General features: G+C 73.1%; 55 protein-coding genes (2 of these 55 only partly in view). 35 read left to right on the top strand and 20 right to left on the bottom strand.

The annotated features are described in order from the left end of the window. Together NI25_RS18810 and NI25_RS18815 are read left to right on the top strand one after the other, a co-directional pair. Positions 1-454 carry the 3' portion of a response regulator gene (locus tag NI25_RS18810; RefSeq protein WP_061443554.1) on the top strand. Its footprint begins 203 nt before the window's first position, so the window shows 454 of its 657 coding nt (coding positions 204-657); its start codon lies off the left edge, out of view; it ends in the stop codon at positions 452-454. A gap of 109 nt (positions 455-563) precedes the next feature. Then, complete coding sequence (locus tag NI25_RS18815; protein ID WP_061443555.1) at positions 564-971, top strand: hypothetical protein; 408 nt, start codon at positions 564-566, stop codon at positions 969-971. 66 nt (positions 972-1037) lie between these two features. Here the strand turns inward: NI25_RS18815 and NI25_RS18820 are convergent, their stop codons facing one another. Further along, positions 1038-2687 carry a protein kinase domain-containing protein gene (locus tag NI25_RS18820; protein ID WP_061443556.1) on the bottom strand — a complete coding sequence of 550 codons (1650 nt, stop codon included), beginning with the start codon at positions 2685-2687 and terminating at the stop codon, positions 1038-1040. 347 nt (positions 2688-3034) lie between these two features. Here NI25_RS18820 and NI25_RS18825 point away from each other — a divergent pair, with 347 nt between their 5' ends. Then, positions 3035-4696: a protein kinase domain-containing protein gene (locus tag NI25_RS18825; protein ID WP_061443557.1), complete on the top strand. Its 1662-nt coding sequence runs from the start codon at positions 3035-3037 to the stop codon at positions 4694-4696. 94 nt (positions 4697-4790) lie between these two features. Here the strand turns inward: NI25_RS18825 and NI25_RS18830 are convergent, their stop codons facing one another. Then, complete coding sequence (locus tag NI25_RS18830) at positions 4791-5330, bottom strand: bacterial proteasome activator family protein (protein WP_061443558.1); 540 nt, start codon at positions 5328-5330, stop codon at positions 4791-4793. Between the two features lie 180 nt (positions 5331-5510). Between NI25_RS18830 and NI25_RS39725 the strand changes: the two genes are divergently transcribed. Further along, complete coding sequence (locus tag NI25_RS39725; protein ID WP_199560964.1) at positions 5511-6335, top strand: hypothetical protein; 825 nt, start codon at positions 5511-5513, stop codon at positions 6333-6335. 64 nt (positions 6336-6399) lie between these two features. Here the strand turns inward: NI25_RS39725 and NI25_RS18840 are convergent, their stop codons facing one another. After that, positions 6400-7380 (bottom strand): NAD(P)H-quinone oxidoreductase, encoded by a 981-nt coding sequence (locus NI25_RS18840; RefSeq protein WP_061443559.1) that lies wholly within the window; start codon positions 7378-7380, stop codon positions 6400-6402. A 142-nt stretch (positions 7381-7522) separates the two neighbouring features. Here NI25_RS18840 and NI25_RS18845 point away from each other — a divergent pair, with 142 nt between their 5' ends. Both NI25_RS18845 and NI25_RS18850 read left to right on the top strand, forming a co-directional pair. Continuing rightward, positions 7523-8545, top strand: coding sequence for an ATP-binding cassette domain-containing protein (locus NI25_RS18845; protein WP_061443560.1), 1023 nt, complete (start codon positions 7523-7525; stop codon positions 8543-8545). Continuing rightward, positions 8542-9390, top strand: a complete 849-nt coding sequence (locus tag NI25_RS18850; protein WP_061443561.1) for an ABC transporter permease — start codon at positions 8542-8544, stop codon at positions 9388-9390. Before NI25_RS18845 ends, NI25_RS18850 begins: the two co-directional genes overlap by 4 nt. 101 nt (positions 9391-9491) lie before the next feature. On the opposite strand, the gene NI25_RS18855 is transcribed toward NI25_RS18850, so the two are convergent. The 6 genes from NI25_RS18855 to pdhA form a co-directional block, all read right to left on the bottom strand. After that, on the bottom strand, positions 9492-10589 hold the full coding sequence (locus tag NI25_RS18855) for a potassium channel family protein (RefSeq protein ID WP_061443562.1): 1098 nt from the start codon (positions 10587-10589) through the stop codon (positions 9492-9494). Beyond that, positions 10586-11947: a molybdopterin molybdotransferase MoeA gene (locus NI25_RS18860; protein WP_061443563.1), complete on the bottom strand. Its 1362-nt coding sequence runs from the start codon at positions 11945-11947 to the stop codon at positions 10586-10588. The genes NI25_RS18855 and NI25_RS18860 overlap by 4 nt, the downstream gene beginning before the upstream one ends. Next, complete coding sequence (locus NI25_RS18865; RefSeq protein WP_404052088.1) at positions 11947-12981, bottom strand: NTP transferase domain-containing protein; 1035 nt, start codon at positions 12979-12981, stop codon at positions 11947-11949. The genes NI25_RS18860 and NI25_RS18865 overlap by 1 nt, the downstream gene beginning before the upstream one ends. 125 nt (positions 12982-13106) lie before the next feature. Beyond that, positions 13107-14546, bottom strand: coding sequence for a dihydrolipoamide acetyltransferase family protein (locus NI25_RS18870; protein WP_061443564.1), 1440 nt, complete (start codon positions 14544-14546; stop codon positions 13107-13109). Further along, positions 14546-15550: an alpha-ketoacid dehydrogenase subunit beta gene (locus NI25_RS18875; protein ID WP_061443565.1), complete on the bottom strand. Its 1005-nt coding sequence runs from the start codon at positions 15548-15550 to the stop codon at positions 14546-14548. The genes NI25_RS18870 and NI25_RS18875 overlap by 1 nt, the downstream gene beginning before the upstream one ends. Beyond that, positions 15547-16710 carry a pyruvate dehydrogenase (acetyl-transferring) E1 component subunit alpha gene (pdhA, locus tag NI25_RS18880; RefSeq protein WP_061443566.1) on the bottom strand — a complete coding sequence of 388 codons (1164 nt, stop codon included), beginning with the start codon at positions 16708-16710 and terminating at the stop codon, positions 15547-15549. The genes NI25_RS18875 and pdhA overlap by 4 nt, the downstream gene beginning before the upstream one ends. Before the next feature lie 190 nt (positions 16711-16900). On the opposite strand from pdhA, the gene NI25_RS18885 reads away from it, so the two are divergent. Next, positions 16901-17404 (top strand): Lrp/AsnC family transcriptional regulator, encoded by a 504-nt coding sequence (locus NI25_RS18885; protein ID WP_061443567.1) that lies wholly within the window; start codon positions 16901-16903, stop codon positions 17402-17404. Positions 17405-17427: 23 nt separating this feature from the next. Here the strand turns inward: NI25_RS18885 and NI25_RS18890 are convergent, their stop codons facing one another. Both NI25_RS18890 and NI25_RS18895 read right to left on the bottom strand, forming a co-directional pair. After that, on the bottom strand, positions 17428-18039 hold the full coding sequence (locus NI25_RS18890; RefSeq protein WP_061443568.1) for a TetR/AcrR family transcriptional regulator: 612 nt from the start codon (positions 18037-18039) through the stop codon (positions 17428-17430). Next, complete coding sequence (locus NI25_RS18895; RefSeq protein ID WP_061443569.1) at positions 18036-19553, bottom strand: 3-hydroxyacyl-CoA dehydrogenase; 1518 nt, start codon at positions 19551-19553, stop codon at positions 18036-18038. The genes NI25_RS18890 and NI25_RS18895 overlap by 4 nt, the downstream gene beginning before the upstream one ends. A 244-nt stretch (positions 19554-19797) precedes the next feature. On the opposite strand from NI25_RS18895, the gene paaN reads away from it, so the two are divergent. Then, positions 19798-21489 carry a phenylacetic acid degradation protein PaaN gene (gene paaN, locus NI25_RS18900; protein WP_061443570.1) on the top strand — a complete coding sequence of 564 codons (1692 nt, stop codon included), beginning with the start codon at positions 19798-19800 and terminating at the stop codon, positions 21487-21489. 38 nt (positions 21490-21527) lie between these two features. Here paaN and NI25_RS18905 read toward each other — a convergent pair whose 3' ends face one another. From NI25_RS18905 to NI25_RS18930, 6 genes are all read right to left on the bottom strand, one after another. After that, positions 21528-22298 carry a TrmH family RNA methyltransferase gene (locus tag NI25_RS18905; protein WP_061443571.1) on the bottom strand — a complete coding sequence of 257 codons (771 nt, stop codon included), beginning with the start codon at positions 22296-22298 and terminating at the stop codon, positions 21528-21530. Then, positions 22295-23611: an HTTM domain-containing protein gene (locus NI25_RS18910; protein ID WP_061446986.1), complete on the bottom strand. Its 1317-nt coding sequence runs from the start codon at positions 23609-23611 to the stop codon at positions 22295-22297. Before NI25_RS18910 ends, NI25_RS18905 begins: the two co-directional genes overlap by 4 nt. Continuing rightward, complete coding sequence (locus tag NI25_RS18915; RefSeq protein WP_061443572.1) at positions 23608-24477, bottom strand: DUF5819 family protein; 870 nt, start codon at positions 24475-24477, stop codon at positions 23608-23610. Before NI25_RS18915 ends, NI25_RS18910 begins: the two co-directional genes overlap by 4 nt. A 217-nt stretch (positions 24478-24694) precedes the next feature. Continuing rightward, positions 24695-25024 (bottom strand): rhodanese-like domain-containing protein, encoded by a 330-nt coding sequence (locus NI25_RS18920; protein ID WP_031043538.1) that lies wholly within the window; start codon positions 25022-25024, stop codon positions 24695-24697. Positions 25025-25072: 48 nt separating this feature from the next. Beyond that, positions 25073-25888: a hypothetical protein gene (locus NI25_RS18925; RefSeq protein WP_061443573.1), complete on the bottom strand. Its 816-nt coding sequence runs from the start codon at positions 25886-25888 to the stop codon at positions 25073-25075. Between the two features lie 58 nt (positions 25889-25946). Next, a complete protein-coding gene (locus NI25_RS18930) occupies positions 25947-27434 on the bottom strand; it encodes a DUF2252 domain-containing protein (RefSeq protein ID WP_061443574.1) in 1488 nt (495 codons plus the stop codon). A 667-nt stretch (positions 27435-28101) separates the two neighbouring features. On the opposite strand from NI25_RS18930, the gene NI25_RS18935 reads away from it, so the two are divergent. Then, complete coding sequence (locus tag NI25_RS18935) at positions 28102-28986, top strand: carbohydrate-binding protein (RefSeq protein ID WP_061443575.1); 885 nt, start codon at positions 28102-28104, stop codon at positions 28984-28986. Between the two features lie 81 nt (positions 28987-29067). Here NI25_RS18935 and NI25_RS18940 read toward each other — a convergent pair whose 3' ends face one another. Next, the gene (locus NI25_RS18940) at positions 29068-30000 is read right to left on the bottom strand and encodes an NAD-dependent epimerase/dehydratase family protein (RefSeq protein WP_061443576.1); all 933 of its coding nucleotides are present in this window, start codon (positions 29998-30000) and stop codon (positions 29068-29070) included. 28 nt (positions 30001-30028) lie between these two features. Continuing rightward, complete coding sequence (locus tag NI25_RS18945) at positions 30029-30979, bottom strand: ScbA/BarX family gamma-butyrolactone biosynthesis protein (protein WP_061443577.1); 951 nt, start codon at positions 30977-30979, stop codon at positions 30029-30031. A gap of 477 nt (positions 30980-31456) precedes the next feature. On the opposite strand from NI25_RS18945, the gene NI25_RS18950 reads away from it, so the two are divergent. Both NI25_RS18950 and NI25_RS18955 read left to right on the top strand, forming a co-directional pair. Next, on the top strand, positions 31457-32206 hold the full coding sequence (locus NI25_RS18950) for a response regulator transcription factor (protein ID WP_061443578.1): 750 nt from the start codon (positions 31457-31459) through the stop codon (positions 32204-32206). A gap of 58 nt (positions 32207-32264) precedes the next feature. After that, positions 32265-32873, top strand: a complete 609-nt coding sequence (locus NI25_RS18955; protein WP_061443579.1) for a ScbR family autoregulator-binding transcription factor — start codon at positions 32265-32267, stop codon at positions 32871-32873. 29 nt (positions 32874-32902) lie between these two features. On the opposite strand, the gene NI25_RS18960 is transcribed toward NI25_RS18955, so the two are convergent. Beyond that, positions 32903-33490 (bottom strand): TetR/AcrR family transcriptional regulator, encoded by a 588-nt coding sequence (locus tag NI25_RS18960; RefSeq protein WP_061443580.1) that lies wholly within the window; start codon positions 33488-33490, stop codon positions 32903-32905. Between the two features lie 403 nt (positions 33491-33893). On the opposite strand from NI25_RS18960, the gene NI25_RS18965 reads away from it, so the two are divergent. From NI25_RS18965 to NI25_RS19080, 24 genes are all read left to right on the top strand, one after another. Beyond that, complete coding sequence (locus tag NI25_RS18965) at positions 33894-34529, top strand: OvmZ protein (RefSeq protein WP_233520750.1); 636 nt, start codon at positions 33894-33896, stop codon at positions 34527-34529. After that, on the top strand, positions 34526-34750 hold the full coding sequence (locus NI25_RS18970; protein ID WP_061443581.1) for a hypothetical protein: 225 nt from the start codon (positions 34526-34528) through the stop codon (positions 34748-34750). Before NI25_RS18965 ends, NI25_RS18970 begins: the two co-directional genes overlap by 4 nt. Before the next feature lie 333 nt (positions 34751-35083). Continuing rightward, positions 35084-35455, top strand: coding sequence for a hypothetical protein (locus NI25_RS18975; RefSeq protein ID WP_061443582.1), 372 nt, complete (start codon positions 35084-35086; stop codon positions 35453-35455). After that, the gene (locus NI25_RS18980; RefSeq protein WP_061443583.1) at positions 35452-35994 is read left to right on the top strand and encodes a nuclear transport factor 2 family protein; all 543 of its coding nucleotides are present in this window, start codon (positions 35452-35454) and stop codon (positions 35992-35994) included. Before NI25_RS18975 ends, NI25_RS18980 begins: the two co-directional genes overlap by 4 nt. Positions 35995-36021: 27 nt before the next feature. Continuing rightward, on the top strand, positions 36022-36489 hold the full coding sequence (locus tag NI25_RS18985) for an ester cyclase (RefSeq protein WP_061443584.1): 468 nt from the start codon (positions 36022-36024) through the stop codon (positions 36487-36489). A 130-nt stretch (positions 36490-36619) separates the two neighbouring features. After that, complete coding sequence (locus NI25_RS18990) at positions 36620-37021, top strand: nitroreductase family deazaflavin-dependent oxidoreductase (RefSeq protein WP_061443585.1); 402 nt, start codon at positions 36620-36622, stop codon at positions 37019-37021. Next, positions 37018-37593, top strand: coding sequence for an NADPH-dependent FMN reductase (locus NI25_RS18995; RefSeq protein WP_061443586.1), 576 nt, complete (start codon positions 37018-37020; stop codon positions 37591-37593). The genes NI25_RS18990 and NI25_RS18995 overlap by 4 nt, the downstream gene beginning before the upstream one ends. Positions 37594-37669: 76 nt before the next feature. Next, entirely contained in the window at positions 37670-38992 is a 1323-nt protein-coding gene (locus NI25_RS19000; protein WP_061443587.1) for a cation:proton antiporter, read from the top strand. A gap of 177 nt (positions 38993-39169) precedes the next feature. Continuing rightward, positions 39170-39802, top strand: a complete 633-nt coding sequence (locus NI25_RS19005; RefSeq protein WP_267484780.1) for a hemerythrin domain-containing protein — start codon at positions 39170-39172, stop codon at positions 39800-39802. Between the two features lie 84 nt (positions 39803-39886). Further along, positions 39887-41359 carry an MFS transporter gene (locus NI25_RS19010; protein WP_061443589.1) on the top strand — a complete coding sequence of 491 codons (1473 nt, stop codon included), beginning with the start codon at positions 39887-39889 and terminating at the stop codon, positions 41357-41359. A 138-nt stretch (positions 41360-41497) separates the two neighbouring features. Continuing rightward, the gene (locus NI25_RS19015; RefSeq protein ID WP_267484639.1) at positions 41498-42451 is read left to right on the top strand and encodes a MarR family winged helix-turn-helix transcriptional regulator; all 954 of its coding nucleotides are present in this window, start codon (positions 41498-41500) and stop codon (positions 42449-42451) included. A 182-nt stretch (positions 42452-42633) separates the two neighbouring features. Then, on the top strand, positions 42634-44346 hold the full coding sequence (locus NI25_RS19020; RefSeq protein ID WP_061443591.1) for an NAD(P)/FAD-dependent oxidoreductase: 1713 nt from the start codon (positions 42634-42636) through the stop codon (positions 44344-44346). A 61-nt stretch (positions 44347-44407) separates the two neighbouring features. Next, complete coding sequence (locus NI25_RS19025) at positions 44408-44992, top strand: flavin reductase family protein (RefSeq protein WP_061443592.1); 585 nt, start codon at positions 44408-44410, stop codon at positions 44990-44992. A 1-nt stretch (position 44993) separates the two neighbouring features. Beyond that, positions 44994-46766, top strand: coding sequence for an acetyl/propionyl/methylcrotonyl-CoA carboxylase subunit alpha (locus tag NI25_RS19030; protein ID WP_061443593.1), 1773 nt, complete (start codon positions 44994-44996; stop codon positions 46764-46766). A gap of 5 nt (positions 46767-46771) precedes the next feature. Then, complete coding sequence (locus NI25_RS19035) at positions 46772-47803, top strand: questin oxidase family protein (protein WP_061443594.1); 1032 nt, start codon at positions 46772-46774, stop codon at positions 47801-47803. Between the two features lie 58 nt (positions 47804-47861). Next, positions 47862-49328: an FAD-dependent monooxygenase gene (locus tag NI25_RS19040; protein ID WP_061443595.1), complete on the top strand. Its 1467-nt coding sequence runs from the start codon at positions 47862-47864 to the stop codon at positions 49326-49328. Between the two features lie 37 nt (positions 49329-49365). Continuing rightward, complete coding sequence (locus NI25_RS19045; protein WP_061443596.1) at positions 49366-49695, top strand: TcmI family type II polyketide cyclase; 330 nt, start codon at positions 49366-49368, stop codon at positions 49693-49695. Then, positions 49692-50963 (top strand): beta-ketoacyl-[acyl-carrier-protein] synthase family protein, encoded by a 1272-nt coding sequence (locus NI25_RS19050; protein WP_061443597.1) that lies wholly within the window; start codon positions 49692-49694, stop codon positions 50961-50963. The genes NI25_RS19045 and NI25_RS19050 overlap by 4 nt, the downstream gene beginning before the upstream one ends. After that, positions 50960-52177, top strand: coding sequence for a ketosynthase chain-length factor (locus NI25_RS19055; protein ID WP_061443598.1), 1218 nt, complete (start codon positions 50960-50962; stop codon positions 52175-52177). Before NI25_RS19050 ends, NI25_RS19055 begins: the two co-directional genes overlap by 4 nt. Positions 52178-52409: 232 nt before the next feature. Further along, on the top strand, positions 52410-52682 hold the full coding sequence (locus NI25_RS19060) for an acyl carrier protein (protein WP_061443599.1): 273 nt from the start codon (positions 52410-52412) through the stop codon (positions 52680-52682). A gap of 114 nt (positions 52683-52796) precedes the next feature. Then, on the top strand, positions 52797-53582 hold the full coding sequence (fabG, locus tag NI25_RS19065) for a 3-oxoacyl-ACP reductase FabG (RefSeq protein WP_061443600.1): 786 nt from the start codon (positions 52797-52799) through the stop codon (positions 53580-53582). 38 nt (positions 53583-53620) lie between these two features. After that, positions 53621-54565 (top strand): aromatase/cyclase, encoded by a 945-nt coding sequence (locus tag NI25_RS19070; RefSeq protein ID WP_061443601.1) that lies wholly within the window; start codon positions 53621-53623, stop codon positions 54563-54565. A 75-nt stretch (positions 54566-54640) separates the two neighbouring features. Continuing rightward, entirely contained in the window at positions 54641-56950 is a 2310-nt protein-coding gene (locus tag NI25_RS19075; protein WP_061446988.1) for an SDR family oxidoreductase, read from the top strand. 4 nt (positions 56951-56954) lie between these two features. Beyond that, positions 56955-56986, top strand: the 5' portion of a protein-coding gene (locus NI25_RS19080) for an MFS transporter (protein WP_061443602.1). 1429 nt of this gene lie beyond the right edge of the window; 32 of the gene's 1461 nt are visible here — the first part of the coding sequence; its start codon is at positions 56955-56957; the stop codon falls past the right edge of the window.

Below are 56986 nucleotides of genomic sequence, written 5' to 3' on the forward strand. Positions count from 1 at the left end.
GGAGGTCTGCCGCGACATCCGCTCCCGGGACGAGTCCGTCCGCTGCCTGATGCTGACCTCCTTCGCCGACGACGAGGCCCTCTTCGACGCGATCATGGCGGGCGCCTCCGGCTACGTCCTCAAGGACATCCGCGGCGCGGAGCTGCTCGGCGCCGTGCGGGACGTGGCGGCCGGGAAGTCCCTGCTCGACCCGGTGGCCACCGCGCGCGTGCTGGAACGGCTGCGCGACGGCGGGGCCAAGCCCGACGACCGGCTGGCCCACCTCACCGACCAGGAGCGCCGCATCCTGGAGCTGATCGGCGAGGGACTGACCAACCGCGCGATCGGCGAGCGGCTGCACCTGGCGGAGAAGACGATCAAGAACTACGTGTCGAGCCTGCTGGGCAAGCTCGGCATGCAGCGGCGCTCTCAGGCGGCCGCCTTCGTGGCCCGCCTGGAGGCCGAGAACCGCTGACGGGGCGGGGTCCGCCACCGTTCCTTGCGTGCTTACTCGGGACTTACGTCCCTTCCTGCCGGGGCGGGCGACTCTGTTCCCGCGCCCGCCGCTCCCGCACAGTGAGTCCATGCCCTCCGACGAACAGCTCGCCGTCGGCCTGCTCGGCCGTACCGCCTACGGCCGGGCGGCCACCACCATGCGCGCCCTGCCCTTCCTCGCCCTCGCGCGCCACATCGTGGCCGACGGCCGGGTCCTGCTGCGCATGCCCAGGAGCTGGGGGTACCACCAGGTGTGCGCCGGGAGCGTCGTCGCGTACGGGGCGGACAACCTGACCTCCGCGCGGCCCGGCGAGAGCCTGTGGACCGTGCAGGTCGTGGGGCACTGCGAGGCCCACGTGCCGAGCGCCGCCGAGCTGGAGCGGTTCGGCGCCGCGCCGAGCCGGGTGGACGGCGAGCCGTTCGAGCCCGCCTACCTGCGCGTCGACCCGCAGTTCGGCACGGTGCACTTCACGGACGGGGTCGCGGGGCCCGCGTAGGCGAACGCAACGCGCGCGTGCAGCCCGTCTCCGGGCCGCACGCGCGCGTGGAAGGTGTGAGACGGGTCAGCCCGTGCCGCCCTCGGAACCCCCGGGAGCGCCGGTCGCGCCGCCCGTCGGCTGATCGCCGCCGCCCGTCTGGTCACCGCCGCCCGGCGTCTCACCGCCACCGCCGCCGGGGGTCTCACCGTCACCGCCGCCGGGGGTCTCACCGCCGCCCGACGGCTCGCCGTCACCAGGCGTCTCACCGCCACCGGTCGGGTCGCCGGTCGGGTCTCCCGTCTCGGGCCGCGAAGGCTCGTACGACGGCGTGTACGGCCGGTCCCAGTCCCCGTCGCCGTTGCCGCCCCCGCCCGAGCCCTGCTCGGAGCCCGGGTCGGTGGTCTCCTGGGTCTGCTCGTCGCTGGGCGACGAACTGGGCGTCTCCTCGCTGCTGCTCTGCGACGTGCTCGCCGACGGGCTCTTGTCCGTCTCGGTGCCGCCCTTGCCGCCGTCGCCGTTGTTGAGGGCCAGCGCGACGCCGGCCGCGATGGCGATCACCGCGAGGACGGCCAGTATCCACAGCTTGCCGCGGCCGCTGCCCTTGTTGCCGTGGCCCTCGAAGCCGCCGTCGTCGCCCCCGCCGTAGCCGTTCGGCAGGATCGGCTGGGGGATCTGCTGGGTGCCCGACGCACCGTGGTGGTCGGGGTGCGGCATCACCGTCGTGCCCGCGAGGCTGGCCGCGGGGGTGTGCCGGCCGTCGTGCGCGGCGACCGGGCCGGTGTTCCAGGTGCCGGTGTGGCCGCCCTGCTCGTACAGCATCTGCAGGCCGTACTGGACCAGGCCGCGCATCTCCTCGGCGGTCTGGAAGCGGTCGTCGGGCTCCTTGGCCAGCGAGCGCATCACCAGGCCGTCCAGCTCCGGCGGGGTGGCGTCGGAGACCTCGGACGGTGGCGTCGGAATGTCCTGCACGTGCTGGTAGACCACCGACAGCGGCGTCTCGCCGGTGAACGGCGGGCGCAGCGCGAGGAGTTCGTAGAGGAGGCAGCCGGTCGCGTACAGGTCGGAGCGGTGGTCGACGGCCTTGCCGAGGGCCTGCTCGGGGGAGAGGTACTGGGGAGTGCCCATGACCATGCCGGTCTGGGTCATCGTCGACTGCGCGCCGTGCAGGGCGCGCGCGATGCCGAAGTCCATCACCTTCACCGCGCCCGCGTTGGTGATGATGACGTTGGCGGGCTTGATGTCGCGGTGCACGATGCCGTGCTGGTGGGAGTAGGCGAGCGCCTCGAGGACACCGGAGACGATGATCAGCGCCTGCTCGGGGCCGGGCGCCTCGGCGTTGAGGAGGAGGTCGCGGATGGTGCGGCCCTCGACGATCTCCATCACGATGTACGGCACGGACTGGCCGCCGACGACGTCCTCGCCCGAGTCGTACACGGCCACGATGGCATGGTGGTTGAGGCCTGCCACCGACTGTGCCTCGCGCGTGAAGCGCGCCTTGGAGACCGGGTCCTCGGCGAGGTCCGCGCGCAGCAGCTTGACCGCCACGGTGCGGCCCAGACGGACGTCCTCGGCTGCGAACACCTCGGCCATGCCGCCCCGCCCGAGCCTGCGGGTCAGCCGGTACCGGCCGTCGCCGACCAGGCCGCCGTTGCCCCAGTTCTCCGGCGCGTCAGACATACCGCCGCCAGATGCCTCGGGTTCGGACGGGCCCTGGGCGCGCTGCTGCTGTGCCATCAGTCCTCGCCGTCGTTTCTGCCCGCGGTACGCGCGGTGTTGTTACGGTCTCCGTCGGCCACGCTACAGCCTTCGCGGGGGCCTCCGGTCCGGGATGGGGCGCCGGGACCGGACATGAGACGGACCGGTCATGAAACCCTGGTTCCGTACTCTCGTGCAAATTCCGTGTACCGGCAGTACGCCGGCTGTAACGCTTCCGCGACGCTTCTTTCGCGTACGGTCACGGAACGGGCACCGCGCTTGACGTGTCGGTGCCCTGGGGCAGACTTGGCCGGGAATAGCACTTTCGATCACAAGCGCGCGTGCCGCTGCCACCGGCGCCCGCCGCCAATGGGGGACGCAGAGACATGAGCCAGGACGCCGGACAGGGACGGTACGCGGGGCGGGCACTCGCCGGCGGCCGTTACCAGCTGCGCGACTTGCTCGGCGAGGGCGGCATGGCCTCCGTGCACCTGGCGTACGACTCGGTGCTCGACCGTCAGGTCGCGATCAAGACGCTGCACACCGAGCTCGGCCGCGAACAGGCCTTCCGCGAACGCTTCCGCCGCGAGGCGCAGGCCGTGGCGAAGCTCACGCACACCAATATCGTCTCGGTCTTCGACACCGGCGAGGACGAGCTGAACGGCCTGACGACTCCCTACATCGTCATGGAGTACGTCGAGGGCCGGCCGCTGGGCTCCGTGCTCGACGAGGACGTGCGGCAGCAGGGCGCGATGCCCGCCGACAAGGCGCTGAAGATCACCGCGGACGTGCTGGCCGCGCTGGAGATCAGCCACGAGATGGGCCTGGTCCACCGGGACATCAAGCCGGGCAACGTGATGATGACCAAGCGCGGCGTGGTCAAGGTGATGGACTTCGGCATCGCCCGTGCCATGCAGTCCGGCGTGACCTCGATGACGCAGACCGGCATGGTCGTCGGCACCCCGCAATACCTGTCGCCGGAGCAGGCGCTCGGCCGAGGCGTCGACGCCCGCTCCGACCTGTACTCGGTCGGCATCATGCTGTTCCAACTCGTCACCGGGCGCCTGCCGTTCGACGCCGACTCGCCGCTCGCGATCGCGTACGCGCACGTGCAGGAGGAGCCGGTGGCCCCGTCCACCGTCAACCGCGCCCTGCCCCCGGCGGTGGACGCGCTGGTCGCCCGGGCGCTGAAGAAGAACCCCAACGAACGCTTCCCCAGCGCCGAGGCCATGCGCGACGAGTGCCTGCGGGTGGCGTCCTCCTTCCAGGCGGCCCCGCCGAGCATCGTGCCCGGCGCCCAGACGTCGAACGGCGCGGGTGTCGGCTCCGCGGTCTTCCCGCCGGTCGACCAGAGCACCCCGGCGCCCACGGGCCCCGTGCAGACGCCGTACCAGCCGACGCCGGCCCCCGGCCCCAACCCGTACGGCACCCCGGCCCCGGCGGCGCACTCGCCGGCGTACGGCTATCCGCAGCAGGGCGGCTACCAGACGCCCGCCCCCTCGCCGTACGGGCAGCAGCAGGGCGCGTCCACGCCGCCGCCGTACAACCTGACGCCGTCCACCGCGGGCTCCGGCTCCTCCGGCGGGGGCAAGGGCAACAAGCCGGTGATCATCGGCTCGGTCGTGGTCGCCCTGGTGGCCGTCGGCGGGCTGATCGCCGCGCTGCTGATGAACGGCGGCGGGGACGAGGACCCGGAGGCGGGCGGCGGCGGATCGGCGAGCGTGTCCGCGGCGCCGACGAAGGCGGCGGGCTACCGCGGGCCGGACAAGACGAAGACGATCGAAGCGGACGAGTGCACCGAGCCGGAGGAGTCGTACAACGACCCGGACAAGATCAAGGTGCCGGACTTCACGTTCAAGTACATCGGCTCGGTCAAGGAGTGCTTCAACGCCGCGGGCTGGCAGATGAAGGTCGTCGAGGTCGACGAGAACACGTACGGCGAGGGCTCGGTCCGGGACCAGTTCCCCGTCGCCGGCACGGACGTCGACCCGGAGAACATGCCGACGATCCAGCTCAAGGTGTCGACGGGCAACCCGGCCGGCGAGTGAGCCCCGAGCCCGTGACGGGCGGCTGACGAGACATGGGGAAGGGCCCGGCGGCGAGTGCCGCGGGGCCCTTCCCGATGTTCGTCGGACGCCGTTTCTACAGGTAGGGGCCGCCGGATCGGCCGCCCGGGTGCGGGGTCTCCTCGCCCTCGGGGGCGACGCCGGGCGGAAGCGCGCGGCGCATCTGCTCCAGCTGGGCCCGCGCGGCCATCTGCTGGGCGAACAGCGTGGTCTGGATGCCGTGGAAGAGACCCTCCAGCCAGCCGACCAACTGTGCCTGGGCGATCCGCAGTTCCGCGTCGGTGGGGGTGCCGTCGTCCGTGAAGGGCAGGGAGAGCCGCTCCAGCTCCTCCACCAGCTCGGGGGCCAGGCCGTCCTCCAGCTCCTTCACCGAGCTGGCGTGGATCTCCTTGAGCCGGACCCGGCTCGCCTCGTCCAGGGGCGCGACCCGCACCTCTTCGAGCAGCTGCTTGATCATGCTGCCGATCCGCATGACCTTGGCAGGCTGTTCCACCTGCTCGGTCACCGGGATCTCGCGGGATTCGTCGTCCCCGCCGCCGCTGAGCGCCATTCCGTCCTGGCCGACGACCAGGATCTGGGGGTTCTCCGGCGACCTGTCGTTCCTCGGCATTTCCATGCCGCCATTGTCTCTCACCCGTGCCCCGCGAACGGGTGCTGCCCCGGGGAAACCGGCCTCCACGCGTTCGGCGGCGCCCGGAATGCCGGTATCGCCGACCGGTGTGAGGCTAGTTCCGTCGTTTTCCACGACTTCCACGACGCTATCCACGACGGGTGACACCGGGAGGGGGTCACGGACGTGACTCCATGGCTGCGGACATTGCGGACGACGGGGCTGGTGGGCGCCGCCCTGGGGGTCGGCGCGGTGGTGTCCCCGTACGGCACGGCCCCGGCCCGCGCCACGGCCGAGACCCTCGCGACGGCGCCGGCCCGGCCGATCACCACGGTCGTGGCGAAACCGGCCGCCGCGTTGGCGGGGCCGCCGGCCCCGGCGGTGGCCCCGTCCCCCGGGTCCTCCTCGCCGGAGCGCGGTTCGGAGCCGGGTGTGGACGCCGGTCCGGACGGCTCCGCCACCCACGACGGGCGGGGCGGTCACGAACGTCCCCGGCGCCCCGCCGGCCCCGACCGCCCGGAGCAGCGCCCGGACCCGCCGTCCGCCTCCCGGCCCGCCCCGGACCCCGGCCCCTCGGACGGTGCGGGGCGCGGTTCCGCCAAGCCCTCCCCCTCTTCCCCCGCCTCGTCGGCGTCCCGCGCCACGGCGGACCCCGGGCCCTCCCGGGCCGGGGGCGTGCCGGGCGAGGGACGGCAGCGGCCCGGCCGCGCCGAGGAGCGCGAGCCGGAACACGACGGTACGGACGGAAGCACCGGCCGGCACCGGGACGGCGACCGCGGCGACGACGTCCCCGAGGAACCGGCCACCGCCGCCACCGCCGTCCCGCCCGGACAGACCGCGGCCGCCCCCGCCCCCTCGGTCTCCCCGTCCCGGTCCGGGGCGCGGACCGGTGTGGCAGCCCAGGGGGCCGCCGAGCCGGTCCTGCGAGTCCTCCCGCTGGGCACCGGGCTGGTCCTCATCGGCCTCGGCCTGGCCCTGGGCCTCGTGGGACTGCGCCTGCGCCGGGGGTAGGGACCCGCCGCGCACCGACCGTGCCGGCCGGGTCCGCCGCCTGCGAGCCCCGTCCCCGAGCCGTCTACGCGGTGACCAGCAGCACCTTGCCGATGTGCCCGCTCTCCTCCACCACCCGGTGACCCTCCGCGGCCTCGCTCATCGGCATCTCGCGGTCGACGACCGGACGGACGTGGCCCCCGGAGAACAGCGGCCAGACGTGCTCCCGTACGGCCGCCACGATGGCCGCCTTCTCCTCCAGGGGGCGGGCCCGCAGCGAGGTGGCGCTGACGGCGGCGCGCTTGGCGAGGAGCGTGCCGATGTCCAGCTCGCCCTTCCGTCCGCCCTGCATGCCGATGATCGCGAGCCGGCCGTTCACGGCCAGGGCCCGGACGTTGCGGTCGAGGTACTTCGCGCCCATGTTGTCGAGGATGACGTCGGCGCCCGCGCCGCCCGTCGCATCCTTGATCTCGGCGACGAAGTCCTGCTCCCGGTAGTTGATCAGGACGTCCGCGCCCAGCTCGGCACAGCGCTCCAGCTTCTCCTTGGTGCCCGCGGTCACCGCGACCTTCGCGCCGACGGCCTTGGCCAGCTGGATCGCCATCGTGCCGATGCCGCTGGAGCCGCCGTGCACGAGCAGCGTCTCGCCGGGCCGCAGGTGGGCGACCATGAAGACGTTCGACCAGACCGTGCAGACCACCTCGGGCAGCGCCGCCGCCCACTTCAGGTCGACGCCCTGCGGCACCGGCAGCAGCTGTCCGGCCGGGACGACGACCTTCTCCGCGTAGCCGCCGCCCGCGAGCAGCGCGCACACCTCGTCGCCGACGGCCCAGCCGGACACCCCCGGGCCGAGCGCGGCGACCCGGCCGGAGCACTCCAGGCCGGGGTGGGGGGAGGCGCCGGGCGGGGGGTCGTAGAAGCCCTGGCGCTGCATGATGTCGGCGCGGTTGACGGCGCTGGCCGTCACCTCGACCAGGACCTCGCCCTCGCCGGGCTGCGGATCGGGGACCTCGGCCCACACCAGCGCCTCGGGGCCTCCGGGTTCGGAAATCGTGATCGCATGCATGAGGGCGACGCTACTCCCCCGCGGCCCCGTCTCCCCCTGCCGGAAAATCCCCGTGCGTCGCCGATGAGTTTGCGCGACGGTAAAGGTCTCCCCATGCGTAGCCCAAGAACGCGTACGCCGAGAACGCGGAAGGACCCACAGCATGAGCACGCACACGTCCGGACTCGCCATCGAGACCGCGGGCCTGGTGAAGACGTTCGGTGAGACCCGGGCCGTGGACGGGGTGGACCTCGCGGTGCCCGCCGGCACGGTCTACGGCGTTCTCGGCCCGAACGGCGCGGGCAAGACCACCACGGTGAAGATGCTCGCCACCCTCCTGCGGCCGGACGAGGGCCACGCCCGCGTCTTCGGTCACGACGTCGTGCACGAGGCGGACGAGGTGCGCGGCCGGGTGAGCCTGACCGGGCAGTACGCCTCCGTGGACGAGGACCTCACCGGCACCGAGAACCTGGTGCTCCTGGGCCGGCTGCTCGGGCACGGCAAGGCGGCCGCGCGGGAGCGGGGCGACCAGCTGCTGGCGGCCTTCGGGCTGACGGAGGCCGCGGCGAAGCAGGTCAAGCACTACTCCGGCGGTATGCGGCGGCGCATCGACATCGCCGCCTCCATCCTCAACACCCCCGACCTGCTCTTCCTCGACGAGCCCACCACCGGGCTCGACCCACGCAGCCGCAACCAGGTGTGGGACATCGTGCGCGCGGTCGTCGCCCAGGGCACGACCGTGCTGCTGACCACGCAGTACCTGGACGAGGCCGACCAGCTGGCGTCCCGGATCGCCGTCATCGACAAGGGGCGGGTGATCGCCGAGGGCACCAAGGGCGAGCTGAAGGCGTCCGTCGGCGCCGGCTCCGTCCATCTGCGGCTGCGGGACGCGGAGGAACGGCCCGAGGCCGAGCGGGTGCTGCGGAACCTGCTGGTCGCCGAGGTGCAGCTGGAGCCCGACCCGGTGGCGCTGACCGCGCGGCTCGGCACGGCGGCCGGTGACACCGCCGCCGACCAGGCCGCCAAGGCACTCGGTGAGCTGGCCCGGGCCGGCATCACCGTCGACAGCTTCTCCCTCGGACAGCCCAGCCTCGACGAGGTGTTCCTGGCGCTGACCGGGCACGACACCGGCCAGAGCACCCCTCCCGGCTCCGGCACCGACGCGAAGGACGAGGTGGCGGCATGAGCACGGCCACGGGCACTGAGAACAAGGAACTGTCCCCGGTCAGCACCGAGTCGCTGGCGGCCCTGCTGGTCACCCGGGAGCGGCCGCCGCGGCCCAGCGCCCTGTCCACGTCACTGACGTTCGGATGGCGCGCGATCCTCAAGATCAAGCACGTGCCGGAGCAGCTCTTCGACGTCACCGCCTTCCCGATCATGAACCTGTTGATGTTCACGTACCTCTTCGGCGGTGCGCTGGCGGGTTCGCCCGGTGAGTACATCCAGTTCGTGCTGCCGGGCATCCTCGTGATGTCGGTCGTGATGATCACGATGTACACCGGCGTCTCGGTGAACATCGACATCGAGAAGGGCGTCTTCGACCGCATCCGCTCGCTGCCGATCTGGCGGCCCTCGGCGATGGTCGGCTATCTCCTCGGCGACGCGCTGCGCTACACCATCGCGTCCGTCGTCATGCTGTGCGTCGGGCTGCTGCTCGGCTACCGGCCCGACGGCGGGTTCGTGGGCGTGGTCGCCGGGATCGCGCTGCTGCTGCTCTTCTCGTTCGCCTTCTCGTGGATCTGGACGATGTTCGGGCTGATGCTGCGCACCGAGAAGTCGGTGATGAGCGTCAGCATGATGGTGATCTTCCCGCTCACCTTCCTGTCCAACGTCTTCGTCGACCCGAAGACCATGCCGGGCTGGCTGCAGGCCTTCGTCAACAACAGCCCGATCACCCACCTGGCGTCCGCGGTGCGCGGCCTGATGGCGGGCGACTGGCCCGGCGTCGAGATCGCCTGGACGCTGGGCTGGGCGGGCCTGTTCCTGCTGGTCTTCGGCCCGGTCACGATGCGGCTCTACAACCGCAAGTAGCCCCTCCCGGGCCACGGCCCACGACCGGACCACGACCCGCAGCCGGACCACGACCCGCACAAACCGGACCCCGACCCCGCGACCGGCCCGCGAGCAGCGGCTCAGTCGCGGGGGAGCGGGCGGGCGTCGGGCGTCACATGGGTGGCCGGCGTCGCCCGTACGATCGTGATCAGGCGGTCCGTCAGCTCCAGCCCGCCGACGGCCGGGTCGTCGTACCCCAGGACCCGGTGGCCGCGGATCACGCTCACCACCAGGTCGTCCACCTCCCGGGGGTTCTTCCCCGCCTCGGCCTTTATGACGGGCCGCTCGATGAGGTCGAGTCCGCTGCCCTGGCTGATGAGGTCCTCCATGACCATGCCGGCGGCGGGGCTGAGCACGGAGAGCCCGAGCAGCCGCCCGGCGGCACTGGCACTGGTGATCACGGCGTCGGCTCCGGACTGCTTCAGCAGCGGCGCGTTCTCCTCCTCGCGGACCGCGACCACGATCTTCGCCCCGCGGTTGAGCTGCCGCGCGGTCAGCGTGACCAGCACGGCCGTGTCGTCGCGCTGGGTGGCGATGATGATCTGCTTCGCCCGGTACACCTCGGCCCGGTTGAGCACGTCGCTGCGGGTGGCGTCGCCGACCACGCCCGCGTAGCCGTGGGCCGTCGCGGCCTCGATGGCCTTTCCGCTGGGGTCGACCACGACCACCTGGTCCTTGCGCAGCCCGGTCGCGCAGACGGTCTGGATCGCCGACCGCCCCTTGGTACCGAAGCCGACGACGACGGTGTGATCGCGCAAGGCGGACCTCCAGCGGTTCAGGCGCCACTCCTCCCGAGTGCGCTCGGTGAGGGCTTCCAGCGTGGTGCCGACCAGGATGATCAGGAACAGCACGCGCAGGGGCGTGATGACGAAGATGTTGGTCAGCCGGGCGGCGTCGCTGACCGGTGTGATGTCGCCGTACCCCGTGGTGGAGAGGGTGACGGTGGCGTAGTAGAAGGAGTCGAGGAGGTCGACGGAACCGTCCGAGTTGTCGGTGTAGCCGTCGTGGTCCGCGTACACGATGACGGCCGTCACCACGAGGACCACCAGGGCTACGGACAACCGCTTGGCGACCTGGCGGAACGGGTGCTCCACCAGTTTCCTGGGGAGTTTCACCTTGTGGGTCACCAGGTGTTCGTCCGCCTGGCGGGCGATCGCGTCCTGGCCCGGAAGTTTCACGTGAAACACACCCCGATTCCGCCGGTCGCCCAGGGCAGGTCGAGCAGCTCCGCCTCCTGGCCCGCTCGCGCGCCGCCCGGCGGTACGGCGGCCAGCGCGTCGGCGGCCGCGATGCCGCGCAGCATCGCCGGGCCGTTGTAGTGCAGCGGTACGGCGCCCTCCCCGCGCAGCACGACCGGCACGAGCCGGGTGTCGTACGGGTGGCCGTGCACCGCGTCCCGCAGCGGCAGCGTGTACGGCTCGGGCGCCGGGCGGGCGGCGAGTGTGCGCAGCAGCGGCTCGGCGAGGGTGAGCAGTCCGGAGACGGCGGCCAGGGGATTGCCCGGCAGTCCGACGAGGTGCTGGTCGTCCTTGAGGCGGGCCAGCAGCATGGGGTGGCCGGGGCGCACCTTGACGCCGTCCACGAGGAGTTCGGCGCCGATGCGGCGCAGGGTCGGACGGACGTGGTCGACGGGGCCCGCGGCGGTGCCGCCGGTGGTGACGATCAGGTCGGCGTCGGAGGTCGTGACGGCGCGGTGCACGGCCTTGGCGTCGTCGCCGATCCGGCGGACGGAGCCGACCTCCGCGCCCAGCGCCCGCAGCCAGGGCGGCAGCATCGGGCCGAGCGCGTCCCGGATGAGGCCGTCGTGCGGGAGGCCCTCGGTGAGCAGCTCGTCGCCGAGGACGAGGACGTCGACGCGGGGGCGGGGGACCGCCGTGAGCGTGTCGTATCCGGCGGCCGCCGCGAGCCCCAGGACCGCCGGGGTCGCGAGGGTGCCGACCGGCAGCAGCTGGTCGCCGCTGCGGCACTCCTGACCGCGCGGGCGGATGTCCTGGCCGTGGACGACGTCGCGGGTGGGGTGCAGGCGGCCGCGTTCGTCGGTGCGGCCGTGCTCGGTGCGCAGGACGGCGGTGGTGTCCGGGGGGATCCGTGCACCGGTGGCGATGCGGACGGCCTCGCCGTCGGTCAGGGGCCCGGGTTCCGCGTGTCCGGCCAGGACGCCCTCGTCGCGCACCGTCCAGGGGCCCGGCCCCGCGACGGCCCAGCCGTCCATCGCGGAGGTGTCGAAGGACGGCAGGTCGGTGAGGGCGGCCAGAGGGGCGGCCAGGGTGAGGCCGAGGGCCGCGTCGAGGGGCACGGAGACCGGGGTGCGGCGGGCGGCACGGGCGGCCACGCGGGCGGCACGCTCGGCGGTCGCCCGGGCCTCGGGCCAGGAGGTCGCGCGGTGGTGGGAGTCCGCCGGGTGGTGCGGGGCGGGCGCGCCGTGACCGCCGGGCCCGGGGCGGGCGGGGCCGGGGTTGTCCCTCACGAGGGCGAGCGCCTCCTCGACGTCGAGGTCCTCGGTCTCCGCGTCGGCCCGCGTGCCGGGGGAGGTCATCAGGCGTCCGGGCGGGTGTCGGGGGTGGCGTCCGGGGCCGCGTCGGGCTTCCCCTGCGCCGGGGCCGGCCCGGCGGCGGTCTCCTCCGCCCAGCGCACGGCGAGGGCCGCGGCCTTGCGGGCGGCCTCGGCGACGGCCTCGGGGCCTCCCTGCGCCCGCCCGGCCGCGTAGCCGACGAGGAAGGTGGTCAGCGGGGCCGCCGGCCTGGCCACCCCGTGGGCGGCGTCGCGTGCGAGGTCGAGCAGGACCTTGGTGTCGACGTCCAGGTCGATGCCCAACTCGTCCTTGGCTGCGGAAATCCATTCATCCAACACGTGACCATGCTCCCTGATGCGTGCCCTTGCGGTGGCGATGTCGTCCCAGGTGTCGCAGTCGAAGGAGGCGACGGCGTCCGGGAGGCGGATGAGGCGCAGAGCGCCGGTCAGGCGGCGCAGCGGCAGCCCGGTCAGATCTGCCGCGTCTGCCGCTCGTGTGCCCCGGTCGGCACGGTCGTCCCGTGCGAGCGCGGCCAGTTCGCGGCGGAGCGCGGACGCGCGGTAGGCGGCGACGAGGGGCTGGTCGCGGCCGTCGGCGTCGGTGAGCAGCACCCCGTCGGCGTCGGCCGCGGCGAGGGCCGACAGCAGCCGCCCGACGGTCGGCCCGGCGAGGAACGGCAGGTCGGCGGAGACCACGAGGACGTGCTCCGCCGCGGTGTGCCGCAGTCCGGCGGCGAGGGCGGCGAGCGGCCCGCCGCCGGGCGGGTCCTCGCGCGCCCAGGTCACGGGGCGCGCGGTGGGCCGGGGTTCGGCGACGACGACGGTGGCCCGGGCCCCGGCGCAGGCGGCGAGCACCCGGTCGAGCAGCGCGCGGCCACCCACCCGCAGGCCGGGTTTGTCCGCGCCGCCGAGCCGCCGGGCGGCCCCGCCGGCGAGCACGACGGCGTCGTACCCGGCGGGGCCGGGACCCGGGGCGGAGTCCTGGCCCGGACCGGCGTCGGAATCCGGCGCGGGGTCGCTGCCGGCGCGTTGGTCGCCGACGGGCTCGTACGCGGTCACCCCACGAGTATGGGCCCCTGTGCGATCACAGGGAACGCAGGGGAGCCCACGCGATCGGAGGGTGCGCGGGCGCCCCGTCGCCCACGGGTGTCACCCGGTGGTGCCGAGGAAGCACCACCGGTCCGTCACAGGGTCCGCAGCAGCACCGCCGGCTGTTCCACGCAGTCCGCCACGTACCGCAGGAAACCGCCCGCCGTGCCGCCGTCGCACACCCGGTGGTCGAAGGTGAGCGAGAGCTGCACGACCTGACGCACCGCCAACTCGCCGTCGTGCACCCACGGCTTGGGGACGATGCGGCCGACGCCGAGCATGGCCGCCTCGGGGTGGTTGATGATCGGCGTGGAACCGTCGACGCCGAACACGCCGTAGTTGTTCAGCGTGAAGGTGCCGCCGGTCAGCTCCCCCGGGGTCAGCCGGCCGGCGCGGGCCGCGTCGGTCAGCCGGGCGAACTCCGCGGTGAGCGACTCGGCGTCCCGCGCGTGCGCGTCCCGGACGACCGGCACGACGAGACCGCGGTCCGTCTGGGCGGCGAAGCCGAGGTGCACCCCCTGGAGCCGGACGATCTCCCGGGCCTCGGTGTCGACCGTCGAGTTCAGCTCCGGGAAGCGGGCCAGGGCGGCCGTGCAGATCCGGGCCAGCAGGGCGACCAGGGAGATCTTCGGCCCGCCGGACGCGTTCATCGCGGCGCGCGCCCGCATCAGCTCGGTCGCGTCGGCGTCCACCCAGCAGGTCGCGTCCGGGATCTCGCGCCGGCTGCGGGAGAGCTTGTCGGCGACGGCGCCGCGCACGCCCTTGAGGGGGACGCGGGTGCCGTCGGAGGGCGAGGCGGCGGAGGGGGCCACGGCGCCGGCCGGCGCCCCGCCGGTCCCGGCCTCCCGATCCGCCGTACGGCCGCCCTGAGCGGCGGCGGCCCGCAGCGCGTACTCGACGTCCGCCCGCAGGATCAGCCCGTCCGGGCCGGAGCCCGTCAGCTCGCGCAGGTCCAGGTCGTGCTGCCGGGCCAGCCTGCGCACCAACGGGGAGATGACCGGGACCGGACCGTCCACCGGCTCGGCCGTGCCGACCGCGCCGCCCGCCGGTTCCACCGCGCGCACGCGGCCGTTCGCCCGGCCGGACGCTCCGGTCGCGGCCGGCCGGCCGGGCCGCACCCTGCGCCGCCGCGCGGGCGCCTCGGAGGTGCCGTAGCCGACCAGGACGTTGCCGGAGCCCTCCGCCTTCGGCTCGGCGGCGGGCGGATCGGCGGCCGGCGCCGGTGCGGCACCGGCTCCGTGCTCCCGCGCCGGGCCGTCGGCAGCCGCCTCGCCCTCGCCCACCGCCACGGCCACCAGCGGCGCCCCGACGGGCAGCTCCGTGCCCTCCTCGCCGAAGCGGGCGGTGACCACACCGCCGTAGGGGCAGGGCACCTCGACCATCGCCTTGGCCGTCTCGACCTCGACGACCGGCTGGTCGACGGCGACCACGTCGCCGACCTCGACCAGCCAGCGCACGATCTCCGCCTCGGTGAGCCCCTCACCGAGGTCGGGGAGCCGGAACTCCAGGCTGCGACCCTCAGAAGCGTGTGCCATCAGCTTTCGGCCTCCCACTGCAGGCGCCCCACGGCGTCCAGGATGCGGTCCACACCGGGCAGGTGGTGACGCTCCAGCATCGGCGGAGGATACGGGATGTCGAATCCGGCCACCCGCAGCACCGGCGCCTCCAGGTGGTGGAAGCAGCGCTCCGTGACCCGGGCCGCGATCTCCCCGCCCGGGCCCCCGAAGGAGCCCGACTCGTGGACGACCACCGCGCGTCCCGTCCGCCGCACCGAGGCGCACACCGTCTCGTCGTCGAACGGCACCAGGGAGCGCAGATCGACGACTTCGAGGTCCCAGCCCTCGGCCCGGGCCGCCTCCGCCGCCTCCATGCAGACGGCCAGCGACGGTCCGTACGTGATGAGCGTGGCGCTCCGGCCCGAGCGCCGCACCACCGCGCGGCCCACCGGTTCAACGGGTGCGGGCTCCTCGGGGTTCCAGGTGTCCTTCGACCAGTACAGACGCTTGGGTTCGAGGAAGACCACCGGGTCGTCGGAGGCGATCGACGCGCGCAGCAGCCCGTAGGCGTCGGCGACGGTCGCGGGCGTGACGACATGGAGCCCCGGAGTCGCCATGTAGTACGCCTCGGACGAGTCGCTGTGGTGTTCGACGCCGCCGATCCCGCCGCCGTAGGGGATGCGGATGGTCAGCGGCAGGGGCATCTTCCCGCGCGTGCGGTTGCGCATCTTGGTGACATGGCTGACGACCTGCTCGAACGCCGGGTAGGCGAAGGCGTCGAACTGCATCTCGACGACCGGGCGCAGCCCGTACATCGCCATGCCGACGGCGGTGCCGAGGATGCCCGCCTCGGCGAGCGGGGTGTCCGTGCAGCGGTCCTCGCCGAACTCCGCGGCGAGTCCGTCGGTGACCCGGAAGACGCCGCCGAGCGTGCCCACGTCCTCGCCGAGGACGTGCACGCCCGGGTCGGCGGCCATGGCGTCGCGCAGCGCGCGCGTGAGGGCCTGCGCCATGGTGGCCGGCTTGACGGCGACGGTGGTCATCGGTGTCCCCCTTCGGGCGCGGCGGTCGCGGCCCCGGTCTCCGCCTCCGCCGCCAGCTCCGCACGCAGTTGGTCCCGCTGCTCGCGCAACTGCGGCGTGGGCTCGGCGTAGACGTGGTCGAACAGGTCCAGCGGGTCCAGTTCCGGGTCCCGGTTCATCCGGGCGCGCAGGTCCGCGGCCATGGTCTCGGCGTCCTCGCGGGCGGCGCGGATGGCTTCCTCGTCGAGCAGGCCGCGCTCGGTCAGCTCCCGCTCCAGCAGCTCGACCGGGTCGTGCCGGCGCCAGGTCTCCACCTCGGCGTCGCCCCGGTAGCGCGTGGCGTCGTCGGCGTTGGTGTGCGCGTCGACGCGGTACGTCACCGCCTCCACCAGCGTGGGGCCGCCGCCCGCCCGCGCGCGGCGTACGGCGTCGGACAGGACCTCGTGCACCGCGGCGGCGTCGTTGCCGTCGACCAGGCGGCCGGGCATCCCGTAGCCGACGGCCTTGTGGGCCAGCGACGGAGCCGCGGTCTGCTTGTCGAGCGGGACGGAGATCGCGAAGCCGTTGTTCTGCACCAGGAAGACGACCGGGGCCTGCCAGACGGCGGCGAAGTTCAGCGCCTCGTGGAAGTCGCCCTCGCTGGTGCCGCCGTCGCCGACCATGGCCAGCGCGACCACGTCGTCGCCCTTGAGGCGGGCGGCGTGGGCGAGGCCCACGGCGTGCGGCAGCTGGGTGGCCAGCGGCGTGGACAGCGGGGCGACCCGGTGCTCGTAGGGGTCGTAGCCGGTGTGCCAGTCGCCGCGCAGCAGGGTGAGCGCCTCGACGGGGTCGACACCGCGCGAGACGACCGCGAGGGTGTCGCGGTAGCTGGGGAAGAGCCAGTCCCGCTCCTCGAGGACCAGCGCGGCGGCGATCTCGCACGCCTCCTGGCCGGTGCTGGAGGGGTAGACGGCCAGCCGGCCCTGCTTGGTCAACGCCGTGGCCTGCGCGTTGTAGCGGCGGCCGCGCACCAGCCGGGCGTACAGCGTGCGCAGCAGCTCGGTGTCGGCGCGGTCCGCGGCCTTCGTGCCGAGGACGCGGTGGGGCTCGGCGTCCGGCAGCAGCGGCGCGGGGTCGGTACGGGGCTGCCAGGCGGGCGGCGGTGTGGGCCGGTACGCGCCCCGCTGCTCCATGACCGTCATGACGGCACCTCCTCGTGGGAGACGGCTCCGGGCTCGCCACGGGTGTGACGGGCCTCACCTACCGATTGTTCGGTCGTCGGCACATTTTGGCTACAGGCGGCCCCAGGCTGTGGACAAACGGTTCTCCACAGCCTGTGATGGACGCAGTACGTCCACCAGGGGAAGGCGGGGGCACGTGGCATCTGAACAAATGGCCGATCGCCCCGGGGAGGGCGGCGACCCGGACGAGCCCGGCACCCCGCCGCCCCCGCGCCCGCTGGACGCCATCGACCAGGACATCCTGCGCATGCTCCAGGCGGACGGCCGCGCCTCCATACGGTCGGTCGCGGAGCGGGTGCACGTCTCGCGGGCCAACGCCTACGCGCGCATCAACCGGCTCGTCGAGGACGGCGTCATCCGCGGTTTCGGCGCCCGCGTCGACCACGAACGCGCGGGCCACGGCACCTCGGCGTACATCACCCTGAAGATCGTCCAGAACTCCTGGCGCACGGTCCGCGCCGAGCTGCGGAAGCTGCCCGGGGCCTCGCACATCGCGCTGGTGGGCGGCGACTTCGACGTACTGCTGCTGGTGCACACCCCGGACAACCGGGCCCTGCGCGAGCTGGTGCTCAGCCGTCTCCAGGCCATCCCGGAGGTGCTCAGCACCCGCACGCTGCTGGTCTTCGAGACCGAGGACCTCGAGCCGCAGGGCTGAGGGCCCCACTCCTCCGGTGCCGCTCAGGACGCCTTGCGCAGCCCGCCGAAGACCAGCCGCGCCACCGCGTCGACCACTTCGCTCTCCCCGGCGCCGCCCGCGCCGCCCCGGCCGTCCGGGCCCTCCGGGCGGTACCACTCGACGATCGAGTTGATCATGCCGAAGACCAGGCGCGTCGCGAGCCGCACCTCCACGTCCGCGCGCACGTCCCCCTCGGCCGCCGCAGCCTTCAGCAGGGCGGCGACCCGGTGGTCGAACTCGCGACGCCGCTCCAGGGCCCACCGCTCGGTGTCGGTGTTGCCGCGCACCCGCAGCAGCAGCGTCACGTAGGGCAGCTCCGCCATGAGCACCTCGACCATGCGCCGCACCACGTACTCGAGGCGCTCTGCGGCGGTCCCCACGCGCGCGTGCTCCTCGTCGAGGATGCCGAAGAGCTCGTCCAGGGCCCGGCTCACGGCCCGGCGCAGCAGCTCCTCCTTGCCGCTGACGTGGTGGTATATCGACGACTTGGAGATCCCGGCCGCCTTGGACAGGTGCTCCATGGAGGTGCCGTCGTAACCGCGCTCGATGAAGACCTGCACGGCGACGGACAGCAGCGTCTCCGGCGTGTACGTGTCGCGTCTGGCGGTGGTCATGAGGGGGTGCCCTCCCCGGCGTCGGAGACGTGCGCATGACGGTGGAGCGCGAGGGACGGCGCGTGGCGCCCGGACGGATCGAGCCGGCGCAACTCGCCGAGCAGCTCGTACACCCACCTCAGGCCCAGCCGGCGGCCCCATTCGACGGGACCGAGCGGGTAGTTCACGCCGAGGCGCATGGCGGTGTCGACGTCGGCCGCCGAGGCCACGCCGCGGTCGACCGCGTCGTACGCCAGGTCGACGATCCGCGCGACCGTGCGCGCCACGATCATGCCGGGCACGTCGCCGACGACGCTGACCTTCTTGCCGAGCGCCTGGAAGAGGCCGGTGGCCTCGGCGAGGGCCCGGGGCGGGGTGGTCCCGGCGGGGGCGAGGGCGATCCGGCCGGCCCGCCGGTAGTCGAGGGCGAGGTCGAAGTGGACGACGCCGCCGAGCCCGGCCGAGGTCCTTCCGTCGGTGAGGCGGAGCCGGCCGCCGCCGGGCAGCACGAGCGACCCGGCGCCCGCCCCGCTCTCCTCGCGGACCTCGATGCCCGCCTCCCGGATCAGCCCGACCAGGCCGGCCGCCGGTCCCAGACCGCCCTCGACGACGACGTACGCGGGCGGGCCGGCCGGTTCGGCGGTGTGCGGCTCGGGGCGCTCGGCGCCGTCCCGGTAGTCGTACCAGCCCTGCCCGCTCTTGCGGCCGAGCCGGCCGGACTCGACCAGGCGGCGCTGGGCCAGCGAGGGGGTGAAGCGCGCGTCCTGGAAGAACGACTGCCACACGGAATGCGTGACGGACTCGTTGACGTCCTGCCCGATGAGGTCGGTCAGCTCGAAGGCGCCCATCCTGAAGCCGCCGGACTCGCGCAGCACGGCGTCGATGGTGGCCGGGTCCGCGGCCCGCTCCTCGTGGAGCGCGAAGGCCTCGGCGTAGAAGGGCCGGGCGATGCGGTTGACGACGAAGCCGGGGGTGTCGGCGCAGGCGACCGGGGTCTTGCCCCAGGCGCGGGCCGTGTCGTACGCGCGCGTGGCCGACGCGGCGTCGGTGGCGGCCCCGGCGACCACCTCCACCAGCGGCAGCAGCGGCGCCGGGTTGAAGAAGTGCAGGCCGACGAAGCGCCCGGGTATGCGCAGCGCGCCGCCGACGGCGGTGACGGACAGGGAGGAGGTGTTGGTGGCGAGCAGGCAGTCGTCGCCGACGACCTCCTCCAGGGCCCGGAACAGCTCCTGCTTGACGTCCAGCCGCTCCACGACCGCCTCGACGACGAGCGCGCAGCCGGCCAGGCCGGAGAGGGTCTCGGCGGACGTGAGCCGGGCGCGGGCGGCGTCCCGCTCGGCGCCGGTGAGGCGGTTCTTCTCGACGAGCCGGTCGAGCCGGGCGCCGATCGCGTCGGCCGCTTCCCGGGCCCGCCCGGCGACGGCGTCGTACAGCCGCACGGGATGGCCCGCGACCAGCGCCACCTGGGCGATGCCCTGGCCCATGGTGCCGGTTCCGACGACGGCCACGGGGCTGCTGAGGTCCAGTGCTGTCATGTGCGCGATCCTCCCGCACGGGGTTTTCCACAGATGCGGCGGACCCCCTTGTCCCGACCGATCGTTCGGTTACTCTAGCCGTGTCCGCCCACCCGTCGCCCCCCCACCACCCTGACAGAGGCGCTACGCGCCGCACCTTCTGATATTTCTGCCCAGTTTCCCCCAGGTCCACGGACTCGACAGACGACCGACGGAGCGTCGGCGGCGCGTCGGGAGCCCGTGAGAGACGAGGAGTTGGTCCCGCATGGCCGCCGAACTCACCGCACACCAGCTGATCGCCCAGCACCGGCCGACCCTGGACCTGGCGCTGGAGACGATCCGCACGCGCGCGTACTGGTCCCCCCACCCCGAGCACCCCAAGGCCTACGGCGAGAACGGCAGCCTGGACACGGCGGCGGGCAAGGCCGCCTTCGACGCCCTGCTCGGCACCCGCCTCGACCTCGGCCAGCCGGGCACCGACGGCTGGGTCGGCGGCGAGGTCTCCCCGTACGGCGTCGAGCTGGGCGTGGAGTATCCGCACGCGGATCTCGACGTGCTGCTGCCCGCCATGAAGGCCGGCCAGAAGGCGTGGCGGGACGCGGGCGCCGAGCTGCGCGCGATGGTCTGCCTGGAGATCCTGCGGCGGATCGCCGACCGGACCATGGAGTTCGCGCAGGCGGTCATGCACACCTCCGGACAGGCCTTCATGATGGCCTTCCAGGCGGGCGGCCCGCACGCCCAGGACCGCGGCATGGAGGCCGTTGCCTACGCGTACGTGGAGCAGTCCCGCACGCCCGAGGCCGCGGAGTGGACCAAGCCGCAGGGCAAGCGCGACCCGCTCGCGCTCACCAAGCGGTTCACGCCGGTCCCCCGCGGCATCGGCCTGGTCATCGGCTGCAACACCTTCCCGACGTGGAACGGCTACCCGGGCCTGTTCGCCTCCCTCGCCACCGGCAACGCGGTCCTGGTCAAGCCGCACCCCCGCGCGGTGCTGCCGCTCGCGCTGACCGTCCAGGTCGCCCGCGAGGTCCTCACCGAGGCCGGATTCGACGCGAACCTGGTCGCGCTGGCCGCCGAGCGCCCCGGCGAGGGCATCGCCAAGACCCTGGCCACCCGCCCCGAGATCCGCATCATCGACTACACCGGCTCCACCGCCTTCGGCGACTGGCTGGAGGCCAACGCACGTCAGGCCCAGGTGTACACGGAGAAGGCCGGCGTCAACACGGTGGTGGTGGAGTCGACCGACGACTACAAGGGCATGCTGGCCAACCTGGCCTTCTCCCTGTCCCTGTACAGCGGCCAGATGTGCACCACCCCGCAGAACCTGCTGATCCCCCGCGACGGCATCCGCACCGACCAGGGCGACAAGTCCTACGACGAGGTCACCGCCGACCTCGCCCGCGCCGTCGACGGTCTCCTCGGCGACGAAGCCCGGGCGAACGCCCTGCTCGGCGCCATCGTCAACCCGGACGTCAAGGCCCGGCTCGAGGCCGCCGCCGGACTCGGCGAGGTCGCCCTCGCCTCCCGCGAGGTCACCAACCAGGAGTTCCCGGACGCGGTGGTGCGCACCCCGGTGATCGTCAAGCTGGACGGAGCCAAGCCCGGGGACGAGGCCGCCTACACCAGCGAGTGCTTCGGCCCGGTCTCCTTCGCCGTCGCCGTCGACTCGGCGGACCACGCCGTGGAGCTGCTGCGCCGCGGCATTCGTGAGAAGGGCGCGATGACGGTGGGCGCGTACACGACCGACCCGGAGGTCGAGGAGGCCGTGCAGGAGGTCTGCCTGGACGAGGCGGCCCAGCTCTCCCTGAACCTCACCGGCGGGGTGTACGTCAACCAGACGGCCGCCTTCTCCGACTTCCACGGCTCGGGCGGCAACCCGGCGGCCAACGCGGCCCTGTGCGACGGCGCCTTCGTGGCGAACCGCTTCCGGGTGGTGGAGGTCCGCCGCCCGGCCTGAGCCGACGTGCACCACGGCGGTCCTACGGCACTACGGCACTACGGCACCTGCGGTGCGCCCCCGGTGGCGCTCCAGTGGTACAGCGTCATGGCCACACTGGTCGCGAGGTTGTAGCTGGAGACCTGGGGGCGCATCGGCAGCGCCACCAGGTGGTCGGCCCGTGCCCGCAGCTCCCGCGAGAGTCCGCTGCGCTCGGAACCGAACGCGAGCAGCGCGTCGTCCGGCAGCTTCAGCCCCCGGACGTCCTCACCCTCCGGGTCGAGCGCGAACACCGGCCCCGGCGGCAGCTCGCCGACCTCCAGCCGCTCCACGACGGTCGCGAAGTGCAGCCCCGCCCCGCCGCGCACCACCGTGGGGTGCCAGGGGTCGAGCGTGCCGGTGGTGACAACACCGGTCGCCCCGAAACCGGCGGCCAGCCGGATCACCGCGCCCGCGTTGCCGAGGTTGCGCGGCTGGTCGAGGACCACGACGGGGGCGCGGCGGGGCAGGTGCGCCAACGCCTCGAGCCCGGCCGCCCGCGAGGGCCGTACGGCCAGGGCGGCCACCGCGGTCGGGTGCGGCCGGGCGACCAGCGACGCGTACGCCTCGTGCGGCACCTCGGTCAGCAACTCCGCCAGCGCCCCGCGCAGGTCCGGTGCCAGCTCGTCGGCAAGGGCCAGGGCGCCCGCGCGGTCGCTGGTGACCGCCACCGGCACCTCGGCGCCGAACCGGAGCGCGTGCTTGAGGGCGTGGAAGCCGTCGAGCAGCACGCACCGGCCGGCGTGCGAATGCCAGGCGGCGAGCGGTCCGGGGGCTGCGGGGACGGTCATGTGCGGAAGCCTACGTGCGTGGGGCCGGGGTCCTTCCGGTCCACGACCCCGGTCCCGGCCTCGGTCGCACCTTCGCCTTCCCGGGTGCGGGGCCCGGGCAACGGCGCCGTCGCCGTCGCCGTCGTACGACCGTCCCCGTGCCCGTCCGCCGTTCCCGCGAACGGCGCCGAGGGCACCCGGCGCGGCAGTCGGCCACGCACGCGTGCCGCCCAGTCGCCCAGTCGGCGCAGGAACGAGGTCGGCAGGAAGACCGCGTCGGCGGCGATCATCGCCAGCGAGAAGAACGGCAGCCCGAGCGTCACGGCGATCACCGCGTGCTCGGTCATCATCACGGCGAGGAGCACGTTCTTGACCCGCCGGTTGAGCAGCGTGAACGGGAAGGCGACCTGCACGGCGACCGTGCCGTACGTGATGAGCATGATCATCGTGCCGTTGGCGGCCAGCGCGTCGGACAGCGCGGGCCACGGCGTGAAGTAGTCCAGGTTCAGCGGGTAGTAGACGGCCGTGCCGTCCTGCCAGCGCGAGCCCTGGATCTTGTACCAGCCCGCCGTCGCGTAGATCAGACACGCCTCGGCCATGATCACGACCAGCGCGCCGTTGTGGACGACATGGGTGATCACGTCCAGCAGGATCCGCGGCTGACCGCCCTCCGGTCCCCGCCCGACGACCCACCACAGGCCCAGCGAGACCCACACCGCCCACAGCAGCGCCGGCACGAACCAGTCGCCGTCGAGAAGGCCCGCCGACGTCACCGCCACCAGCCCGAACCCCAGGGCGCTCCACAGCACCGGCCCGACCCGGTCCACGACCCGCTCCCCGCGCGCGCGTGCCGCCGCCGTCCGCCGGGCACGGCGCGCGTCCAGCGACCACACCTGGCCGCACCGGGTGAGGACCAGGTAGATGCTCATCAGGTGCACGACGTTGTCGCCGCCGTCCCCCATGAACACGCTGCGGTTCTGCAGCGAGAGCACGCCGACCATGAACAGCACGGACATGGTGCGGGTGCGCCAGCCCAGCAGGAGCAGCACGCTGCTCAGGACGGCCAGCGCGTAGACGATCTCGAACCAGGCCCGCCCGTCCGACCACATCAGCACCGTGAAGGCGCCGTTGTCCGCGATCAGCTGCTCGGCGAGATCGTGGCCCCAGGGTCCGTCCGGACCGTACAGCTCGTGCCGGTGCGGCAGTTCACGCAGCAGGAAGAGCAGCCAGGTGGCGCCGAAGCCGATGCGGACCACGGCGGTCTGGTACGGGCCGAGCGCGGCGCCCGTGACTCGGGCGATGGAGCGGGAGACCGAGAGGACGATGCCGTTCACGCGGCGCCCCCCGCCCCTGCGGCCGCGTCTGCCGCTTCGGGCCTCGCGTCCCCGGTCTCCGCGGCCACGGACCACCAGGGCAGTTCGCGGACGGTCGGGCGGCCGGAGACCTTCTCGCCGCTCCACGAGGGCGGTGCCACGTTCGTGGTCCGGGAACGGTACTGGACGCGCTCGACGACACCGCCCGGCCCGGCGGCGTCGTTGCGCTCCAGCCGCAGCAGCGCGATGCGCCGCAGATACGTCTCCGAGAGGGAACCCCGCAGACCCACCGGGCGGTCCTGGGAGTCGTGGGTCGCGACGAAGAAGTCCCAGGCCCGGCGCAGTTCGTTCTGCCGGGTGTGGCTCGGCAGCGGGTTGCCGGCGATGGCCCGGCCGTCCTCGGCGGACAGGTCGTACCAGCCGGTGGTCCGTATCCCGCCGTCCGCCGTACTGACCTCGGCGCGGACCTGGACGGAGACGTTCTGCTGGAGCGGGTTGGGCGCGAAGAGCTTCCAGTTCTGCTCGAACTCCGGGAACACCCACTCGTCCACCGCGGCGCCGTGCTGCTTGGTGAGCGTGTTGGACGGGGCCACGTGCAGGAACACCAGACCCAGGTGGGCGCAGACGGCGACCGCGACCACCGCGAGGGCGACCACGGCACCGACCTGGTAACGCGGGGAGAGCGCGGCGACGCCGGTACGGGGCTCGGGGGCCGGGACGGGAGGTGCGGCGCCGGCTTCTCCGACGGCCGGCCCGCCGGTCGCGCCGGTGCCGGTCACGACGGTTCCGGTCGCGACGGTTCCGGTCGCGCCGGTCTCCTCGGGGCCGGCTCCGCCGTCCGGCCCCTGCCCCTGCTCGGCGTCCGAGTCCTTGTCGTACGCGTCCATTCCGCCCCGTTCGGTCCCGATCCGTCCATCCGCACATCCCGTCACGGGACGCCCGGCGCCACCCGTGCGGCCGCTCGGCGACGTTCGAACGGGAACGGTACTCAGGACCGGCCGCCCGCACAGCCCCCGGCGGACCGGCCGCACCGTGGCCGTCGCCACATCCGGCGCGCCCCCCCGGAGCCGGCGGGGGCGGTGTACCGGCGACCCCGGTACCTCCTCAGAGGACGTGCCCGGGCTCACCCTTGTCGTCCACCACGGGACGCCCGGCCGCGGCCCACTCCTGCATGCCGCCGTCGACGTTCACCGCGTCGACGCCCTGCTGGACCAGGTACATGGTGACCTGCGCCGAGCGGCCCCCGACGCGGCAGAGCACGTGCACCCGGCCGTCCTGGGGCGCGGCCTCGGCCAGCTCACCGTAGCGGGCCACGAACTCGCTCAGGGGAATGTGCAGCGCCCCGGCGGCATGACCCGCCTGCCACTCGTCGTCCTCGCGGACGTCCAGCAGGAAGTCACCGTCCTTGAGGTCGTCGATCCCGACCGTGGGCACACCAGCTCCGAAACTCATGTCCCAGACGCTACCGGAGCCACGGCCGGGTCAGTCCTGCGCGAGGATCCCCGCCAGCTCCGCCTCCCGCTCGCGCACCTGGGTCGCGAGCTGCTCGGCGATCTCCTCCAGCAGCCGGTCGGGGTCGTCCGGGGCCAGCCTGAGCATGGCGCCGATCGCACTCTCCTCCAGCTCCTTGGCGAGCAGCGTGAGCATCTCCTTGCGCCGGTCGAGCCACTCGAGCCGTACGTACAGCTCCTCGGCGCGGCTCGGGCGGCGCTCGGGCACCGGCCCGGCGGCCCACTCCTCGGCCAGCTCGCGCAGCTGCGCCGCGTCACCGCGGGCGTAGGCGGCGTTGACGCGGGTGATGAACTCCTCGCGCCGGACCCGCTCGGACTCCTCCTGTGCGAGGTCGGGGTGGGCCTTGCGGGCCAGCTCGCGGTAGAGCTTGCGGGCCTCCTCGCCGGGCCGGACCCGCTGCGGGGGCCGGACCGCCTGGTCCGTGAGCATCGCGGCCGCCTCCGGGAAGAGTCCGTCCCCGTCCATCCAGCCGTTCAGCAGTTCCTCGACGCCGGGGATCGGCATCAGCCGGGCCCGCGCCTCGTCGGCCCGGCGACGGTCCTCCTCGTCACCCGTGCGGGCCGCCGTGGCCTCGAGGATCTGCGCCTCCAGCTCCTCCAGCCGGGCGTACACCGGGCCGAGCCGCTGTTCGTGCAGCCGCGAGAAGTTCTCGACCTCCACGCGGAAGGTCTCCAGCGCGATCTCGTACTCGATGAGTGCCTGCTCGGCGGCCCGTACGGCCCGTTCCAGCCGTTCCTCGGGACGCGGCGCACCCTCCTGCTCGGGCTCAGCTTCCGGCGTCGTCACCCGACCAGCCTAGGGGGTGTCCGCGGGGGAGCCTCCCACGCGCTCCCCGCCGCTCCCCTCACACCCCCAGCTCCGCCGCGACCCGTCCCGTGCGCACCGCGGCCACCAGCTGAGCGTGGTCCGCCTCGGTGCGGTCGGCGTAGGCGACGGCGAAGGCGGCGACCGCCTCGTCCAGCTCGCCGTTCTTGCCGCAGTAGCCCGCGATCAGCCGCGGGTCGGCGCTGTGCGCGTGGGCCCGGGCCAGCAGGGCGCCGGTCATGCGGCCGTAGTCGTCCAGCTGGTCGGCGGCCAGGGCGCCGGGGTCGACGCTGCCCTTGCGGTTGCGGAACTGCCGCACCTGGTAGGGCCGCCCCTCGACCGAGGTCCAGCCCAGCAGGATGTCGCTGACCACCTGCATCCGCTTCTGTCCGAGGACCACCCGGCGGCCCTCGTGCACGGCCTCGGGGGCGTCGAACCCGGCGGCCGCCAGGTGGGGCAGCAGCGCGGAGGGCCTGGCCTCCTTGACCTGGAGCACGAGCGGTTCGCCCCGGTGGTCCAGGAGCAGCACGACGTACGACCGGGTGCCGACGCTGCCGGTGCCGACGACCCGGAAGGCCACGTCGTGCACCGCGTACCGGGCCAGCAGCGGCAGCCGGTCCTCGGAGAGCGTGCCCAGGTATCCCTCCAGGGCACCGGCGACGGTCGCCGCCTCGGTGTCCGTCACCCGGCGCAGCACCGGGGCCGCGTCCACGAAGCGCCGTCCGCCGTCCTTGGTGGACTCGGTCGACTTCGCGGCGAAGCGCCCGCTGGTGTTGGCCCGCGCCTTCTCGGAGACCCGCTCGAGGGTGCCGAGCAGGTCGTGGGCGTCGGTGTGGGAGACGAGTTCCTCGTCGGCGATGGCGTTCCAGGCGTCCAGCGCGGGGAGCTTCGCCAGCAGCCGCATGGTGCGCCGGTACGCCCCGGTCGCGTCGTGGGCGGCCTCGCGGCAGGTGTCCTCGTCGGCGCCGGCCTCCCGGCCCGCGAGGACGAGCGAGGCGGCGAGCCGCTTGAGGTCCCACTCCCAGGGGCCGTGGACCGTCTCGTCGAAGTCGTTCAGGTCGATGACCAGGCGGCCGCGGGCGTCGCCGTAGAGGCCGAAGTTGGCGGCGTGCGCGTCACCGCAGATCTGGGCGCCGATCCCGGTCACCGGCGTGCGCGCCAGGTCGTACGCCATCAGGCCCGCCGACCCGCGCAGGAAGGCGAACGGCGTGGCCGCCATCCGCCCCGCCCGGATCGGGGCGAGCCCCGGTATCCGGCCGCGGTTGGACTCCTCGACCGCGGTCACCGCGTCCGGACGGGCGGCGTCCGGGTCGAGCGCGGCGTGCGCGGACCGCGGGACACGGGTGCGCAGCGCCTTGCCCTCCGCCTTCGGCGAGCCGGCCGCGGGCCACCGCGCGAACCCCGGGACGACCGGCATCCGCCCGCCCCGCGCCGCGCCTTCCGTCCCCTGGCCGTCCCCGCCCGTACGCGCCACCGGCACCACTCCGGCCGCCGCCTCCGTGCCCGCCCCCGCCGTCGCCCCGGTCATCCCGGCCACCCTCCTGCGTCTTCGCCCGACCTGTGCGTCGTGCCTGTGCCGTGCCTGCGTCGTGCCTGTGCATCTTGCCCGTGCCTCGTGTTGCCCGTGCGTCGCGCCCGTCGCACGCGTGCGTGCGTCGTGCCCGGCGCGCGCGTGCCGCGCGTCGGGCCGTGTGCCGTACCCGGCACGCGTCCCACCGGCGACCCGCACGTCCGGTCCGCCCGTCCGTCCTGCCCGCCGTACGTCGTCGTACCCGGCCGGGCACGCGCCCCGGTGGTTCCGTGACGTGGCCCCGGCCACGCACGCGACCCCGGCCGTGAACCGCCCCGCGGCCCGCCCGGCACCGGGCCGGTCCGCGTCTGCGCTCCCAACCTGGCCAAGCGACCGGACCCGCACCCGCACCCGGCGCGCCCCGACCGTACCGCCGCACCGCACCGCGCGTACACGACCCGGCCCGCCGCCCGCATAACGCCGGGCAGGGGGCGAAACAGGAGGTGCCCCCGGCCCCCGCGGCGCGCCTACCGTGGCCAGCGATCACCACGGAGCGCGCCCGTCGAAGCAACCACCGCAGCCTGCCCGCGCCGGCGGGCGCGCCCCCTGTCCCCGACGTCCCGGATGTCGCACGTCCCGTTCAGCTTCCCCAGGGACCACCCACCGAGGAGACCGAGGAACCGCCATGACCTCCGACACCCCCACCACCCCCGACGAGCCCAGGCCCGGACCCGGCCGGGGCTCCGGCGGCGACCGCGGCATCAGCCGCAAGACGCTGCTCAGGGCGGCCGTCGCCGCCGGTGCCGCCGTCCCGCTGCTCGCCACCGGCGGCGTCGCGCTGGCCCGGGACGCCGCCCGCTCCTCCGACGGCCGGACGCTGACGCCGACGCCGTACTGCGACGACGGCGACGACCTGACGCCCGACCAGATGGAGGGCCCGTACTTCAAGCCGAACTCGCCGCTGCGCACCAGCCTGGTCACGCCCGGCACCCCGGGCACCCCGCTGACCGTCAGCGGCTACGTCTTCGGCCGGAACTGCGCCCCGCTGTCCGGCGTGCTCCTCGACTTCTGGCAGGCCGACGACAACGGCGACTACGACATGGCCGGCTACACCTTCCGCGGCCACCAGTTCACCGACGCCACCGGCGCCTTCGCCCTGAAGACGATCGTCCCCGGCCTCTATCCCGGCCGCACCCGGCACATCCACGTCAAGGTGCAGGCCCCCGGCGAGCCGATCCTGACCACCCAGCTGTACTTCCCCGGCGAGCCCCGCAACAGCACGGACATGATCTTCGACCCGGCCCTGCTGATGAACGTCCGCGGTGCCGGCGGCGGCAAGGAGGGCACCTTCGACTTCGTCCTCGACGTGGACGGCGACACCGGCCCCACGGACCCGCCCACCGACCCGCCGACCGACCCGCCGGGCGGCACCTGGACGAGCGGCCACGCCTACACCTCCGGTGACCGGGTGACGTACGGCGGACGCTCCTACCGCTGCCTCCAGGCGCACACCTCGATGACCGGCTGGGAACCGCCGAACGTGCCGGCCCTGTGGCAGCGCGAGTCCTGACGCTCCGGAGTACGGGCGAGTGCCCGCTCTCCGGTTCCGAGGCCCCCCGCCGGGCGCACGACCGGCGGGGGGCCTCGCCGTTCACGGGCGTCCGGCGGGCGCCAGCGTGGACCGGTACCAGGGCTCGGCGCGCCGGAACCCGGTGCCGAACGGGTCGCCCGGCGGTTCCCGGAGGTCCGACCAGAGGCTGTCGGACTCGAAGAGGTGATCGGTCGTCAGCAGGCCGACCACGCCCGACAGGACGTCGTCCCCGGCGAGCAGGTCCCGTGCCCGCCGCACCGTGAGGTCACGCCGCGGCCAGGGGATGCCCGCGCAGGCGGCGACGGCGCGCAGGGCGCCGCCGACGCCGACCGGCTCCGGGTGGGCCGCGTGGTAGACGGACGCGGACAGCGCCGTGCCGGGCGCGAACGCGGCGCCCACCAGGGCCCGGGCCAGGTCCGGCACGGCGATCATCGACATCCGCGCGGACCAGCCCGCCACCGTGCCCGGCAGCCTCCGCAGCACCCGGGCCATGCCGGGCCCGACCCAGGTGTCGCCCGCCCCGTACACCAGGTGGGGACGCAGGACGACCCCGCCGGCCGAGAGCACGGCGTCCTCGGCGGCGGCGCGGGTGCGTGAGGTCCAGGAGCCCGGGTTGCGGACGAGCTCCTCGGGCCGTTGCCCCCGGTAGGTGCCGCGGCCGTAGACCGACGCGGTGCTCAGGTGCACGACACGGCGGACCCCGGCCCGCCGGGCCTCCGCGACCAGCGCCGCCGTGCCGTCGGCGTTCACGGCTTGGTTGGCCGCCTTCGTCCCCCCTATCTGCGCCGCGCAGTGGATCAGCACGTCGACGCCGTCGCAGACGCCGCGCAGGCTGCCGGGGTCGGTCAGGTCGCCCCGTAAGCACCGCGCACCGGAGCGGCGTACGGGACGGCGGTGCGACAGCAGCCTGATGCAGGCCGCCCGCCGCTCCGCCTCGCGGACGACGTGTCCTCCCACGAATCCGGACGCGCCGGTGATCAGTACGGTGAGCACGGGGCACCCTCCCAGGGGACGGTCCGGGTCAGCTGACGCGGGGACGCAGGACGAGGTCGGCGGTGAAGACCGTCTCGTCCTCCTGGCTGCCGCGCACCCGCACCGGCAGCTCGCCCGGTGCGCCGTGCCCCTCGACGGTGGCCGTGACCCAGCACGGAGAGTCGAACTCGGCATAGCGCGCGAAGTCGGCCCGCACGCCCGCGAGCAGGGCGCAGGGGAGCCCGGTGACGGCGTGGGCGGCCTGCCGGGCGGCCTCCAGCAGGACCATGCCGGGGATGTGGTCGGTCGGGTGGTCGAAGTAGGTCGGGTGGGCCGTGTCGACCCTCAGTTCCCAGCGGCCCGGCGACGCCGGCGACGCCTCGCCCAGCAGGACGTGCCAGGGGCTGCCGTGGCGCACGACGGCGGGGTCGAGCGCCGGCGGGGGTGTGCGGTGGCAGACCGTGGGGCGCTCACCTCTCAGGCGTCTGTAGACGTCCGGGCTCATGCACCGGAAGGCGGCCGAGGCGGTCGCCCGTACCTCGTCGCCCCGCCGGACGGTGACGTCGTAGCGCATCTCGCGCAGGCTGCGGCCGCGGCGCACGACGTCCCGGCACACGGTGTGCATCTCTATGTCGGTGGGGACCGGGCCGGCCCTGAAGAGCTCCGGGTCCGCGGTCACGCTGAGGTCGGACATGAGGAACTGGTAGCCGAACGGCACGTCGAACTCGGCGTGCGCGAGCAGGGACCCGATCTGCCGCACGGACTCGACCAGCAGCATCGGATCCTGGTAGCCGCCCTCGGAGGCGAACAGGGAGTGGCAGCGGGGCCACTGGGCCCCGACCACGAATCCGCTGCGGTCGCCGGCGGGGACGTCCTGCTCCCAGCCTGTGAGCAGGACTTCGGAGACGGCCGCGCGGTGCACGTACTCACGCGGAACCGTGGAGGTCAGCTTCCGGGGCTGTGCCGTGACGCCGGGTGCCTTCGGAGCGAGGTTCGGCATGTGCGGGGCTCCCATCAAGGTGCAGACAGGGGGCGGCACGGCCGTGAGTCGGCTGCTCACCCCCGTGGCCGACTAGCTGCGGATAAAGATACAGACAGGTCGGTCCAGTTTTTCAAGAGGCAGGAAGCTTTCCTCGACCACACGTGCGTCAAGTGCTGTACGCGCGGCCCCGGCGACCCACGGGCGAGACCGGCCGCGAAACATGCAGGGCGCCATGATTCGGCAAGCGGGCCGACCCGCTGCTGGCCCGTGTTTTCAAGGATCTTTACACACCCGAAGGCGGCACCACCCTCACCCTCGCGCCGAAAACACACAGCTCAAGACATCCGGACCCGGGTGATCAAGGGGTCACTCAGAGATACAGGACAGGTACACGGCAACCTTTGACAATCAGACAGGTCTGTTTGGTATTGTCTCCCCCCGTGAACCTCGGTCAGTGATGACGTGTTGTGTTTTCAGGTACCTTCAGGGGGACAGATGAACCGGCAGTACGCGGAGCTCGTCGGACCGTCGCCGCAGCGCCCTCTCCCGCCCGCCGCCCCGGTCCGCCGGACGGCCCGGAACGTACTGGTCGTCGAGAACGACCAACGGGCCGCCGAAACGCTCCTGCGGGGGCTGACCCGGCAGGGGTACGCCGCAAGGAGCGTGGACACCGGAGCCCAGGCGCTGCGCGGCCACCGCGACGCCGATCTGATCCTGCTCGACCTCGACCTGCCCGACCTGGACGGCCTCGAAGTGTGCCGGGCCATCCGCTCGATCAGCGACACGCCGATCATCACGGTGACCGCGCGGCGCTCGGAACTCGACTGCGTACTCGGCCTCCAGGCGGGCTCGGACGACTACCTGGTCAAGCCGTACGGCTTCCGCGAGCTGCTGGCCCGCATGGAGGCGGTGATGCGCCGCTCGCACGGCCGGCCGGCCACGGCGGACACCGGTCGGGTCATCACCCACGCCGGACTGCGCATCGACGTGGCCGCCCGGGCGGCCACCCTCCACGGCGAGCCCCTGGACCTGACCCGCAAGGAGTTCGACCTGCTCCACCTCCTGGCCCTGCAGGCCGGTACGGTGCTCACCCGGCGGCAGATCATGGCCCACGTGTGGGACGACGCCTGGTCGCCGCGGGGCCGGACGGTGGACACGCACGTCGGCACCCTGCGCGCCAAACTCGGCTCCAGCACCTGGATCATCAACGTGCGCGGAGTGGGTTTCCGGCTGGGCCATCCGTGACCGCGGCAACAATACAGACTAGTCTGTTGGGCTAACAGCGGCACGGTAAGGATGAGGCATGGCTCAACAGGAACGCGGCAGGCAGTCGCGACGGTCGATTCTCGAGGCCGCCGCCCACGTCTTCGCCGAACGCGGTTACGACGCCGCGAGCACCAACGACATACTGGCCTGCACCGGGCTCACCCGAGGCTCCCTCTACCACCACTTCCCCTCCAAGGAAGCCATCGCCGTGGCCCTGGTCCAGGCCCACGGCGAGGCCCTGGCCGTACCGGAGGGGCCGGTGCGGCTGCAGTCGGTGATCGACCTGACCCTGGAGTTCGCCCGCCGTCTCCAGCACGACCCGGTGCTGCGCGCCAGCGTGCGTCTGGCCACCGAGCAGACCTCCTTCCGCCGCCCTCCGCAGACCGCCTACGAGCAGTCCCTGGAGGCGATCGAGAAGCTGCTGCGGGAAGCGAGGGAACGGGACGAACTCCTGCCGGGCGTCGACGTGGACGAGGCGGCGTCGACGATCGTCGGCTGTTTCACCGGCCTGCAGATCATGTCCCAGGCGTACACCGGCCGGGAGGACCTGGGCGACCGCGTCGGGTCCTTCTGGCGCTTCTTCCTGCCCGGACTCGCCACCCCCGGCCTGATCGGCCGGCTCCGCACCGCGGCCCCCGCGTCCTGACCCCGCTCGCGGACGACGTGCGAACGTTGTCACGGCAGGCGGCTGTGGCCGCCGTCCGCCTGGAGGAACAGCGGGCTCAACAGGGCCCACAGGCGCCGGGAAGTGCCGACGTCCCACCACGCGGGGTCCGACCGGCCCAGTGTCTCGATGCCGGCCGCCACGACCACGGCCAGGTCGGCCAGGTTCTCGGGCGGCGCGCCGTGCCGCCGGTCGGACGCCTCGTAGGCGGCGGCCACCCGGTCGCGGAGCAGCGACACCAGGTGGTCGCGCAGCCTCGGCGGCCCCGCTGAGCCGTCCGGGGCCAGCTCCATGCCGGCCCGGACGATCGTGTCGGTGCCCAGCGCCTCGGTGAGCGCCAGGCAGAAGCGCTCCGGCGCGTCGGCGGCCGCACCGGAGAACGCCGTGTCGACGATCTCCTCCAGCCGGCCGCGCGCCTGTTCGTGGACGGCGGCCGCGAGAGCGGCGGTCGAGGAGAAGTGGTGGTAGAGAGCACCGCGGCTCACGCCGGCCCGGCGGCAGATGTTGACCAGGCCCGCGTCGGCCGGGCGCCCGTCCGCGATCAGCTCCGCCGTGGCCCGGATCAGAGCCTCACGAGTCCGCTCGGACCGCATCTGCATCAGATCCCACCCGCCTTCTTCATCCGTACCGGTCTCTCGGCCGGCCTCTCCACCCACCGAAGCATACAAGGAGGTCTGTTTTATCGGACCCATGCCTGCAGACACCCCCTCTTTATGATCTTCGTTCGTTCATAAATCCCCCACATACACACGTCAATTGGCCTGAACCTTTCGTTCCGGAACGACCGATCGATGCGTAACCGAGTAGACTTGCCTGTATGTTTTCCTGGAACCGCCGCTCGCCGGGACGCCCGGAACTGGGCACTTGGCACTGCGCTGACACGGAGCTGACCCAACCTCGAATGCTTGATGAAACCCTGCACCGCTGTCGGTAGATGCAGCCCCGGGACCCCGGTGAGACTGAATGCCGTCTTGCGAAACTGCCACGGATCGGGGGATTTCGATGGATGAGCGTGAGAGAGCCACCGAGGAGCACACGAGCAGGGACTGCGCACAGCGGTGCGGCCGGATCTGCGCCCTCTGCCTGGACCGGACCGGCCGAGAACTGCGGACGCTGCTCACCCTGTACAAGGAGAGCGAGGAAACCCTGGCCGCCGCCCCGACGACGGCACTGCGGCAACGGGTGAGCGGCAGCCGCGGCAGCGTCGGCATCGTGCTGGACGAGCGGGTCGTGTCCCTGCGGAGCAAGGTGACCGAGACGCTGAGCCTGTGGGCGCGGCTCGTCCTGGACGAGCGCGGCGACGCCGCCTTCGGTGCGAAGGAGCGAGGGCTGGCCCGGCTGGTGCGGTTCCTGGGACAGCAGCTGCCGTGGTTCGCCGACCACCCCGCCGGGGTCGAGTTCACCGAGGAGGTCACCGAACTGCTCGCGGATCTGGACGAGTTGTTCGGTCCGGGGCCGGTGAGCAGGTTCCCGCTGGGGCCGTGTCCGCGGCCGGAGTGCGAGGGCACCCTCTTCGGCGTCCGGCCGGCGGACCGCGACCGTGTCCCCAGTCACGTCTCCTGCGACGCCGGCCACCCGGTGCCGCCCCGCCAGTGGCTGCTGCTGGCCGGCCGCACGGAGAAGGAGCGGGCCGCGTGAGCGGCTTCGCGGAGCGCACCGGCGGCACGGCCCGGCGCCGTACGGTGCCCACGGAGCTGGCCGCCCTGGCCATGGGCGTCTCGCAGGCCACCATCCGCAAATGGGCCAGCCGCGGAAAGATCACCAGGCACGGCGGCCCCCAGCGCGCGGAGTACGACCTGGAAGAACTGCTGGCCCTGACCCGTCGCGACGCCCGTGCCCCGAAGGGGCCCTCCGCCTGAGCAACCGCTCCCTCGAGGACCGATCCGTGCGGGGATCGGGTCCACCGCTGCCCCCGCGGCCCACACCGGCCGCGGGGGCAGCTTGTTTACGTCAACTCCCTTATGCAACAGGGAAGTTGACGCCACGGAGGACACCTGTCACACTTTCTGCGGCGCCCCCATGCCCGGACGCCGCCACTTCTTCGGCGGCGGTTCCCACGGGCGGCGCCTCCCGCGGCGGGCTCTCCGCAGCCCCGCGTTCCGCGCCTTCCAGGAGATCCGCGGCGAGTCGGCAGCACCGACTCGCCGCGGATCTCCTTTTTTCTGCCGCCCCCATTCGAGGAAGTGTGGTCGATGCCTGTTTCTACCTGGACCCCCGTCGGACGCTGGACGGGTACGGTCACGCACGACGACGAAGTGGACGAGTACACGGTCGCCTTCGCCGCGGACGGTTCGCTCTCGGTCACGACGCGGAAGAGCACCGGCTACGGCGCGTGGACCGCCGTCGGCGACGAGACGCTGGAGTTCTCCCTGCGCGAGGACTTCAACGTCGACGTCACCCAGATCAGCCCGAACGGCCACCACGCCGCCTACATACAGATCGACATCACGGCGCGCCTCACCGGGGACACGCTCGTCGGCGAGGGCAAGGCCGTCGTGCACGGCCCCGACGACGCCGTGATCTACGCGACGGGCGCCCGGACAGAAGCGCGCAGGGTGTCATGACCCCGGTGCAGGCCGCGGTACCCGCCGCCCTGGCCGCCGAGGTGGCCCGGCTGTCCGACGTCACGGCGCTCAAGGACCTCGCCGACCGTTATCTGGCCAGCCTCGACGCGGGCACCTTCGACGCCGCGTGGGCCGGATCCCTGTTCACCGACGACGTGGAGATGACGTTCCCGGTCGGCAGCCACCGGGGCAGCTCGGGCGTCGACGGCTTCACCGCCCGGATCATGGCGCGCTGGGGCCGTACGCACCACCACGGCTCCGAGAGCACGGTCGTGGTCGACGGCGACCGCGCCGAGGTGGGCTGGAGCCTGATCGCCTCCCATGTGCACCACGGCTCGCCGCTGCCCCCGGACGCCTCCGAGTACTTCCAGCTCGGCGGCCGTTTCTCCGGTACGGCCCGGCGTACGCCGGACGGCTGGCGCTTCGACCGGCTGCGGCTGCGCATCGTGTGGACCACCGGAGCCGTACCCGCCGGTGTCACCCGGGTCGACGCACGGACGCTCGACACCCGCGGCGGCCGCGGCACCCCCGCCCAGTAACCCGATCCCAGCGAAGGAGAACCCGCCATGCCCACCACGCTCACGCCGGACCAGCAGAAGGAACTCATCGAGAAGGTCTTCCACGAGGGTCTCGACCTCGGCGACCTCTCGGCGGCCGACCGCTACCTGACCGCGGACTTCCGCAACCACGGCAGCCACGACGACTCCATGCGCGGACCGGAGGCGTTCAAGCACACCATCCGGATACAGCAGTCCGCCTTCAGCGACATCAAGTACGAGATCCTCGACTTCATCGCCATGGGCGACAAGGCCGCCATCCGCTGGGTGATGCACGGCCGGCACACGGGCCCCTTCATCGGGATCCAGCCGACCGGTCTCCAGGTCCAGCACCAGGCGATCATCTGGTTCCGCTTCGAGGGCGACCGGATCGCCGAACGCTGGGGCATCGTCGACAACTTCGCCCTGCAGCGCTTCCTGCAGTCGGGCGGCAAGCCGGCCGGCCCCCTCACCCCGGCCGGCGGCCCCCGCTCCTGACCCGCCCCCGCCCCCCACTCCGGCCCCACTCCGGCGCCGGACGCACGCGCCGTACCGGCGTCTCGGCGTCCGGCGCCGCACCGGACGGCCTCCGGCCCTCCGGCCGCAGAAGACGCACGAGGAGGACGTCATGCCCATCGACCGAAAAGTCGCCCGGTTCAACCGGCGGTTCGCCAACCGGTTCGTCGGCCCCCTGTTCAGCCGCCTGCCGGGCTTCGGGAAGGTCCACCACCGGGGCCGCAAGTCCGGACGGGAGTTCGCCACGCCGGTCAAACTGTTCCGGCGCGGCACGGACATCGTCATCACACTGCCGTACGGACCCGGCTCCGACTGGGTCAAGAACGTGCTGGCGGCGGGCGGTTGTGAGATCACCACCCGAGGACGCCGCATCCAAGTCACCGACCCCGTGGTCTTCACCGACGACGGCAGCACCCGCATGCCGGCCGTGACCCGCCGCATCCTGTCCCGGGTCGACGCCACCGAGTTCCTCGCACTGACCCCGGTGCCCGCGCCGCTGCCGGCGGACCGGTGACGACCGCGCCGGTCCGGGTCGTACTCATCGTCGGCTCGGCCCGCGAAGGACGGCTCGCCCCGGAAGTGGCCGGCTGGTTCGCCGGCGTGGCCCGGCGGCGCGGGGACCTCGTCCTGGACGTCGTGGACGTGGCCCACCATCCGCTGCCGTCCGACCTGGCCGCGGACGACCCCGTGGCCGCGGCGCTGCGCCCGCGACTCGCCGCCGCCGACGCCTATGCGGTGGTCGTGCCGGAGTACAACCGCAGCATTCCCGGGCCACTGAAGACGCTGGTCGACAGCTTCCAGACCGAGTGGCGGGCCAAGCCGGTCGGCTTCGTCGGCTACGGGCTCGGCGCCGCGGGCGGCGTGCGCGCGATCGAGCATCTGCGGCAGATCTTCGCCGAGTTCCACTGCGTGGGGATGAAGGACGTCGTCACCTTTCCCCGCGTGCTCGACCACTTCGACGCCGAGGGGCGGTTTCCCGCCGATCCCGAGCGGTCCGAGGCGGCCGCCAAGCTCATGCTCGACCAGCTGACGTGGTGGGCCGAGGCCCTGCGCGCGGCCAAGGCGGTCCGCCCCTACGGCGCCTGACCCGTGCGGCGGCCACCGCGACGCCGCCCGGTGCCCGCCGAGCCCCGCCCCGCCCCTTCCTGTCTCAGGAGACGTGATGGCCGCTGTTCCCGTCCCTCTCTCCGACCTCCTCGTCGCCGTTCCGGTGGTGATCCTCGTCAGCCGGGCGGCCGCCCAGTTCCTGCGCCGGGCCGGTCAGCCGCCGGTGGTCGGGGAGATCCTCGCCGGCATCCTGCTCGGCCCCTCGCTGCTGGGCGCGCTGTGGCCCGAGGGCCAGGCCTGGCTGTTCAGCCCCTCCGTGATCCCGTACCTCGACATGCTCGGCAATGTCGGACTGCTCGTCTTCATGTTCCTCGTCGGGCTGGAACTCGACCTCGGCGCGCTGCGCGGGGGCCGCAGGACCGCCCTCGCCGTCTCCCAGGCGGGCACCGCCGTGCCGCTCGTGCTGGGTGCCCTACTGGCGCTCGGCATGTACGGTCCGCTCGCCCCGGACGGCACCGACCGGCTCTCGTTCGTCCTGTTCATCGGGGTCGCGCTGAGCATCACCGCGTTCCCCGTCCTGGCCCGCATCCTCACCGACCGCGGGCTGTACCGCAGCCGGGTGGGCGCACTCGCCCTGGCCAGTGCGGCCGTGGGGGACGTGAGCGCGTGGTGCCTGCTGGCCGCCGTCGTGGCGATCGCGAACAGCGGTTCGCCCTTCGACGCCGTCACGACCGCGCTGTACGCGACGGCCTTCGTCTTCGTCCTGTTCTACGTCGTCCGTCCGCTGCTGACCCGGTGGACCGCGCGGGCCGAACGCGGTCACTCCGACGCCGTGGTGCTGGTCGTGCTGTTCAGCGGCCTGTGCCTGTCCGGCTACGTCACCGACCTGATCGGTGTGCACGCGCTGTTCGGCGCCTTCCTCTTCGGTGTGATCACCCCGCGCGACAGCCCGCGGACCTCGACGGCGGCGACCCGGCTGCGTGCCTTCGCGGTGCCGGTGCTGCTGCCGCTCTTCTTCGTGAGCACGGGGCTGCGGACCGACGTGTCGCTGCTGGGCGGCGGATCGGCCCTGTGGCTGTGGGCCGGTGCCGTACTCGCGGTGGCGGGGCTGGGGAAGTGGGGCGGGGCCGCGATCGCGGCCCGGCTGACCGGCAACGGGTGGCGGGACGCGATGTCCCTCGGCGCGCTGATGAACTGCCGGGGGCTGACCGAGCTGGTGGTGCTGGACATCGGCCTCGGCCTCGGGATCGTCGGTCCCGACCTGTTCACCGTCCTGGTGCTCATGGCCCTGGTGACCACGGCGATGACCACGCCCGCGCTGAGCCTGATCCGCGGGAAGGGGGACACCCAGGCCGCCTCCGACGGTCTCGACGGTCCCGGTGCGCCTGAATCCGCCGACGCGGAGAACCCCGTGCTGCAACCGGCCGAACAGCGCTGACCTGCTCTTCCACCATCACCGACCGGTCGTCGCGCATGCACTTGCGGCACTGATGATTGGTTCATTGCTAATTGGACTCTTGATAGATAAGCGGGTTGACGATACCGTTGCCCTACCGCACGGAGCAGTGAGGCGATGAGGGAGAGAGCTGTGAACCAGAACTTCAAGAACCTCGACATGACGATGATGTTCGCGATCCACGACGCCCTGCGGCGCGAGCTGGAGCGCATCGCCCGGATCACCGCCCGGGTCGACGAGGACCCCCGGCACGTACTGAGCACCGCGGTCGGCTGGGAGCTGTTCAAGAAGTTCCTGACCGCCCACCACGTCTCCGAGGACGTCACCGTGTGGCCCCCGATGGAACGCGCCCTGGCCGGCCGTCCGGACGAGCTGGCCCTGCTGGAGGCCATGGAGGCCGAGCACGCGGTGATCGAGCCCCTGCTGGCCGACATCGACGCGGCCCTCGCCGACCGGGAGTCCGGGCTGCAGCGCCTGGGCGGCCTGACCGACACCCTCGTCACCCGGCTCGGCGGCCACCTCGACCACGAGGAGCAGGACGCCCTCGCCCTGATGGACCTCACGCTGAGCCAGGAGGAGTGGGCCGCCTTCAGCGCCGAGCAGCGCACCCGCATCGGCGACGACTCCGCCCGCTACCTGCCCTGGCTGCTGGACGACATCGACGCCGCCAAGGTGGCCACCGTCCTCGGCAAGATGCCCGAGCCGCTGCGCCAGGCCTACGCCACCGAGTGGCGCGCCGCCTACGAGGACCTGGACATCTGGACCCCGAAGGCCGACGCCGCCCTGCGCTGAACCGCGGCCGCCGCCCGCTCCTGGCCCGCCGCGCCCCCTTCCCGCAAGAGACGTCACAGACGTCAGAGACATCGGAGAGAACTCATGTCGCTGCAAGACCGCACCCAGGCCGTCCCCAAGGCCGCGGCACCGCCGCGGCAGGACGGCAGGCTCGGCCTCGCGCTGCTGGTCATCGCCGCAGCTCAGCTGATGCTGGTCCTCGACAACACCATCGTCGCCGTCGCGCTGCCGAGCATGCAGAGTGCCCTCGGCCTCAGCGAGTCCGGCCTCGGCTGGGTCGTCACCGCCTACGCGCTGGCGTTCGGTGGCCTGCTGCTGGCCGGCGGCCGCGCCGGTGACCTCTTCGGCCGCCGCCGGGTCTTCCGCATCGGCCTGGTGCTGTTCACCGCCGCCTCCCTGCTCGGCGGCGTGGCCCAGAACGGGGAACTGCTCATCCTGGCCCGGGTGATCCAGGGCGCGGGCGCGGCCATCGCCGCTCCGACGGCCCTGTCGCTGCTGGCCACCACCTTCGAAGCCGGCCCCGCCCGCAACAAGGCGCTCGGCGTGTACGGCGCCATGGGCGGACTCGGCTCGGTCGTCGGCCTGCTGCTCGGCGGCGTGCTCACCGAGTTCCTGAGCTGGCGCTGGGTGATGTTCATCAACATCCCGATCGCCCTGGCCGTGCTGCTCGGCACCGGCGTCCTCGTCGAGGGCGACCGTGAGCGCGGCAAGGTCGACGTGCCCGGCGCCTTCGCCGCCACCTTCGGCTTCGGCGCCCTCGTCTTCGGCATCACCCGGGCCGGCGAGGAAGGCCTCGGTGACGGCCTCACCCTGATCGGCCTGGCCGCCGCGCTCGTCCTGCTCGTCGCCTTCGTCGCCATCCAGCGCGGCAGCCGGGCGCCCATGATCCCCCGGGGTCTGCTCGCCGACCGCAGCCGGGTCGGGGCCAACCTGATCATGTTCCTGGTCGGCGCCGGCATGCTCGCCACCTTCTACTTCCTCACCCTCTACATGCAGGTGGTCAAGGGCTACGAGCCGATGGTCACCGGCCTCGCCTACCTGCCCTTCGCGCTCGGCATGGGCATCGCGGCCGGCGGTCTGGGCCCGCAGCTCCTGGCCCGGTTCTCCGAGCGTGCCGTCATCGCCGTGGGCCTGGTCGTCGGCATCGCGGGCATGGTCTGGTTCAGCTTCCTGGCCCCCGGCCAGAACCCGCTGGCGGCACTCCTGCCGGCACAGCTGATCGTCGGCCTCGGCCTCGGCATGGTCTTCGTGACCGTCACCATCATCAGCGTCCGCGGCGTCGAACCGCAGGCCACCGGCGCCGCCTCCGGCCTGGTCAACACCGCCCAGCAGATCGGTGGAGCCGTCGGCCTGGCAGCGCTGGCCGCCGCCGCCACCGTGGTCACCGAGAACGAGCTGCCGGGCAGCGTGCCCGACGCCCTGACCACCGGATACTCCTACGGCTTCCTGCTCGGAGCCGGCCTGTACCTGCTGGCCCTGGTCGTCGCCCTGGTGACCGCCCCCGCGACCGCCCCCCAGCCCCAGCGCGACACTCAGCAGCCCCCGGTCGCGCTGTGACCCTCCGGCGGCCCCGCCTTGTCCCCCGGGGCGGGGCCGCCGGAGCCCCGACGACAGGATGTGACAAGGCCGCGGGGCGGCACACGCCACCGGATGCTCCCGGACACCGCCCGTATACTCGGGCAGGAGGTGCTGTTCTTGCGGTATGAACACGACGCCGGGCGAGGCCCCGTCACACGGACCGAGGAGACCGCGGAAGTCCCCGGAGTACTCCCGGAGGCACTGACCGACTTCATCGGCTACCTCCTGCGCCGGGTCCACGCCCAGTTCTCCTCGACCGGCACCGGCGGCGACGCGGACTCCCGCGACTTCCTGGTCCTGGACGCGCTCACCGGCCGCGACTGGGAGTCCCAGCTCGACCTGGCCGAGCGGCTCGGCATCAACCGCACCATCATGGTGTCGGTCATCGACCGGCTCGAGGAGCGCGGCGAGGTCCGGCGCACCCGCAACCCCGACAACCGCCGCCAGTACGTGCTCTCCCTGACGGACGAGGGCCGCCGGGCACTGGACGTCCGGCGGCGTGCGGTGGCCGAGCGGGACGCCCTGCTCACCTCCGTACTCACCCCCGACGAGACCGCCCGGCTCGACACCCTCCTCGCCCGGCTGCTGCCCGAGTCCGCGCGGTCCCTGGTCCAGGGCACCGAGTACCTGGTGGCCCAGGCCCACTACCGGCTGCGGCGGCTCGGCGACGAGAAGCTCGCCGGCACCGGTCTCCGGGTACGCCACTACGGCCCGCTGTCCGCCCTGGTGACGTTCGGCCCCTGCGCCCAGCAGCGGCTCGCGGAACTGCTGGCGATCACCGGGCCCGCCGTGTCCCAGCTCGTGGACGAACTGGTCAAGCAGCAGCTCGTGCGCCGGGGCCGCGACCCCCACGACCGGCGGCGCTACGCCCTCGAAGTGACCGACACCGGCCGGGAGAAGCTCGACACCGTGGCGCGGGCCGTGGCCGACCTGGCGGCGGACGTGACGGAGATGCTCGGTACCGGCGGCACGGAGGAATTGCGCACCCTGCTGCTGAAACTCCTTTCCCCCACCCATTCCGGAAGCGCCTTCTCCGATATTTCGGCGCCATCTGTTCTGTCCGGGGGTTGACCCTCCGGAGAAAGGCTGTCACGCTTAACCCAGCGGTTCCCGCATGCCATTTACAGAGGCTTCTCGAAGCCGTTCCAAGGCTCTTCACTCCAGACGGAGTGAGGGGTCTTTTTTCATGCGGTCGAACCGCCGCGCCCACCACCGAAACCCGCCGTGCACCGCCCCGACGAAGGAGACAGCTCATGGTCGCGACACGGACCGAAGGCATACCCGAACCGGCCGGCGTCCCCGAGGAGATGACCTTCGACGTCATCATTCTGGGCTCGGGACTGGCCGGCTCCGTGACGGGGACGATCCTGGCCCGGCACGGCGCGAAGGTCCTGCTGGTCGACGCGGCCGCGCACCCCCGCTTCGCCATCGGCGAGTCCATGACCCCGCAGCTCGTGGAGTGGATCCACATCCTCTCCGAACGGCACGGGATACCCGAGCTGAAGAGCCTCGCCAGCGTCCAGGCCTCCACCCGGGACATCGCCCCGACGTTCGGCACCAAGGCGCACTTCGGGTTCATGAAGCACGAGGTCGGCAAGGAACCCGACCCCCGGCATGCCACCCAGCTGGCGCTGCCGAAGATCTTCCACCAGAACAGCCACATGTTCCGCCAGGACAGCGACGCCTTCATGTTCCACGTGGCGATCAAGTACGGCTGCACGCCCCGCCAGAACTGGCGGGCGAGCGAGGTCGACTTCGACGACGAGGGCGTGACGGTCCTCGGCAGGAGCGCCGCCCCGAACGCCCAGCCCGAGCTGTACCGGGCGAAGTACCTGGTGGACGCCTCCGGGTTCCGCTCGCCGCTCGCCGACAAGCTCGACCTGCGGGAGAAGCCGGCCCGTTTCAAGCACCACTCCCGGTCGATGTTCACCCACTACGTCGGCATCAAGCGGTTCGACGACGTCAGCGGGCATCCGGCCGCGCTGCGCCCGCCGGCCGACTGGCACACCGGCACCATGCACCACCTCATCGAGCGCGGCTGGTTCTGGATCATTCCGTTCGACAATCACGAGAAGTCCCGGAATCCGCTGTGCAGCGTCGCACTGACCATCGACGAGCGCACCTATCCGAAACCCAAGGACCTGTCCCCGGAGCAGGAATTCCAGCTCTTCCTCGACAAATACCCGGCAGTCAAGCGGCAATTCGACGGCGCCACCCGAGTACGGGAATGGGTGTCCACCGACCGGCTGCAGTATTCCTCGAAGCAGACCGTCGGCGACCGCTGGTGCCTGATGTCGCACGCGGCCGGCTTCCTCGACCCGCTGTTCTCCCGCGGACTGTCCAACACGCTGGAAGTGGTGGACGCGCTGACCTCCCGGCTGGTGACCGCCCTCAAGGACGGCGACTTCTCGGCCGAGCGTTTCGAGTACGTCGAGCGGCTGGAGCAGGGTCTGCTCCAGTACAACGACGAGCTCGTGAACAGCTCGTTCATCTCCTTCTCCCACTTCCGGCTGTGGAACGCGGTCTTCCGGATCTGGGGTTCCTTCATCACCCCCGGCACCATGCGGCTGACCCGCGCCCGCCTCAAGCACCTGCGCGACGGCCGTCAGGAGCACTTCGACGAGCTGGAGAACGTGCCCCACCCGGGCCTGTGGTGGCCGCAGAGCGACTCCTTCAAGCAGTTGCTGGAGGCCACGGCGGAGACCTGCGAGAAGTACGAGGCGGGTGCGCTGACGGGTGACGAGGCCGCCGACATCGTCTTCAAGCTGATCGACGAGTCCCCGGTCGTCAACCCGGTCTTCGGCTGGAAGGACGAGAGTCGCCGCTTCATCTACCCCTCGACGATGACGATGGCCCGCTTCCTGTACTGGGCGTCCGCGCAGGCGCCGGCCGAGATGAACAGTGTCGGCCGGGAGTTCCTGCTCGGCATCGTCAAGGCCGGCGCCAAGGTCCGCAAGCTCCTCTGACCCGCGCAGCCACTTCGGACACCACCGAGAGCCACGACCCATGAGCCAGGAAGGGATGCCCATGTCCGCAGCAGCGCGGTCGCTGCCCCGCGCCCCCGAGCAGCACCGGCCCGTCGACCCACTGGGCCTGCGCCGTGTGTGCGGCCTGTTCACGACCGGCGTCACCGTGATCACCACCGGATCGGAGGGCGAGGCGGACGGCACGACCGTCAACTCCTTCACCTCGGTCTCCCTGGAGCCTCCGCTCGTCCTGTTCTGCCTGCACCGGCAGTCCCGGTTGCACACCCTGCTGACCGAGAGCGGCGGGTTCACCGTCAACTTCCTCTCCGGCCGCCAGCAGTCGCTGGCCCGGCACTTCGCCGAGCGGCGGCCGGACATGCTCGCGGGCGTTCCGCACCACTACACCGCGGACGGGCTGCCCGTGCTGAGCGAGGCACTGGCCCATCTGACCTGCACGACGGTCGACGTCCATACGGCCGGTGACCACGACATCGTCGTCGGCGAGGTGGTGGACCTGGGGGCACCGGAGCCGGGCCGGGAACCGCTGATCTTCTTCGACGGGTCACTGGGACCGCTGCGGACCGGCGCCAACCGGTTCCACCACGCGGCCCCGGACGCCCCGGCGACCGCCCGACAGGCGTCCTGACATGCGGAGGGTGCTCATCGCCAATCGTGGCGAAATCGCTGTCCGCGTGGCCCGGGCCTGCCGGGACGCCGGGATCGCGAGCGTGGCCGTCTACGCGGACCCGGACCGGGACGCATTGCATGTCCGCGCCGCTGATGAGGCGTTCGCCCTGGGTGGTGACACCCCCGCGACCAGCTATCTGGACATCGCCAAGGTCCTGAAAGCCGCGCGTGAGTCGGGCGCGGACGCCATCCACCCCGGCTACGGATTCCTCTCCGAGAACGCGGAGTTCGCGCAGGCGGTCCTGGACGCCGGACTGATCTGGATCGGCCCGCCCCCGCACGCCATCCGCGACCTGGGCGACAAGGTCGCGGCCCGCCACATCGCCCAGCGGGCCGGCGCCCCCCTGGTCGCCGGCACCCCCGACCCCGTCTCCGGCGCGGACGAGGTCGTCGCCTTCGCGAAGGAGTACGGCCTGCCCATCGCGATCAAGGCCGCCTTCGGCGGCGGCGGCCGCGGCCTGAAGGTCGCCCGCACCCTCGAAGAAGTCCCCGAGCTGTACGACTCCGCGGTCCGCGAGGCCGTGGCGGCCTTCGGCCGCGGAGAGTGCTTCGTCGAGCGCTACCTCGACAAGCCCCGCCACGTGGAGACCCAGTGCCTGGCCGACACCCACGGCAACGTGGTCGTCGTCTCCACCCGCGACTGCTCCCTGCAGCGCCGCCACCAGAAACTCGTCGAGGAAGCCCCCGCCCCCTTCCTCTCCGAGGCCCAGCTGGCGGAGCTGTACGCCTCCTCCAAGGCCATCCTGAAGGAGGCCGGCTACGTCGGCGCCGGCACGGTGGAGTTCCTCGTCGGAGCGGACGGCACGATCTCCTTCCTGGAGGTCAACACCCGCCTGCAGGTCGAACACCCCGTCACCGAGGAAGTCGCCGGCATCGACCTGGTCCGCGAGATGTTCCGCATCGCCGACGGCGAGGAACTCGGCTACGACGACCCCGCCCTGCGCGGCCACTCCTTCGAGTTCCGCATCAACGGCGAGGACCCCGGCCGCGGCTTCCTGCCCGCCCCCGGCACCGTCACCCGCTTCGAGGCCCCCACCGGCCCCGGCGTCCGCCTGGACGCCGGCGTCGAATCCGGCAGCGTGATCGGCCCGGCCTGGGACTCCCTGCTGGCGAAACTCATCGTCACCGGCCGCACCCGCAAGGAAGCCCTCCAGCGCGCCGCCCGCGCCCTGGACGAATTCACCGTCGAGGGCATGGCCACCGCCATCCCCTTCCACCGCACCGTCGTCCGCGATGCCGCGTTCGCCCCCGAGCTGACCGGCTCCACCGACCCCTTCACGGTCCACACCCGCTGGATCGAGACGGAGTTCGTCAACGACATCAAACCCTTCACCGCACCCGCCGACACCGAGACGGACGAGGACAACGGCCGCGAGACCGTCGTCGTCGAGGTCGGCGGCAAACGCCTGGAGGTCTCCCTCCCCTCCAGCCTGGGCATGTCCCTGGCCCGCACCGGCCTCGCCGCCGGCGCCCGCCCCAAACGCCGCGCGGCGAAGAAGTCCGGCCCCGCGGCCTCCGGCGACACCCTCGCCTCCCCCATGCAGGGCACCATCGTCAAACTCGCCGTCGAGGAAGGCCAGGAAGTCGCCGAGGGCGACCTGATCGTCGTCCTCGAAGCCATGAAGATGGAACAGCCCATCAACGCCCACAAGTCCGGCACCGTCAAGGGCCTGAGCGCCGAAGTCGGCGCCTCCCTCACCTCCGGCGCCCCCATCTGCGAAATCAAGGACTGACGGCCGTGGCAGCACTCAGCTACTCCGACGCCGTGAGCGAGGCACTGGAGCGTCTGCGTCCGGTCGGTTTCGAACACGGCAGAAGTTTCGTCAACCACGCTCCGATGGCCGCCGAGGCCCTCGCTCACATGGGGTACGCCGACGAGGTGCCGGCATGGGTCGAGCGGAACCTGCGCAGCCGCTCCTATCACGACGTGCCGGAGCGCCGCTGGCCCATCGACCCCGACGACCCCGCCGACTGGCGGGCCGCACTGGGTGACTTCTCCCGGGTGGCCGACTGGACGGCACTGTTCGAGCGGGAGCTGGCGCTGAGTCCGTGGACCCAGGTGCTGGCCCGCTGGTGGCCCCGGCTGCTGCCCGGCCTGTCCGCGGTGCTCACCCACGGGGTGATCCGGACCGCGCACGCGGTCCGGGCCGTGGCCGCCGCCTCCGGCGACAACCGGCTCCAGCTCGGCGAACTGGCCCAGGGCCTGGGCTACTGGGCCGCCCGCCACTCGACCCACGGCATCGTCGCCGACCCCGACGGCGTCCCCGGTCCCGACGGCCTGCCCGGTCCCGGCGCCGACGCGGGCCCGCACGCCCGCCACGAAGTGCCCGACGGACACCACGAGGTGACCGACGGACGCGACGAGGCCGCGCGGGCCCTGGACGCGCTCGTCGCCGAGTACGCCGGGATCTACGCCACCGTCTCCCAGCGCCACCCGGTCCCCCTGATCCACGCGGTCACCGGACCCGCCGCGGTGCGCCTGGTGGTCGGCCACCTGCCGCCCGCCCAGCGCCGCCCCTCGTACCTGACCGCGCGGGCCGTCAGCCGCACGATGCTCGACTGGTTCCACGCCACGCCCCGGCCCGCGGCACCGCTCCCGGCGGACACGGCCGCTCTGCCGGAGGTCTTCGCCAGGGCCGTGGAGATCGGCGACGAGCACACCATCAAGCTCGCCGAGGTCGCGGTGCGCCACGAGGCATTCGCGCCCGACCCCCGGCACGCGGCGGCCGCGGACACGGCGAACCGGGCCATCGGGCGCCTGTCCCGCTGATCCGCCCCACACCTGTTTCCCTGCCCCGCCCGCCCGGCGGGAGTTCCCGAGGAGTGTCATGGACGCACAAGTCATCGTCGTGGGCGCCGGGCCGGCCGGCATGATGCTCGCGGGCGAGCTGCGGCTCGCGGGCGTCGACGTCGTCGTACTGGAGAAGCTCGCCGCACGCACCGGGGAGTCCCGGGGCCTCGGCTTCACCGCACGCACCATGGAGGTCTTCGACCAGCGGGGCCTGCTGTCCCGCTTCGGGGACGTCGAGGTCAGCAACGTGGGCCACTTCGGCGGCCTGCCGGTGGACTTCGGCGTACTCGACGGCGCCCACCAGGCGGCCAAGAGCGTCCCCCAGTCGGTCACCGAGACCGTGCTGGAGGAGTGGTGCACCCGGCTCGGCGCCGACCTGCGGCGCCGCCACGAGGTGCGGTCCGTCACGGAGAAGGAGGACTGCGTCGAGGTCGAGGTGAACGGCCCCGACGGGGTCCAGCGGCTGCGCTGCGAGTACCTGGTCGGCTGCGACGGCGGCCGCTCGGTGATCCGCAAGAAGGCCGGCTTCGACTTCCCGGGCACGCCCTCGACCCTGGAGATGTACCTCGCCGACGTCAAGGGCGTGGACCTGCAGCCCCGGATGATCGGCGAGACCCTGGAAGGCGGCATGGTCATGGTCGGCCCGCTGCCCGGCGGGATCACCCGGCTGATCGTGTGCGAGCGCGGCACCCCGCCCAAGCGGCGCGAGCAGCCCCCGACCTGGGACGAGGTCTCGGCGGCCTGGCAGCGGCTGACCGGCGACGACATCTCGCACGCCGAGCCGGTGTGGCTGTCCGCCTTCGGCGACGGCACGCGGCAGGTCTCCGAGTACCGGCGCGGCAGGGTCTTCCTGGCCGGCGACTCCGCCCACATCCACCTCCCGGCCGGCGGCCAGGGCATGAACACCAGCATCCAGGACTCGGTGAACCTCGGCTGGAAGCTCGGCGCCGTGGTGCGCGGCCGGGCCCCCGAGTCCCTGCTCGACAGCTACCACGCCGAACGCCACCCGGTGGGGGAACGGCTGCTGATGAACACGCGGGCCCAGGGGCTGCTGTTCCTGTCCGGGCCCGAGGTGCAGCCGCTGCGCGACGTACTGACCGAACTGATCCGGTACCCCGAGGTCAGCCGGCACTTCGCGGCGATGGTCTCGGGACTGGAGATCCGCTACGACCTCGACGGCGGCTCCCACCCGCTGCTCGGCCGCCGACTGCCCGACGTGGAACTGAGCGGCCACAAGCTGCTGTCCCGCAGCACCGAGGCGCTGCGGGCCGGACGCGGTGTGCTGCTGGACCTCGCCGACAACGGCCGGCTGCGCGAGCGCGCCCGGCCCTGGCTGGACCGGATCGACGTCGTGACCGCCGCCCCCGTGCTGCCGGAGGGCAGCGTCCTGGCCCGCACCACCTCCGTACTGGTCCGCCCCGACGGCTACGTGGCCTGGGCGGCCCCCGGCAGTCACGCCGACCTGCCCATGGCCCTGGAGCGCTGGTTCGGACCGGCCCGCTGACCCGCCCGCCCCGCCTCACCCGCCCAGAGGAGAGACCATGCACAGCACGTTGATCGTCGCCCGGATGGACCCGGGCAGCAGCACCGAGGTCGCCCGGCTCTTCGGCGAGTTCGACGGCACCGAGATGCCCCACCTGATGGGCACCCGGCGCCGCCAGCTCTTCGCCTACCGCGGCCTCTACTTCCACCTTCAGGACTTCGACGGCGACAACGGCGGCGAACTGATCGAGCAGGCCAAGACCGACGACAGGTTCGTGCGGATCAGCGAGGACCTCAAGCCGTTCATCCAGGCGTACGACCCCGCCACCTGGCGCTCCCCCGCCGACGCGCTCGCCACCCGCTTCTACGACTGGGAGGGCCGGGCGTGAGCGCCAGACGAGTGGTCATCACGGGCGTCGGCGTCACCGCGCCCGGCGGGGTGGGCCGGAAGAACTTCTGGAGCCTGCTCAGCGAGGGCCGCACCGCCACCCGGGGGATCACCTTCTTCGACCCCTCCGCCTTCCGGTCCCGGGTCGCCGCCGAGATCGACTTCGACCCCGAGGAACACGGGCTGAGCCCCCAGGAGATCCGCCGGATGGACCGGGCGGCCCAGCTCGCGGTGGTCACCGCCCGCGAGGCACTCGCCGACAGCGGACTCGACCTGTCCGGCGCCGACCCGTACCGGGTCGGGGTCACCATCGGCAGCGCGGTCGGCGCGACCATGGGCCTCGACCAGGAGTACCGGGTCGTCAGCGACGGCGGCCGCCTCGACCTGGTGGACCACCGGTACGCGGTGCCGCACCTGTACAACTACCTGGTGCCCAGCTCCCTGGCCGCCGAGGTGGCCTGGGCGGCCGGCGCCGAGGGCCCGGCCACGGTCGTCTCCACCGGCTGCACCTCCGGGCTGGACTCCGTCGGTCACGCGGTGGAGCTGATCCGCGAGGGCTCGGCGTGCGCCGTGGTGGCCGGGGCCACCGACGCGCCCATCTCACCGATCACCCTCGCCTGCTTCGACGCGATCAAGGCCACCACCCCCCGCAACGACGACCCGGAACACGCCTCGCGGCCCTTCGACGGCACTCGCAACGGTTTCGTGCTCGGCGAGGGCTCGGCGGTGTTCGTGCTGGAGGAGCTGGAGGCCGCCCGGCGGCGCGGTGCGCACATCTACGCGGAGATCGCCGGCTACGCCTCGCGCTGCAACGCCTTCCACATGACGGGGCTGCGCCCGGACGGCGCCGAGATGGCCGAGGCCATCACGGTCGCGCTGGACGAGGCCCGGCTCAACCCCGAGGACGTCGACTACATCAACGCGCACGGTTCGGGCACCAAGCAGAACGACCGCCACGAGACCGCCGCCTTCAAGAAGAGCCTGGGCGACCACGCCTACCGGACCCCGGTCTCCTCCATCAAGTCCATGGTCGGACACTCGCTCGGCGCGATCGGCTCGATCGAGATCGCCGCCTCGGTCCTCGCCATGGAGCACGGTGTGGTGCCGCCGACGGCCAACCTGCACACCCCCGACCCCGAGTGCGACCTCGACTACGTGCCCCTGACGGCGCGGGAACACCGCACCGACGCGGTGCTGACCGTCGGCAGCGGGTTCGGCGGCTTCCAGAGCGCGATGGTGCTCGCCCGACCGGAGAGGAGCGCCGCATGAGCACGGCCATTCCGCGGACCGTGGTGACCGGGCTCGGCATCGCCGCGCCCAACGGCCTGGGCACGGCCGACTACTGGGCTGCCACCCGGGCCGGCAAGAGCGGCATCGCCCGCATCACCCGCTTCGACCCGTCCTCGTACCCGGCGCGGCTGGCCGGCGAGGTGCCCGGCTTCCACGCGGCCGACCACCTGCCCAACCGGCTGCTGGCGCAGACCGACCGGATGACCCGGCTCGCCCTGGTGGCGGCCGACTGGGCGCTGGCCGACGCGGGCGCCGTGCCGGCCGACCTGCCCGCCTACGACATGGGCGTCGTCACCGCGAGCAGCTCCGGCGGCTTCGAGTTCGGCCAGGGAGAGCTGCGCAACCTGTGGAGCCGGGGCAGCCAGTACGTCTCCGCCTACCAGTCCTTCGCCTGGTTCTACGCCGTCAACAGCGGTCAGATCTCCATCCGCAACGGCATGAAGGGCCCCAGCGGCGTCGTCGTCTCCGACCAGGCCGGCGGACTGGACGCGCTGGCGCACGCACGGCGGCAGATCCGCAAGGGCACCCGGCTGATCATGTCCGGGTCGATCGACGCCTCGATCTGCCCGTGGGGCTGGGTGGCACAGCTGGCCGGCGGCCGGCTGACCACCGAGCAGGAGCCCGAGCGGGCCTATCTGCCCTTCGACGCCGCGGCGAGCGGCCACGTGCCCGCCGAGGGCGGCGCGCTGCTCGTCCTGGAGTCGGAACGGTCGGCCGCCGAGCGCGGTGCCCGGGTGTACGGCGAGATCGCCGGCTACGGGGCCACGTTCGACCCCGCCCCCGGCAGCGGCCGGCCGCCGGGCCTGCGCAAGGCGATCGAGATCGCCCTCGCCGACGCGGGCGTGGACGCGGGCGACGTCGACGTCGTCTTCGCGGACGCGGCCGCGGTGCCGGAGCTGGACCGGGCGGAGGCGGACGCGCTCAACGCGGTCTTCGGGCCGCACGGCGTGCCGGTCACCGCGCCCAAGACGATGACCGGCCGCCTCTACTCGGGCGCAGCCCCGCTGGACGTGGCGACCGCCCTGCTGGCGGCCCGGGACGGGCTCGTCCCCGCCACCACCAACGTCGACCCGGACACCTCCTACGACCTCGACCTGGTCACCGATCCGCGCCCCGCCGACCTCCACACCGCCCTGGTCCTCGCCCGGGGCGAGTGCGGCTTCAACTCGGCCCTGGTGGTCCGTACCCCCTGACCTCCCGCCCCACGAGCACGGCCGGCCGCCGCCGGACGCCGCCCGGCCTCCCCTCCACCCGGCCGGCGCACGCCCCCGCCCCGGCGGGGCCGGCCGCCCGTGCCCCCCCCCAACGCGCCCGCCGCCCGGTTCTTCATCCGCGTCCCCCACGCCGGACCGGGCGGCGGGCGTCCGTCCGTCCGCGTCCCCGGGGCCCGCCCGGGCGCGGAGCACCGACAGAGAGGACCCACCCATGCCCACGCAGTCCTTCACCCTCGACGACCTCCGGCGCGTCCTGCTGGAGGCCGCCGGCGCCGACGAGAACGTGGATCTCGACGGCGACATCCTCGACACCGACTTCGAGGAGCTGAGCTACGAGTCCCTGGCCATCCTCGAGACCTGCGGCCGCATAGAGCGGGAGTACGGCATCTCGCTCGACGACTCCGTGGTGACCGAGGCGAAGACGCCCCGCGCCCTGCTGAGCCTGGTCAACACCCAGCTCGCCGGCCTGCCCACCGCCGCCTGATCCCCGTCCGGGCTTCCCACTGCCCGCCGCGTCCGGGCCCCCGGCCGGTCCCGGCCCGGCCGCGGCGGCACCGGACGCGGCCGTCCACCCAGCACCCACAAGGGAGTACCAGTCATGTCCGACAAGCATCAGCGGGTCGCCCTCGTCTCCGGGGCCACCAGCGGCATCGGCCGCGCCGCCGCGCGGCTGCTGGCCGAGCAGGGGCACCGGGTCTTCATCGGCTCCCGCGATCCCGAGAACGTCAGCACCACCGTCAAGGAACTGCGCGCCGAGGGGCTGGAGGTCGACGGCTCCGTCCTGGACGTCCGCTCGGCGCTGTCCATCGAGACCTTCGTCCAGGCCGCCGTGGACCGCTACGGCACCGTGGACGTCCTGGTCAACAACGCGGGCCGGTCCGGCGGCGGCGTCACCGCCGACATCGACGACGAGCTCTGGTACGACGTCGTCGAGACCAACCTGAACAGCGTCTTCCGGCTGACCCGCGCCGTGCTCACCACCGGCGGCATGCGCGGCAAGGACCGCGGCCGGATCATCAACATCGCCTCCACCGCCGGAAAGCAGGGCGTGGTCCTCGGAGCCCCCTACTCCGCCTCCAAGCACGGGGTGGTCGGTTTCACCAAGGCCCTCGGCAACGAACTGGCCCCCACCGGCATCACCGTCAACGCCGTCTGCCCCGGCTACGTGGAGACGCCGATGGCGCAGCGCGTGCGCGCCGGATACGCGGCCGCCTACGACACCACCGAGGACGCCATCCTCGACAAGTTCACCGCGAAGATCCCGCTCGGGCGCTACTCCACGGCCGAGGAGGTCGCCGGCCTCGTCGGCTACCTCGCCTCGGACACCGCCGCGTCCATCACCGCACAGGCCCTGAACGTCTGCGGCGGCCTCGGCAACTTCTGACCCGGCCACCACCGCCCACCCCGACGAGGAGATCCCCCATGTCCGCATCCGAGCCACGGGAAGTCGAGCACGAGATCACGGTCTCGGCCCCGGCCGACGACGTCTACCGGCTGATCGCCGACGTGACGAACTGGCCGCGCGTCTTCCCGCCGACCATCTACGTCGACCACCTGGAGCGCTCCGGCGACGAGGAACTCATCAGGATCTGGGCCACCGCCAACGGCGAGGCCAAGAACTGGACCTCGCGCCGGGTCCTGGACCCCGGGAACCTGCGGATCACCTTCCGGCAGCAGGTCTCCACGCCCCCGGTCGCCACCATGGGCGGAACCTGGATCGTGGAGCCGGCCGGCGAAGGCACCGCGCGCGTCCGGCTGCTCCACGACTACACGGCCGTCGACGACGACCCCGCCGGCCTGGCCTGGATCGAGGAGGCCGTCGACCGCAACTCCCGCTCGGAGCTGGCGGCGCTGAAGACCAACGTCGAACTCGCCACCGCCTCCGAGGAACTGACCTTCTCCTTCGAGGACACCGTCGCCTTCGAGGGCTCCGCCAAGGACGCCTACGACTTCGTCAACGAGGCCGACCGGTGGGCCGAGCGGCTGCCGCACGTGGCGACCGTGCGCCTCACCGAGGACACCCCCGGCCTGCAGACCCTGGAGATGGACACCCGGGCCAAGGACGGCTCCACCCACACCACCCGGTCCTACCGGGTGTGCCTGGAGGGCCGGAAGATCGCCTACAAGCAGACCACGCTGCCGGCCCTGATGAGCCTGCACACCGGCTACTGGACCTTCCGCGACACGGACACCGGCGCCACCGCGTCCTCGCAGCACACCGTCGTTCTGCGTCCCGAGAACATCGAGCGGATCCTGGGCCCGGAGGCGGGGGTCGCCGAGGCCCGCGAGTACGTGCGCACCGCGCTGAGCACCAACAGCCGGGCCACGCTGGGCCATGCCCGGGACTACGCCGAGGCGAGGCGCTGACCCGTGTCCGGTGCCGACGTTTCCGGCGCAGCCGATCCGCAGGTCGTCGTCGTCGGCGCCGGCCCGGTCGGGCTGATGCTCGCCGGGGAGCTGCGGCTCGGCGGCGTCGAGGTGACCGTGCTGGAACGGCTGGACACCCCGACCACCGAGTCCCGCGCCTCCACGCTGCACGCGCGGACCATGGAGATCCTCGGGCAGCGCGGTCTGCTGGACGCCCCCGGCGGCTTCGCGGACCCGCTCCCGCCGTGCGAGCCCAGGGGCCACTTCGGCGGCCTCCCCCTGGACCTGACACTGCCCAGCTCCCACCCGGGCCAGTGGAAGGTCCCGCAGGTGCGCACCGAGGCGATCCTCGGTGCGTGGGCGGAGCGTCTCGGGGCGCGCGTGCTGCGCGGCCACCGCGTCGTCTCCGTCGAGCAGGACGCGGACGGGGTACGGGTGGTGGCCGAACACGCGGGCCGGCGCACCGCGTTCACCGCCCGCTACGCCGTGGGCTGCGACGGAGAGCGGTCGGCCGTGCGACACCTGGCCGGCATCGGCTTCCCCGGGAGTGACGCCGAACGGGAGCTGCTGCGCGCCGACGTCGACGGCGTCGAGATCCCCGACCGTCGCTTCCAGCGGCTGCCGAAGGGGCTGGCGATCGCGGCACGGCGCGGCGACGGAGTCACCCGCGTGATGGTCCACCGCTTCGGCACCCCGCCGCGCAGCGCCGGGGAACCGGACTTCGCGGACGTCGTCGCGGCCTGGCGGGACGTCACCGGCGAGGACCTCTCCGGGGGCACCCCGCTGTGGGTGAACTCCTTCGGGGACGCCTCCCGGCAGGCCGAGCACTACCGCCGGGGGCGGATCCTGCTGGCCGGGGACGCCGCCCACCAGCAGATGCCGATCGGCGGCCAGGCGCTCAACCTGGGCCTCCAGGACGCGGTCAACCTGGGCTGGAAACTCGCGGCCACCGTCCGGGGCCGGGCCCCCGAAGGCCTCCTGGACACGTACCACGACGAGCGGCACGCGGTGGGCCGGCGCGTGCTGTCCACCATCCGCGCGCAGGCCCGGCTGCTGCTCGGCGGTCCCGAAGTGGAAGCCCTGCGCTCGGTGATCGGCGAACTCGTCCCGTACGAACCGGTCCGGACGCACCTGGCCGGGCTGATCAGCGGTCTCGACGTCCGCTACGGCGCGCCCGAGGACCCGGCCCCGGTCGGCGCGCGGCTGCCCGGCCCGCCGCCCGGCGACCACGGCACCGCGCGGGAGGCCCTGCGCCGGGCCCGCGGGGTGCTCCTCGTGGCCGAGGGCGACGGGGAGCCGCGCGAGGCCCTCGTACGCGCCGCACGCCCGTTCGCGGGCGCCGTCGACACCGTGACCGTCCCGCCGGACGGGGACGGCCCGCTGCGGGAGGCCGCCGCCGTCCTCGTCCGCCCCGACGGCCACATCGCCTGGGCGGGCGACGCGCCGGACGGCCTGCGGACGGCGCTCGCCCGCTGGTTCGCCCCCGGCCCGCAGCCAGGCCCGGAGCCCGGGACGGCACCCGACGGCGACGGACACGCCGGCGGACGGCATCCCACGCGCCGTCCCGCCGCACGACACCGAGCCGCACACCAAGCCGCACGACCTCACGGCAGGAGAGAGAACATGGGCAGTCTGACCGGACGCACGGCGCTCGTCACGGGCGCCAGCCGGGGCATGGGACGGGCCACCGCCGAGCGGCTGGCCCGCGACGGCGCCCTCGTCGCCGTGCACTACGGCACCAACGAGGACGCGGCCGCCGAGGTCGTCGACGGCATCGAGCGGGACGGCGGGCGGGCCTTCGCCGTACGGGCCGAACTCGGCGCCCCCGGCGACGTGCACGAGCTGTTCCTCGCCCTCGAGGAGGGCCTGAAGGAGCGCACCGGCTCCACCGAACTGGACATCCTGGTCAACAACGCCGGGGTGATGGGCGGCGTCAAGCCCGAGGACACCACGCCGGAGCAGTTCGACCGGATCATCGCCGTGAACGCCAGGGCGCCGTTCTTCATCATCCAGCGCGCCCTCGCCAACATGCCCGACGGCGGCCGGATCGTGAACATCTCCTCCGGGCTGACCCGGTTCGCCAACCCCGACGAGATCGCCTACGCGATGAGCAAGGGCGCCGTCGAGCAGCTCGCGCTGCACTACGCGAAGGCGCTCGGCCCGCGCCGCATCACGGTGAACAGCGTCGCCCCGGGCATCACCCGCAACGGCAACCCGCTGTTCGACGTCCCCGAGGCGGTCGAGGCGATGGCCGCGCTGTCCGCCTTCAACCGGGTCGGCGAACCGCAGGACGTCGCCGACGTCGTCGCCTTCCTGGTCTCCGACGACGCCCGCTGGATCACCGGCTCCTTCGTGGACGCCAGCGGCGGCACCCTGCTGGGCTGACGAGGTGACCAGGACCGTTCCCGGGCCGGTGGCCGA

It is taken from the genome of Streptomyces sp. CCM_MD2014 (assembly GCF_000772045.1).
Classification (GTDB): Bacteria; Actinomycetota; Actinomycetes; order Streptomycetales; family Streptomycetaceae; genus Streptomyces; species Streptomyces salinarius.

Bases quoted from the DNA above. Each gene is read 5' to 3' on its own strand.
- NI25_RS18815 (WP_061443555.1), top strand. From the start codon at position 564: ATGCCCTCCGACGAACAGCTCGCCGTCGGCCTGCTCGGCCGTACCGCC.
- NI25_RS18820 (WP_061443556.1), bottom strand. From the start codon at position 2,687: ATGGCACAGCAGCAGCGCGCCCAGGGCCCGTCCGAACCCGAGGCATCT.
- NI25_RS18825 (WP_061443557.1), top strand. From the start codon at position 3,035: ATGAGCCAGGACGCCGGACAGGGACGGTACGCGGGGCGGGCACTCGCC.
- NI25_RS18830 (WP_061443558.1), bottom strand. From the start codon at position 5,330: ATGGAAATGCCGAGGAACGACAGGTCGCCGGAGAACCCCCAGATCCTG.
- NI25_RS18840 (WP_061443559.1), bottom strand. From the start codon at position 7,380: ATGCATGCGATCACGATTTCCGAACCCGGAGGCCCCGAGGCGCTGGTG.
- NI25_RS18845 (WP_061443560.1), top strand. From the start codon at position 7,523: ATGAGCACGCACACGTCCGGACTCGCCATCGAGACCGCGGGCCTGGTG.
- NI25_RS18850 (WP_061443561.1), top strand. From the start codon at position 8,542: ATGAGCACGGCCACGGGCACTGAGAACAAGGAACTGTCCCCGGTCAGC.
- NI25_RS18860 (WP_061443563.1), bottom strand. From the start codon at position 11,947: ATGACCTCCCCCGGCACGCGGGCCGACGCGGAGACCGAGGACCTCGAC.
- NI25_RS18870 (WP_061443564.1), bottom strand. From the start codon at position 14,546: ATGGCACACGCTTCTGAGGGTCGCAGCCTGGAGTTCCGGCTCCCCGAC.
- NI25_RS18875 (WP_061443565.1), bottom strand. From the start codon at position 15,550: ATGACCACCGTCGCCGTCAAGCCGGCCACCATGGCGCAGGCCCTCACG.
- pdhA (WP_061443566.1), bottom strand. From the start codon at position 16,710: ATGACGGTCATGGAGCAGCGGGGCGCGTACCGGCCCACACCGCCGCCC.
- NI25_RS18885 (WP_061443567.1), top strand. From the start codon at position 16,901: ATGGCCGATCGCCCCGGGGAGGGCGGCGACCCGGACGAGCCCGGCACC.
- NI25_RS18890 (WP_061443568.1), bottom strand. From the start codon at position 18,039: ATGACCACCGCCAGACGCGACACGTACACGCCGGAGACGCTGCTGTCC.
- NI25_RS18895 (WP_061443569.1), bottom strand. From the start codon at position 19,553: ATGACAGCACTGGACCTCAGCAGCCCCGTGGCCGTCGTCGGAACCGGC.
- paaN (WP_061443570.1), top strand. From the start codon at position 19,798: ATGGCCGCCGAACTCACCGCACACCAGCTGATCGCCCAGCACCGGCCG.
- NI25_RS18905 (WP_061443571.1), bottom strand. From the start codon at position 22,298: ATGACCGTCCCCGCAGCCCCCGGACCGCTCGCCGCCTGGCATTCGCAC.
- NI25_RS18915 (WP_061443572.1), bottom strand. From the start codon at position 24,477: ATGGACGCGTACGACAAGGACTCGGACGCCGAGCAGGGGCAGGGGCCG.
- NI25_RS18930 (WP_061443574.1), bottom strand. From the start codon at position 27,434: ATGACCGGGGCGACGGCGGGGGCGGGCACGGAGGCGGCGGCCGGAGTG.
- NI25_RS18935 (WP_061443575.1), top strand. From the start codon at position 28,102: ATGACCTCCGACACCCCCACCACCCCCGACGAGCCCAGGCCCGGACCC.
- NI25_RS18945 (WP_061443577.1), bottom strand. From the start codon at position 30,979: ATGCCGAACCTCGCTCCGAAGGCACCCGGCGTCACGGCACAGCCCCGG.
- NI25_RS18950 (WP_061443578.1), top strand. From the start codon at position 31,457: ATGAACCGGCAGTACGCGGAGCTCGTCGGACCGTCGCCGCAGCGCCCT.
- NI25_RS18955 (WP_061443579.1), top strand. From the start codon at position 32,265: ATGGCTCAACAGGAACGCGGCAGGCAGTCGCGACGGTCGATTCTCGAG.
- NI25_RS18960 (WP_061443580.1), bottom strand. From the start codon at position 33,490: ATGCAGATGCGGTCCGAGCGGACTCGTGAGGCTCTGATCCGGGCCACG.
- NI25_RS18965 (WP_233520750.1), top strand. From the start codon at position 33,894: ATGGATGAGCGTGAGAGAGCCACCGAGGAGCACACGAGCAGGGACTGC.
- NI25_RS18975 (WP_061443582.1), top strand. From the start codon at position 35,084: ATGCCTGTTTCTACCTGGACCCCCGTCGGACGCTGGACGGGTACGGTC.
- NI25_RS18980 (WP_061443583.1), top strand. From the start codon at position 35,452: ATGACCCCGGTGCAGGCCGCGGTACCCGCCGCCCTGGCCGCCGAGGTG.
- NI25_RS18985 (WP_061443584.1), top strand. From the start codon at position 36,022: ATGCCCACCACGCTCACGCCGGACCAGCAGAAGGAACTCATCGAGAAG.
- NI25_RS18990 (WP_061443585.1), top strand. From the start codon at position 36,620: ATGCCCATCGACCGAAAAGTCGCCCGGTTCAACCGGCGGTTCGCCAAC.
- NI25_RS19000 (WP_061443587.1), top strand. From the start codon at position 37,670: ATGGCCGCTGTTCCCGTCCCTCTCTCCGACCTCCTCGTCGCCGTTCCG.
- NI25_RS19005 (WP_267484780.1), top strand. From the start codon at position 39,170: ATGACGATGATGTTCGCGATCCACGACGCCCTGCGGCGCGAGCTGGAG.
- NI25_RS19010 (WP_061443589.1), top strand. From the start codon at position 39,887: ATGTCGCTGCAAGACCGCACCCAGGCCGTCCCCAAGGCCGCGGCACCG.
- NI25_RS19020 (WP_061443591.1), top strand. From the start codon at position 42,634: ATGGTCGCGACACGGACCGAAGGCATACCCGAACCGGCCGGCGTCCCC.
- NI25_RS19025 (WP_061443592.1), top strand. From the start codon at position 44,408: ATGTCCGCAGCAGCGCGGTCGCTGCCCCGCGCCCCCGAGCAGCACCGG.
- NI25_RS19030 (WP_061443593.1), top strand. From the start codon at position 44,994: ATGCGGAGGGTGCTCATCGCCAATCGTGGCGAAATCGCTGTCCGCGTG.
- NI25_RS19040 (WP_061443595.1), top strand. From the start codon at position 47,862: ATGGACGCACAAGTCATCGTCGTGGGCGCCGGGCCGGCCGGCATGATG.
- NI25_RS19045 (WP_061443596.1), top strand. From the start codon at position 49,366: ATGCACAGCACGTTGATCGTCGCCCGGATGGACCCGGGCAGCAGCACC.
- NI25_RS19055 (WP_061443598.1), top strand. From the start codon at position 50,960: ATGAGCACGGCCATTCCGCGGACCGTGGTGACCGGGCTCGGCATCGCC.
- NI25_RS19060 (WP_061443599.1), top strand. From the start codon at position 52,410: ATGCCCACGCAGTCCTTCACCCTCGACGACCTCCGGCGCGTCCTGCTG.
- fabG (WP_061443600.1), top strand. From the start codon at position 52,797: ATGTCCGACAAGCATCAGCGGGTCGCCCTCGTCTCCGGGGCCACCAGC.
- NI25_RS19070 (WP_061443601.1), top strand. From the start codon at position 53,621: ATGTCCGCATCCGAGCCACGGGAAGTCGAGCACGAGATCACGGTCTCG.
- NI25_RS19075 (WP_061446988.1), top strand. From the start codon at position 54,641: ATGCTCGCCGGGGAGCTGCGGCTCGGCGGCGTCGAGGTGACCGTGCTG.